Here is a 57,671-nt window from a genome sequence, read left to right as displayed (position 1 = left end):
AGCGGCCGGCTGGCCATAGGTATTATCTAAATAAATTTGATACAAATATATTTTATCAAATATAAATACACGATCAAGAAATCTGCTCAGACGGCAAACAGCATAAAAAGGATGATGGCATCGATGGCTGTACCTGCGGGCAGAAGATTACTGGGATGACACATGTATCCTGTCGGTATGCGTATGAGGATCCATGACAAACAGGAATGGAATCCATGGGGTTCTGTTTGATTCAGATGCTTCACTTCAGAATTTATCTGGCATTCTTTTCAAATCATCTTTCGAGGTGCATAATTGTTATATGTTAAAAATTGCGATTTGCTGTGGAGGCGGCTTTTCTTCCAGTGCACTGGCCGCCCATCTGGAAAAAGAAGTCAGTCGTCTGCACTTGGAGGATCAGGTTCAGTTTATTTTTATTCCGATTGTGCATCTGTTGGAACGGATGAATGAAGTGGATATTGCGATGGTCTGCCCGCATTGTGAGTGGAAGGTAAGACAGGACGCAAAGAAGTATACGATTCCGGTGGCAGTGATTCCGCCGCGCTTATATGGGTTGATGCCGGTGCGTGATTTTGTGGAGGATGCACAGGATCTGATGGAACTGTGGAAGAATGGCACGCCCAATGTGGTGACGTTCGCGGATGAGCCGCGTCCTCTTGCCGTCAAAAGAACCGTTTCACACCGCAGATGGCTGCGGAATGAAACGGCTGATTTTAAAGCATTAGGGAAGTGATGATGTTTTCGGCCTGACGAATGCCGTCAACGGCACTGGAAACAATACCGCCGGCATATCCTGCGCCTTCTCCGCATGGATAGAGTCCTTTGCAGGAAAGAGAGGTGCCATCCTCATTGCGCAGAATACGGATGGGTGAGGAAGATCTGGATTCCATGCCGACCATGATACCCTGGCTGATAAAGCCGGGTATTTTTTTATCAAAATGGACAAAGCCCTCTTCCAGCGCATCATTGACAGGCTTTGGAAACTGACGGTGCAGATCTTCCAGGATGATACCGCGCGGGAAGGAGGAAGGAATGACAAGGTCTGAGGAGACTTTGTGTTCCAGATAGTCTTTGATATTGGAGGCGCCTGCCTGATAGCCGGGATGGAAGGCAGTTTCTTCCAGCTGCTTCTGGAAGGCGAAGCCATCCATCGGGGAACCATGGTCAAAGTCCTTACTTGGAATCTGGACAAGAATGGCACTGTTGGCATTGGCACCATCTCGTTTGGAATAGCTCATGCCATTGACTGCCAGTGTGTTTTCCGTGGTGGAGGCAGGAATGACGACACCGCCCGGGCACATGCAGAAGGAATAGACGCCTCTGCCATTATTTGCGTGATACGTCAAAGAATATGAGGCAGGGGACAGCGCTGGATGATTGGCATATCGGCCATACTGATTCTGATTAATCAATTGCTGAGGATGCTCCACTCTGACACCGGCTGCGAAGTCTTTTGGCACCATTGTAATGCCTTGGTCAAAGAGTGTGTGATAGGTATCGGCGGCACTGTGGCCGGCAGCCAGGATGACATAGGGAGAAAGAAATGTGCCATGGTTTGTTTCAATGCCTGTGACCTGTCCATTTTCAACTTTCAGACTCTGCATGCATGTTTCAAAGCGGACTTCACCGCCAAGCGCGATGATCTTTCTGCGGATATTGACGACCACTGTTCTCAATACATCTGTGCCTAAATGCGGTCTGTGCTGCCAGGCAATGGCAGGATCACCGCCGGCTTCCACCAGTTCAGCAAGCACTTTCTGTACCCGGATATTCTTCATGCGGGTTGTCAGCTTGCCATCTGAGAATGTACCGGCACCGCCTTCTCCATACTGGACATTGGAAGATACATTCAGGATGCCTTTGGTAAAGAAGTCATTCACATCCTTTGCCCTTTGTTCAGCCGGCTTGCCACGTTCAATGATGATCGGCCTTAGGCCGGTTTCTGCCAGCAGCAGGCCGGCAAACATACCTGCAGGACCAAAGCCAACAACAATCGGCCGTATATCAGACGCAACAGGAGCAGGGTTCTGATAGATTTCCGGCTTTCCTTCACTGACATCTTTCTGCTTCAGATACCGGTGTTCATTTCTTACTGTGGCAAGGACAGTGTAGCTTTCATGCATTTCATCTTTGCGTGCATCCAGTGATTCTTTTTCAATCTGAAAGGATTGGATATCTTCCTCTGTACAGTGCAGTTTTTTTGCAATTTGTGTTTTGGCAAGTGACTGTCCAATCGGGCAGTATACCTGGTGGATTCGCAGCATATGTATTCTCCTGAGCCAGAATTATAGCGCATCTTTTGTGCCAGAGATGAGAAATTCGCATTATCATATCCCAACTTTGACAGTTTGAAGTAATGAAAGTGCTAGAAATTCCGATGAATATTGGATTTTCCAGCACTTTTTGCGTTTTGATTTTTGTAGTATGTAGGGGCCTATCCGGACGTCTTTTTGAATTTTTTTCTGAGGAAACCGGCCTTGTATCTCTTCTTGTCTAATCCTGCATTTGTATAGTTCTCGAGGGCATCCAGTGTTTTACTTCCTTTGTAGGTTGAAAGATAATACATTCCATCATCTGCGACATTCATATTCTTCAGTGTGGTAATCAGATTTCTGGCCGTGATGTGTGTGCCTCTGTCATCCAGGCTGCAGCTCAGCAGACGATAGACAAGCAGAGCTGTGTAGCACACCAGGAAATGTGCTTTGATTCTTCTCTGTGCACTGTGGTACACAGGCCTTGATCCAAAGTTTGTCTTCATCACTCTGAAACAGTCTTCAATCATGTAGCGCTTGTGCATAATGTTCAGTACATCTTTCACATTGGCATCTGTCAGATTCGTCGCAACGGCATAGTAGCCATCGTACTTCTCTTCTTCATCGATTCTTGCCTGATCCAGGTCATAGCTTACTTCTGCTTCCTTTCCGTCCTTGTCCTTGGCGATACGCTTCAGGAAACGCCGGACGTCATTCAGACCTTTCTTGATTTCTTCCGGATCCTTCATCTTGATCATCTGTTTTGCACGCTCGATCTGTCTGTTTCGTACGGCCCGCTGGTACTCCATCATTTTCCTGGAGAAGGTGATGATTACAACCTGCTCCAGAGTTCCCTTGGCTTTGACTTTGCGGGAGCTTCCGTTCTGTAACTGCTTGTATTCAAACAGTCCAAGATCAATTGCTTTGTCTGCTGGAATAACTTTGTATGCAGTGTCATTGTACAGAGCCAGATTCTCAGGATTGCGGTGCTCAAACTTTTTCATGAAGCTGATCGTTACGGGTTTGTCATTTGACAGGAGCCTGTAGTTTTTATCGTTGAAGACAACAGCCTTCACTTCTTCAGAAAGCTTCTTTACTGACTGCGTCACAATGAAGGATCTGCCGCCCATCGCATTGAACTGACGGATATTGTAGGAGCCAAGTCCGGCATCTGCACAGTAAATGATGTTGGATTTCTCAAGAGCCGGCAGGATCTTCTTCTCCAATGGTACTGCAGTAACCTGCTCACTGGTGTTGCCGGAATGCAGGCACATCGTGATCGGAATACCGCGCTTGTCCATGAGCAGTCCCATTTCCACAATCGGATTGGGACGGTGCTCTTTACTGACACCATATTTTCGAAGCCCATAGGACAGCAATTCTCCTGTCACTTCATCGAAGATGTCTTCATCATCCTGCTCGGTCTCACAGTAGAAATTGGTGCAGTCATAGTAGACCACAGACGAATCACGGGGAATGACATGGCTGCTGTTCTGATACAGCCATTCAAGATAAGCGTCAGTATTGTTCTCCAGAATATCAAGAAAGCGCAGGATCTGATGATACTGGATGTCAGGCTGCTCAAAGAAGGAATCCAGATGATCACACGTGCCATACTTGGAGCAAGGATCCAGAATTCTGCTGTATGTAAGGAACTTATTGATCTGGTTATAGTCGAACGTATCACGCCGATCGGCTGTATGAATGTTGAAAAATTCATTCAGGCGCAGCTGATTGTAAATGTACTGAAGATAAAAGTAGCCAATGTTCTTCAGAGAAGAGCGGGAGGCGTCATCGGAAGTCTGGTCAACTTTTTCGTTGAGATCAACAGAGATCTGAACAGACTCTTTTCCCTGCCTGGAATCTTCATTCATCCTGGCGATCAGCTGCTTGCAGTAAGCAACGGGATCATCAGTAGTCTTGAGAAGCTCAGAATGCTTGCCCAGCTTTTTCACATTCTTGGTAGTTGATTTGCCATCAGTCGTACGGAAACCCATCTGAGCATAGTAGGTTGGATCTTTCAAACGCTTATCATAGTAAAGTTTCATGCCTGCATACCTTCTACAGGACTATTGTACCATAAAACATACAACACATACAACATAAAAATACAAGAAATTTGACAAAAATAGACAAAGAAAAAGCCGCAGTCATGCGGTTTTCGAGAAATTCTATTCAAAGCAAACTGTCAAAGTCCCGTCCAATCGGGCAGTATACCTGGTGGATTCGCAGCATATGTATTCTCCTGAGCCAGAATTATAGCGCATCTTTTGTGCCAGAGATGAGAAATTCGCATTATCATATTAGTGGAAATTCATAACGGGGTTCACTATCATGAAAATGGTGATAATAAGAGGAGGAAGAAAAATTTCATGGAACGTTTTGATTATCAGGTAACAAATACGCTTGGTATTCATGCCCGTCCTGCCGCAATGGTTGCCCAGGCCTGCACAGATTTCAAATCTACAGTGACAATTGAATGCAATGGGGCAAGTGCTTCCGGACGTGATGTCCTGCAGATTCTTGCCCTGCATGCGGCAAAAGGCAGCGTGCTGCATTTCAGCATTGAGGGCGAGGATGAAAAGCCTGCTTCTGAAAAGATTCAGGCAGTTCTGAACGAGCTGAGCCCGAAGGATAAGCCGGTATCGGTTCTCAAGGTTGCTTTCTTTGGCACCAAGGATTATGACCGTCTGTTCTTTACAGAGCTTTCCCGTGATAAGGGTGAAGGTACCTATAATGTTGATATTCACTACTTCAATTCCCGTCTGACACGTGAAAGTGTGCATCTGGCAGAGGGCTATGATGCCGTATGCATCTTCGTCAATGATGAGGCTGACCGTGATGTTGTGGAACAGCTGGGCAGCTATGGCGTCAAGCTGATTCTGCTGCGCTGCGCCGGTTTCAACAATGTTGATCTCAAGACGGCCAGGGAACAGGGCATTACCGTTCTGCGTGTGCCGGCATATTCTCCATATGCCGTTGCGGAGCATGCCATGACCATCATCCAGGCTGCCAACCGCAGAGTTGTCAAAGCTTACAACCGTGTCAAGGATAATAACTTCACGCTGAATGGCCTGCTTGGCGTTGATCTGCATAACAAGGTTGCCGGTATCATGGGAACTGGCCGTATCGGTCAGATCATGGCCCAGATCTGCAAGGGCTATGGCATGACAGTGCTTGGCTGGGATGCGTATCCGAATGCCAAGCTGGAAGAGTCCGGCTTACTGCATTATGTAACCAAGGAAGAACTGCTGGAAAAGTCAGATCTGATTTCTCTGCATGCACCGCTGATCATGGGTGAGGGCGGCACGTATCATCTGATTGATGATGAAGCGATCTCTCGCATGAAGGATGGCGTTATGCTTGTCAATACAAGCCGCGGCGGTCTGATTGATGTGGACGCATTGATCAGAGGCCTTCGTGCCAATAAGTTCCATGCCGTTGCTCTGGATGTCTATGAAGGTGAAGATGACAATGTCTATGTCGACCACTCCGATGATATGATGCAGAATTCCATTGTGGCAAGACTGACGACTTTCCCAAACCTCATTCTGACATCTCACCAGGCCTTCTTCACACGTGAAGCACTGCAGGCAATTGCGGCTGTTACGATGGAGAATGCCAGAAACTTCAACGAAGGTCTGCCATATGGCAATGCCGAAGTGAAGTAAGCAACTGTATTTATATATAAATTTGAGGCATAGTGCAAACGGTGCTTCTAAAAATCATAGCAGATCAGAGGACTTCCCCTGATCTGCTTTATTCGTTCTAAGAAGGAAATAGTTACTTTTGAAATGCAGAAAAATTGCTGATGGATATTTGAAGGTTAGTATTATCCTATGCGAGATAAAACATTAGGGCCTGTAACAGTTGCTAATGAATTAGCTCTGTTATGGGCCTTTTTGTTTTCTTTTGTATTATCTTTACCAAGACTTATTCAACAGAGTCATTTCTATGCATGAATGGTTTATATCAAAGCATTATTAAAACAGTTCTTTGCCTTTTCTTATATTTCAGATCATTTTTTGCTCTATTTTCTGATCAGCTCATCATATTCTGAGGAACTGCAGCCATTCGTCGGAGTCTCCAGCTATGGTATTTACGCAGATTATATCCCAGACATACCATAAGAAATTCCATTTTCACGGTTTTCAATCCTCTTCTGTGGAAACGGTCAAATCCCATATCTTCTTTGATTGCTGCAAAAGCTCCTTCTGCCTGTTCGCTGCGCATTACCTTCAGCTTTATACCATGTTCTGTATCCAGTTGTTTTCTGGCTTCTGCTTTCAGCTCTTCTCCAACGACATTAAGTCCTACTTCCTTGTAGCCTTTCTTGTTTGTTTTCATAAGGCATTTTTCTTTCAGCGGACAACCTTCGCAATGTTTTGGCTCTGTATATTTCTGCGTTATGGATAGATTGCCTGCCCGGGTAGAGGCATAGATGTCCCCTTCATATTGGTCAAATGTTCTCCCATTCGGGCAGATCCGGTACCCATGTTCGTTCTTTTTCCAATTAACAAGATTGTACGGATTTCTCTTTTGAAAAACTTTATCGTGCTCTTTTCCATACATGTTAAATTTCTGGACGAGATCGATACCGTGGCTGATGTTATACAGGTAGTTGTCATATCCTCCATATCCGGCATCAGCGACTGGTTTCTTCGGGTAGAATCCATACAGCGTATGGAATCTCTCCATGAACGGGATCCAGGTGACGGTATCACCCGGTGTCTGATAAATATCACTGTTAATGATCAATCCACCAGATACAGCAATCTGGCAGTTATAGCATGGTCTTGTTATACCGGAGCGATTGTAGTAATCCCACTTGGTAGCCATAAATGTCGCATCATGGTCAGTCTTTGAGCAACTGTTCCTGCTGCCCATGACAGACAGCCAGTACTCATATGTGGTAAGACGAATCGCATAGTCCAGAAGCACATCATACCGCTTTTGAATATCGGATTTGCGATGACCCTTTCCATACTGGAGTTCAATGTTATCGGCAACCATCACATCCATCAGCTTCTGAACAATATTCCAGATTTCTAATGCGTTATAACGGTCTTTTATCTCATATTGGTATTTGTAAGACAGATTCAAAGAGCTGATCGCCTTGGAAAGGTCTCTGTACAGATTGTTGCGTGCATTCAGAATTCTCCGCTTGTACACAAAAGAATTTTTATGAGCATTTGCCTCAATCTTTGTTCCATCCACAAACTGCGTGTTTGGATCAATACCTGTCTGATCAATCAGCTTCAGATTCAACTCTTTCATAAGATCATCAATAGATACCGTCAGCTGATTCATAACACGTGAGAACGCCATTTTGCTTGGTGCTTCCCAATTGGACAGATCGATAAATCTGATATCCGTACGGCAGTGCTGGACAATATCAGTCAGGGAAAAAATACGGTTCATGTAAGCAAACAGAAGAACTTTGACGAGCATTCCTCGGGAGTGACTATGCGTGTTATTTGAACGGATCGGTTTAACAAAGCGATTGAAATTAACTTCCTTCACCGCATCCAGAAAAGAGAACAGCATATCAGAATGAGGTACACGAATCATTGTGCTAAGTGGCAGGGCCAGCTGAACAGCGTTATAATAAGAGCGCTGATCGTGTCCTGCAAAAACGAGATCAGCATTTTTCATACTCATATTATACATGCACGCATATAATATATCAATGATAATATATGGATATTTTTCATATTTTTCACATGAATAAATCGGCTTCTGGTTTGCACTGATAGATATACAGCGAAAATATGTGCAAGCGCAAAAAAATGAGCTGTAACAGCTTACTCAACTGTTACAGCCCCTTCAGAAAAATAATAAAACAGCCGTTGGGTAAGCAAACTCAACGGCTGTAAACATTCAAGGGATAATATTTCTGGAAGTTAAGATTAATATGCCCTTTGAGGTAGAAATAATGGTTGCATTCAGCTAAATAATATAGTTTTAAAACATAACTATTATTATAACGAATTGTGTAATAAAAATATATGCTTGTTTTTTTACGTCATACCAATATGATAACTGTAGGACAGGAATGTGAAGAAAAATTGTTTGCTGAAAACAGTGAACAATAAGGTTATCGTGTTCGCTGCTGAGTCGAGAGATTTATTAGTGTTCTTCTTGAAATCTTGTGAAGCAATATCAAGCCACCGAAAAATATTACATATTAATTACTGAAAATTGCACATTGCTTGCAATATAAGGCGAAATATGCACGCTAGGTTAAAGCAAAATCTTTGGTAAAGTCACAATTCTCCCTGTTATCAAGAAAAGTGAGTGATGCATCTGTTGCACGTCAAATATAGTCAATTTTGATAATAATATAGTGAGAGTTCGTGATATGAGAAGTGCAGAATTAACAGCGTTCACTGTACTTCTTAGACAATATGAAAACGTTTATGTACGAAAAGGAGGCTGACTATGTCAAGTACAATTAAAAAAATCTTTTCCTCGCTAATGGTCCTTACTTTAGTTCTTCCACTAACTGCTTTAAAGGTTAATGCCGCATCTGATGAAAGCAATAGTCCTGTATTCGATAATGAAGGTTTGCAAGGTGATAAATTTGAAATTCCTACTTTACAGTTAGGAGAAAAGCAAAGCCATGAGGTAGTTCTTTCAAATGGTGAAGTGGGAATTATTACTGTTGAAAAGGTTGCTGATTTTTCGGATGAAAAATCAGACATTGATCATCTGATCTTTTTTGGATGGAGTCCTTGGCATACGAGAGCAAATGTGACTAATGGAACATATAAAATAAATGTTGTTACTGCTGCAGCGAATGCTGGGTTTACGATTGATATTAGAAATTACAGAATTACAGCTGCATATGATCCATGGCACTTTGTTGTGATAACGAGTGTTTCTGGCTCGCTATCTCTTGACTCTTCCACCAAAGCAACTTATTTTATGAATTTTAGTATGGCGATACCGTGGGTAGGCGGTCCAAGTTGGACCGGTGGAGTTCAAGCAAGAATTGAAGGCCGTAATTTAGTAACCTACTGGAGTTGAATGAGGTAGTTCTAATGAAAGGTACAATTATCGTAACGATCATTTTTATCATCGCTGTTATTGCACTGATTATGAATTTCAAGAGAATTATCAGATGGTTAAAGAATATCAAGTAAGTATGTCTTCATGACATCTTCAGAAAGTCAGTGTTATTGAAAGGCAGATTATTCAGAACAGGGAAGGATGACTTCTTCCAGTGCTTTGAGTTTCTGCTTTTTTTGCGGAACGCTATTTTCAAAGATTTAGTTGATGAGGCTGTAAACACCAAAATATCATGAGCTATATGCCTCATAGAGGTTAATTGGCATTTTAAGCTTTGGGATCTCCGCACAGGTAAATGGAATCTGTTCAAACATTGTTTCCATGTATGCTTCTGATTTCCATTTGCGCATGTCCAGCCTGTACTTTAAATATTTCTTCATGACGATCCAATTCAAATAACCCTGGAGATGTCTTGTGCTGATACCATGTTTCTGCCTGATCATGTTTTTTAGCTCAGAGTGAAGCTCGTTTACTTCAGATACTGTATTGCCCTTTGGTGTTAAATAACCGTTAGATGGAATAATGTCACTGTTGAAGTGATTATCGCCCACGAAAGTTTGAATGCTATGGCTGTCATCACTGATAATTGTTGAATGCGCTGCGAAGTGAGAGCTGTATTGATTCAGAATTTCTGCACTCTCTCTGCCTAATCCTCCAATTTTAAAGAGAATATTGTCATGCTCATCAATAGCTGTTACCAGGCAGATCTTGTGATGGCTGGTGCCAGGTAAAGCACGCTTGGTTGAATGACGGCGATGCTTTCCACGCTGTTTGCTGAATCTTGGCATTTTATCCTTCCTGGTCCCTTTCAGGTTGATTTTGGTATAAGTAGGATCCAATTCAACATTTCCACTTAAGACCACATTATTCTGAATCTTTGCTGCAGCCTGATATAACTTGTGACGCATGTTGAAGCAGGTAGTAACTGATAAGCCTGTAGCTACACTCTGCTGAGTCAGAGTCATTCCGTTAAGCTCGCCAGAGATAAAAGTAGTCCAGATATCAAAGCTTGTTCTGGAATGAGTAAACATCGTACCTGTTGTTGCCATAAAAACAGATTTGCATTTTTTACATCTGTATTTCTGACGATTATGTGGGTTAAAGCCATTCTTAACAAAGTGAGTTGAACCACAATGAGGACATTTCTCAACATGCAAAGAGAGATTCTCGTAATTTGTTGTCGTACAGTTTACTTTCTCTCTGAATAGCTTTTCTAAACCAACACGAATGAATTCAATTTCGACAGGAGATAAAGAATTCAGGAAATTCTGATTAACGAGCATATCATCACCTCAACTGAAGTCATGATAAGTTATAGATATTAACTTGATGTACTTGTTCGGGTACATCAACTATTTATTTGAAAATAGCGTTGCGGAAAAAAGACTATACTGAGGACAGAGGATAGCGTATATGAAAACAAAATTATCATGGCAGCAGTGGCTCACCATCATTGTGTTTGGCCTGATCGGCCAGCTTGCCTGGGCTGTCGAAAACATGGAATTCAATCTGTTTCTGTTTAACAGGATCGGCGGCAGTGCCGGTGACATTGCAGCTATGGTTGCCTGGAGTGCTGCAGTATCTACCATTGCCACGCTGGTTGGCGGCATCATTTCTGACCGCATGGGACACCGGCGGTATTTCCTCTGTATCGGGTATGTTGTCTGGGGTATCATGACAGCATTGTTTGCATTGATTTCCAGAGAACATACGGCAATACTTTTCCCGGGAATGTCCACGGCAAAAGTGCTGGCAATGACAGTCACGATTGTGATTGTCATGGACTGCATCATGTCCTTCTGCGGATCACTTGCCAATGATGCCTCCTTTAATGCCTGGGTGACAGAGACAAGTGATGAAACCAACCGCGGCACCATTGAAGGCGTGCTGAATGTATTCCCGTTGCTGGCAATGTTAATTGTGGCTGGTACGGGCAGTATTCTTTCTTCACTGCTTGGCTGGCCGGCATTCTTTGTGGTCATTGGTGCCAGTGTCAGTGTGGCAGGATTGTTAGGACTGTTATTTGTACCGGATACAAAACCTGTACAAAGCAAAGAGAAGATGAACTTCTGGGAAAGCATCATCTATGGCTTCCGTCCATCCGTCATCCGTGAAAACGCAAAATTCTATCTCTGCCTGCTTGGTATCTGTATCTTCAATATTTCTGTACAGGTATTCATGCCGTATCTTCTGATTTATCTGGAAAAGACACTTGGCTTTGGGAATGCTTTGAGCGGTCTTGTCATGGCAGTGATCATCATCTTTGCCAGCATCTGCTCTCTGGCAGTTGGCAGACTGGTGGACCGCTATGGCAAACGCACACTTGCTTTCATCAGTATATCTCTTTACTGCATCGGTTTGTTTGCGGCAGGCTTTCTGACATCCGTGATTCCATTTATCATTGCCGGCATCATCATGATGACAGGCTATGTATCCATTTTGATCTTATTCTCCAGCGCTATCCGTGATGAGACGCCGGTCGATCATGTCGGCATGTTTCAGGGAATCCGCCTGCTTGCCTATGTACTTGTGCCGATGATCATCGGACCGATGATTGGCAGCGGCCTGATCAATGCGGTCAGTACACAGACGTATGTCAATTCCTATGGAGAAACGGTGCTCTTACCAGTTGGCGTTCTGTTTACAGCAAGTGCTGTTGTGGGGCTGCTGCTGTACTTCTTTGCATTCCGTTTTCCAAAACAAACAAAAAAGGCGGCAGATGCGAGGGTGCTGAAAAAGTGCGGTTATCGAATAGCCGATTATGCATCACTCATTAACCTATGAGCTGCTTGGACACGGACATCCAATCCAAAATGATAAGCGCGTAATCCTAATCAATGAGTATGCGCTTTTTCTGCACATTTTGGTTGAAATACATGCATGCATGGTATACAATGTGTCTATACTCCGGAGGTGTCTTTATGCTCAGAATGATTGATATGCCCCAGTTGGATCTTGGCTCTTATAACGAGCTCTATGATATTCTGATCCCTGGAGATTACTTCTGGCGCCAGATGAACGAAACGATTGACTTCTCTTTTGTTGCTAAAGAAGTTCAGAACAACTACAGCGACTGTATGGGCAGAACTGCAGCTGATCCGGTACTGCTGTTCAAATATCTGCTTCTTAAGACCGCACGCAAACTCAGTGACCGTGATCTGATTGAAAGAGTCCGATATGACATGGAAATGAAATACTTTCTGGGCTACAGGCCTGAAGAAACTGAATTCATTGATCCGAGCCTGCTTACCAAATTTCGCAGAACCAGACTCAAGGATACCGATCTGCTGAATGTGCTGATTGGCAAGACTGTTGAAATCGGGAAGAAGAAAGGAATTATTCACGATCACGAAAAGATCATCGTTGATTCCACTCATACCAATGCACTCTACCAGCATATTTCTCCGCGTGAGGAACTGATCAGGCGGGCAAAGGAACTGAGAAAGTCTGTATATGCAGCGGATGAAACCATGAAGGACAGAATGCCGAAGAAGCGGGAAAGCAGCGGTCTTCTGGAGGATGAAATCGAATACTGCAAGGAACTGCTGGATCTGATCGCTTCAGATGAGCGGCTTCAGAAGATACCGGATATCCAGGAACGTCTCAACTACCTGAAAGAAGGAGTTGAAGACACGAGAGAACAGCTGGAATTTTCCAGAGATCCGGATGCGAAAGTGGGACATAAGACTGCAGACACTTCCTTCTTCGGGTATAAGACGCATATTGCCATGACCACGGACAGAGTCATTGTGAGTGCAGCAGTGACAACCGGAGAGAAACATGACGGAAAGCAGGCGGCAGATCTGATTGAGAAAGCAGAAAACGCAGGAGTAACCGTAGACGCTCTGATTGGTGATGGCGCATATTCCGAGAAAGACAATATTGAATACACCTCAGAAAAAGGAATTAAGCTGGCATCAAAGCTGAGTGAGAATGTTCTGCATGGAAGCCGGGAGAAAGAGTTTGAGTTCAACAAGGATGCCGGGATGTATGTATGCCCGGCAGGACATATGGCAGTCAGAAAAAGCAAAGGCGGTCAGGAGAAAGCAGCGAATGGTTCTGATACAAAAGTAGTTACCTATTTCTTCGATGTAGAGAAATGCAGAAACTGTCCTTTGCGAAACGGCTGTTACAAGGAAGGTGCGAAGTCTAAAACCTACTCGGTAAAGATCAAATCAGATACGCATATTGCTCAGATGGATTACATGAAATCAGATGAATTCAGAGAACTATATACTGAGCGATACAAGATCGAGGCTAAGAATGCGGAACTGAAGCAGACCCTCGATTATGGAAATGCCCATGCGTGCGGAATGAGCGGAATGACGATACAGGCAGCAGTATCGATTTTTCTTGTGAACCTGAAGAGGATAAAAACACTGGAAACCAGCGTTAAGGGAGCACCAGATAAGGAATAATCCTTTATGACCCGCACGATATTCCATTGAAAAGAACAAAATCCCGGCCAGTATCAGAACCGGTCAGGATTTTCATCCAAAATTCCGTTTACAACCCCTACTTTGTCAGCAGCCTCGCAGATGCCGCCCGTAAAGCTTAGTGATTGGAAGGATCCTTGCCCTCAATGAAGGCTCTGACATCAGATGCCAAAGCATGGACATTATCCTCACCAAGATAAATCATATGGCCGGAACCATATCCCTTCCAGAAGGTTCTGTCCTTAGGCAGATGATCATGGTCAAGGGTATGGAAGACAAAGCCGAACTCCGTACACAGATCAAACCAGCCGTTGGCAAAGAAGGCACGCATGCCAGGTCTGCGGTCCATGGCTCTGCGCAGCTGCTCACCGGTTGTGCCCATTGGTGTTTCCTTGTCCCAGTTTTTCCAATAGTTGGCAAGCTGCACATAGGTACGGTCCAGTTTGACATTGAGTCTTGGCAGAACATCGCCGGTTAAGGCAGCATAGAAGTAAGCATCATAGCGGTCTGCTGTGGCATCATCTTCTTCGCCCTTATTGCGCTCTTCCAGCTGCGGCAGCAGCAATGGTCTTGTCACACGGCCGTCATAGCGGGAGACGGCTTTGCCATCTTTGCGGCATACTTCGGAGCGGAAATCATCATCACCGATGCGCAGATCGCGTGCTTCCAGATATTCTCTGGACACACCTGTGTAATAGCAGACCTTTTCGATGATCTGCTCTTTTTCTTTGTCATCCAGGGATTCACCTTTGTAGAGTGCCAGCAGGTAATCATGATCCGCGAAGGCTTTGGCTTCTTTGACAAACTCTTCAACAGACTGGTCTGTTGGATGATGGTGATACCAGTTGACAGCTGCGTAGGTAGGGAAGCCGATAATGCTGGATTCTACCGGCAGGCCCTGGCCAAAGTACTGACCACAGGTGATCGTGTTGCCGATCATGACGACACCGTCAAAGGCGATGCCATAGGCACGCTCTTTGCCTTCACTGGCAGCAATACCGACAGCAGTTGCTGTTCTTGTGCAGCCATAGCTTTCCCCAACCAGATACTTCGGCGAAAGACCGCGGTTGTACTTCCGGCACCAGAGCTCAATGAAGTTCAGCAGTGCTTCGGCATCCTGCTCAATGCCAAAGAAGTCTTTCTTCTTATCCTGATTCAGCAATACGCCATAACCGGTGCCAACCGGATCAATCAGAACGAGATCGGCAATGTCCAGCAGGCAGTCCGGATTGTCGATGACTTTCCAGGGACCGAATGCGGAAGGACGGTCGGGCTCACCATAGCTGACTCTGCGTACACCCAGGAAGCCAGTATGGACATACATGGAAGAACTGCCAGGGCCGCCATTGTAGCCAAAGATCACCGGTCTGGTGCTGGCATCTTTGACATCAGAACGAAAATAGGAATACGAGAAAATAGATGCGACGGCTTTTCCTTCAGAATCATAGAAGACATTGTCTTCAGATACAGTCTTGTAAGGAATCTTCTTGCCATTGAGTTCAATGGAACCTTCGGAAGTGAAGCGGGCTGGCTTGAAATCATCCTGCTTCATGCTTTCAGTCTGATACAACATATCTTGCCTCTTTTCTATGGGCTTCATTATAGCAAAGCGGGCAACAGAATGGAAAAGATACGATTTAGCAGTTAGAACATTTAAATGCCAGAAATAAAAATACCTAACATGAAATAGAGATTTGAAATACTAGCATAAATAAAAATAAAAAATTTAGCACTTAACTATTGACAGTGCTAAACAAGTGATTACTATTATGGGTGTAAGAGGTGAGAGCCTCAGGGAGGTAATAACATGAGATACGCACCTGAAAGAAGTTTGTTTGAAGATATGTTCAATGAGTTTGGCCTGAATTCCACAGGTCTGATGAGAACAGATGTCCATAAGAAGGATGGCAGCTACAGCTTAGAGGTTGAGCTGCCGGGATATCACAAGGATGATATCAGAATTTCTCTGTACAATGGTGAGCTGACGATCCGTGCACAGCGCAATGAGAGCAAAGAAGAGAAAGACGCCAAGGGTGAAGTCATTCATTCCGAGCGCAGCTATGGTGCCGTGAGCAGAACGTTCTACGTCGGTGATCATGTGAAGGAGAGCGACGTACATGCGTCCTATAACAACGGTATTCTGACTGTGACGGTTCCTTCCGCTGAGAAGAAAGAAGCCGAAGAGAAGAAGTATATTGATATCCAGTAATCAGTAAAGAGAAGTTTGATCAGTAAAGGAGATGATTGCAATGAGGTTCATGCCGGATGTGAGAGATGATTTTGATCTGTTTGATGATGTCTTTGACAATGGGTTTGATGTTCCGATGTTCAATCAGGAGCCTGTGCTGAAGACAGATGTGGTTGAGAAAGACGGCAAGTATATCATGAAGACAGATCTGCCGGGCTTTGCAAAGAATGATGTCAAGGTAACACTTGAAAACGGTACATTGAGCATTCACGCTTCCCGCCATGAGAACAAGGACGAGAAGGACAAGAAGGGCAAGGTGCTGCGCCGTGAGAGAAGATACGGATCCTACAGCCGCAGTTTCTATGTAGGCAATCAGGTGAAGGATTCCGATGTCAATGCGTCCTACAAGGATGGCGTGCTGACAATTGAATTGCCGGCAAAGGAAGACAAGAAAGAGATCCCTGAAAAGAAGTACATTGCCATTGAATAATGGTATTTGCAAAGTGCCATACGTCCCCACAAGGGACGAAAGGGTCTGCCCCTTGAGGCAGTAAAAAATATACAAAACAAGGTGTTCTGGATGATTTTCCGGAACACCTTTTGTTTTTCTGTTTAGTTTTCTGTGCTGTAGAGGTCGGCCAGATTGAGCAGAATCTCAACATTCTTTGACATGGACTGTACCGGTACATACTCGAAACGTCCATGGGCATTTTCATATCCGGCGGAAAGGTTAGGACATGGCAGACCGCGCCATGACAGTGCAGAGCCGTCCGTGCCGCCGCGGAAGGCCACCTTATGCGGTGTGATGCCAGCCATTTCAATGGCTTTGACCAGGTTTGGAATCATGAACGGAACTTTCTTAATGGCTTCGCCAAGATTGCGGTACTGGATGGAAATCTTAATGGATGCGGCATTATTGCCATATCTTCTGTTGATTTCTTCCGTGATCTTTTTCAGATATTCATTTCGCTGATTGAAGATTTCGCTGTCATGGTCACGCACAATCATGGTCAGTACAGCATGTTCACAGGTTCCGTCAAAGGAAATCACATGGTAGAAGCCTTCTCTGCCTTCGGTATACTGGGGCTTTTCAAACTTCGGCAGCATGCCCATGAACTCTGCACCCATATCCACGGCATTCTTCATGATGCCTTTGGCAGTGCCGGTATGTACGGATAAGCCAGTAAAGGTCACAATGGCTTCGGAGGCATTGAATGTTTCATCTTCATAATAGCCGCAATAGTCACCATCCAGCGTATAGGCAATCTTCGCCTGAAATCTGTTTAAATCCAGATCTCTGGCCAGACCGCCGACTTCTTCATCCGGCGTAAAGGCAAAGGCAAGCAGATTATGCTTTCTTTCCGGATGATTGACGAGGTATTCAATCATGGTCATGATGGCCGCAATGGATGCTTTGTCATCACCGCCCAGCAGGGTGGTGCCATCTGTCAGAACAAGATCCTGATGGATGTAGTTTTTCAGATTGGGATAGTCAGATACCTTCATGACAATATTCTTTTCTTTATTCAGGACAATGTCTGAACCATCATAATTCTCAAACACCCATGGCTTTACATTTTCACCAGAGGCATCCGGGGCAGTGTCCATGTGTGCCACAAAGCCGACTGGCATGCCTTCCTCTGTATTTGCCTGCAGCCACGCATAGACGACACAGTGCTCTTTGTCATAGTACGTATCCTTGACACCAATGTCCTGCAGTTCCTGATACAGCATCTTTGCCAGGTCAAACTGGCATGGCGTACTGGGAACGGTGCCAGTATGATTGGCTGACTGTGTATTGACTTTTGCATAGCGGATCAGCCGTTCTTTTACTTTTTCATCAAATGTATTCATTTTCTTTCTCCTGCCTGCCATTATACACACAATTTTTTATCGCCAGGAGTCAATTCAGGGGTGAAATCCGACCGCGGTCAGAATAAAATGTATCTGAGAAGTGAAAGGGGTGGTTTTGCATGGATAGTGGTGCCGGTCACGAACGAAGAAAGCAGAAAATAAGCACACGCTCCTCAGACCACCCGAATTTCTGATCACATGACAATACGTGTCTGAAGCGCTGTGCCGGTTTTCTGTATGCATGCAGTACATGAATACAGGAGGAAAAAGAATCATGGCAGGAGCTGTAAAAGAAAAAGATAATGAAATGACAGCTGTGCAGTCGATTGCTCAGCTGGTCCGCAGCGGTCTTTCTCCAAAGGTGATCAAGGAGAGACTGGATGACTATCACGCCAATGATATTGCCGATGCGCTGGATATTCTGCAGCCTAATGAAAGGGCTATTCTGTATCGGCTGATGGACGTTGACAGTCTGTCAGATGTGATGGAGTATTCGGATGATGCGGATAAGTATCTTGAAGAGATGAATCCGCGCAAGGCTTCGGATATTCTGGCTCACATGGAGCCGGATACAGCCGTGGATTTACTGAAGAATACAGATTCACGTTCCAAGGTTGTCTGGCTGGAATTGATGGATGAGGTGCACCGCAACAATATCCAGCGGCTGGCATCGTATGATGAAGATACCATTGCATCCCGTATGACAACCAACTTTGTAACATTGTCTTCCTCACTTTCCATCAAGGAAGCAATGAGTTCTCTGGTCAGGCAGGCGGAGGATCATGACAACATCTCACAACTGTATGTCGTAGATGAAAAGGGTATCTACTATGGTGAGATTGATCTGAAGGAATTGATTCTGGCCCGCCAGGATGAGAAACTGGAAGACATTGTTGTGACAGAGTATCCGTATGTGTATGCGGATGAAAGGATTGAAGACTGTCTGGAAAAACTGAAGGATTATTCCGAGGAATCCATTCCGGTACTGTCAGATGAAAACAGAATTCTTGGTGTGATTACTTCCCAGGATGTGGTTGAAGTTGTCGATGATGAGATGGGTGATGATTATGCCAAGCTCGCTGGTTTGACCGCTGAGGAAGATCTGCGGGAACCACTGAAGGAATCTGTGCATAAACGTCTGCCATGGCTGGTATTACTGCTGGTGCTTGGTCTGTTTGTATCAAGTGTTGTTGGTCTGTTTGAGACAGTTGTAGCTACTCTGCCAATGATCATGAGCTTCCAGTCCATGATTCTGGATATGTCCGGTAACGTCGGCACCCAGTCTCTGGCTGTAACCATCCGTGTATTGATGGATGAAAAGCTGACCGGCAAAGATAAGCTGCATCTTGTCCTGAAGGAAATGCGCTGCGGCCTTGTCAATGGCATGATCCTTGGTGCTTTGGCCTTTGTTGGCGTCGGTATCTTCATCATTCTCTTCAAGCACTATACACCGGCTCATGGCTTTGCCATCTCCGGCTGTATCGGTATTTCTCTGATGGTGGCAATGCTGATCTCCAGTGCTGTTGGTACAGTAATCCCGCTGTTCTTCAAGCAGATCGGTGTTGACCCGGCCGTTGCGTCCGGACCGCTGATCACAACTGTGACCGACTTGGTTGGTGTTGTGACATACTATGGCCTGGCATGGCTGCTGTTGATTGAAACCATACATGTAGCATAGAAAAGAGGCTGCTGGGAAACCTGAAGCTGGAAAGCTTAAAGGTTGCAGCCTCCTTTTTTGTTTCTCACCTCATATACACTTAACATTGCACCTATGAATAAAAGGGGCATTTCATGAAAGCTCGTATGCATTTTTTTGAGATCTCCATACAAGCACTGTAATAGTTAAATGAAAATGTCACCTTTCTGATTTTTTGAAAATGTCACCCTTTTACGGGATGGATATCAGTATTTGAGTAGAATGCCTCATTGGAGGTGTTCTATGAAGAACGATAAAGACAAGTCCGGAGCGTTGAAACTTCTGATTCAGAAGCAGAGCGATCCACATATCACTTACCAAGAGATAACTGAGAAAACTGGTTACAGTAAGAGACAGCTTATACGGCTTGCGGGGGAGCTGAATGAAAAGGATATGCAATCTATCCTTGTTCATGGTAATACCGGCAAGAAGCCAGTAACGACTGCCTCCGACCAAGAAGTCAGTTACTTAGAAGAATTCAAGAAAGCATATCCAAGCATTACCATAGCACAATTCAGAGATATCTACCGAGAGGATGTAATCTGGGGAAGAGATCCTGAGAGGAAAGGAGATGCAGCGAAATATGGACTGAAGGATAGAAGTAAATCTTGGTTCAGAGATCTTTTCGTACGAGAAGGTTGGAAGTCACCAAGTGCCAAGCCGATTCGAACAGATGGTTCGCATGTATCGCATCCAATTCGTAGGCCGAGAGACCGCCGCGGAGAGCTGATCCAGATTGACGGCACTCCATATGATTGGTTTAACGATGGCAGAGCTTACGCACTGCATCTGGCAGTAGATGATGCAGGAACCGAAGTGCTCGCAGGATGGTTCATGCCTACAGAGTGTACCAGAGGATATGCACGCATGATGCGTCTAATCCTTGAAAAGTACGGTGTTCCGATGGCAACATATTCTGACAAGGATTCTGTCTTCAGAAGTGTTAAATCCGGAAAGCCGTCACAGTTCGCGGACATGCTTGCCCGTCTTGATATCAAGATGATCTTTGCCAATTCACCACAGGCTAAAGGACGTGTAGAGCGGTACAACGGCACTGCTCAGGGACGCCTTCCGAATGATATCATTCGATTCCATATTCCACATAACTACAACACGCTGAACCGCTGGTTTAATGAGAAGTACATTCGTTATCTCAACGCAAAGTTCTCATTCCCGGTTCTGGATCCAGTCGATGCATTTCGTCCGCTTCCGACAGATTTTGATTATTCTGCCGTGTTCTATGCGGAATATCCAAGGACCATGAGAAACAATATGTTTTCGATGGGAAACTCATTATATGAAGCCTTTGACGCTGATGGAGTAATGCTCGAAATCTATCAGAAGACACCTATTACTGTGAAGATTGATGCCTTTACTGAAGAAATGTACATCAATCGATATGGCAAACACTACAAATGCGTAAAGGTGGGCGAGCGTAGAAGAGATCCGATCTATGAAGCGGACAGTCAGAAGGACGTACAGCGCATCCTCAGTGTTCTGGAAGATCATAGAAAGTAGTATTCGTGACAAAACAGTAACAATTAACAAACGGTGACAAAATCAAAAAATCTTAACAATCTCCATACAAGCACTGCAAAGACTTCTGTCAGGATATTGCAAAATAAAAAACACTCGCCGCATTTTGAAACGAGTGTTCTTGGGTTAACAGTCAATGCTATCCGTTAACTTACTGACATTGGATCTTCTTCCGCTGTTTTTATTTGTGGGTGAGCTTTTCCATGGCAATGACTGTCTTGGTGGATTCAAGTTCATTGCCGTGCAGGCCTCTGTCTTCATATTCAATCTCACCAGACTGATTGTCATAGGGGTCGCTGCGCCACCATTTCTTAGCTGGAGTGAATTCTTTCTGGAAGGCGTTGTTGGCAGCCATGCGGAAAGGATCCAGATTGCCAAAGTAGAACTTCTGCCGTTTCAGATTTCCTACCCGGAAGGCAGAGCCGCCAAAGGAAGGATCCGCAAACAGCCACCCGTATGGCTTGATGTAGAACATGGCCCAGTCATGGTTGCCGGCACTGTCAGGGGTGACATAGAGACCGGACTGCCAGTGGGCAGGAATGCCAGCACAGCGGCAAAGCGTGATAAACAGCAGTGCCTTGACACCGCAGTCACCAATCCGCTGGGTGGCAGAGTATTCATTGATCAAACCCAGTGTCATGTATTCTCGCATGTAGGCATATGTAATGTTCTCCGTGCAATAGCGGTAGAAGTTCCATGCCTTGCGGTACGGATCTGTTTCATTGCCGGAAAGTTCTTCGCATAACGCTTTGATCAATGGAGAAAAGACAATCTGCGGCTGCTCTTCTTCGATATCAAAATCTGCAGTCTCTGTGCTGATGTGCTGATCTTCATGATAATTCACGATCGAATCGTATTCATATTCCACAAAGAACGGATGATTCTCTTTCAGATCTTCCTGGAAGGAGATGGTGCGGCTGAGACTCTTTGGATCATCAATGAACGCATGCTCGCTGTGATCCAGAATGCGGATATTATGCATATTCATGCATTCTGCTGGAATGGGAAGGTGGACAAGTACTTTGCCGGGATGGAAGGCTTCATCCTTGATTCTGATTTCTGTCCGCAGATGAATGTGGCGGCCTGCCCAGCCTTTTTCTGCCATTTCATCGGCATTGTCTTCCAGCAGTTTATTGTGTTTTTGCAGAGGACTTCCCACTGCTTCGGCAATCTCTGGCCATACTTTCTGCATGGACGCAAAGAAACGGGATTGCAGATGCACTTTGCCATTGATATAGATCCAGTCGGCTGCCTTGCTGTCTTCATAGTGATGCAGCTGTGCCATCGTAAAGGATGGAATTTCTTTCTGCACAAGGGCCAGTGCCTGTTCTTCATCATATGGGTAGGCTGATGGCAGGCGGGAAAGAACTTCCCGTTCTGTCTCCAGACGGTCTTTCATGCATTGGGGTGTATAGGAATCCTGCAGATACAGCAAAATCAGGCGTTCTGCTTTGTTAAAATCGCCGGCTGCCTTGGCTTTGGCAACATCTTCCGGCAGCGGAAAACGCAGGGAAACAAGTTTTTCGAGCATAAAACATCTCCTTTTCGGAATATCATACACTTTTTCATCAAGCTTTCACATTTGTTTCATCGTTTGTGCACAGCATGCTTGTACTATATGCTTGTCAGATGAGAAAACATCTGCAAAAATGATTTCTTTTCCTCCCTGAAATGAATCATGATTGGAGAAAGATCCTTGTGCCAGCATGGATCTTTTTCATTTTTCGAAGAAATGTTTCAGATTCAGATCGCATAGTGGACAGGATATGCATACATGATAATATTATGGCATTCTGCGATATATGGGGAAGTTTGCGGATTGGAGGGTTTTTTTGTATGACGCTATTTTCAAATAAATAGTTGATGTACCCGAACAAGTACATCAAGTTAATATCTATAACTTATCATGACTTCAGTTGAGGTGATGATATGCTCGTTAATCAGAATTTCCTGAATTCTTTATCTCCTGTCGAAATTGAATTCATTCGTGTTGGTTTAGAAAAGCTATTCAGAGAGAAAGTAAACTGTACGACAACAAATTACGAGAATCTCTCTTTGCATGTTGAGAAATGTCCTCATTGTGGTTCAACTCACTTTGTTAAGAATGGCTTTAACCCACATAATCGTCAGAAATACAGATGTAAAAAATGCAAATCTGTTTTTATGGCAACAACAGGTACGATGTTTACTCATTCCAGAACAAGCTTTGATATCTGGACTACTTTTATCTCTGGCGAGCTTAACGGAATGACTCTGACTCAGCAGAGTGTAGCTACAGGCTTATCAGTTACTACCTGCTTCAACATGCGTCACAAGTTATATCAGGCTGCAGCAAAGATTCAGAATAATGTGGTCTTAAGTGGAAATGTTGAATTGGATCCTACTTATACCAAAATCAACCTGAAAGGGACCGGGAAGGATAAAATGCCAAGATTCAGCAAACAGCGTGGAAAGCATCGCCGTCATTCAACCAAGCGTGCTTTACCTGGCACCAGCCATCACAAGATCTGCCTGGTAACAGCTATTGATGAGCATGACAATATTCTCTTTAAAATTGGAGGATTAGGCAGAGAGAGTGCAGAAATTCTGAATCAATATAGCTCTCACTTCGCAGCGCATTCAACAATTATCAGTGATGACAGCCATAGCATTCAAACTTTCGTGGGCGATAATCACTTCAACAGTGACATTATTCCATCTAACGGTTATTTAACACCAAAGGGCAATACAGTATCTGAAGTAAACGAGCTTCACTCTGAGCTAAAAAACATGATCAGGCAGAAACATGGTATCAGCACAAGACATCTCCAGGGTTATTTGAATTGGATCGTCATGAAGAAATATTTAAAGTACAGGCTGGACATGCGCAAATGGAAATCAGAAGCATACATGGAAACAATGTTTGAACAGATTCCATTTACCTGTGCGGAGATCCCAAAGCTTAAAATGCCAATTAACCTCTATGAGGCATATAGCTCATGATATTTTGGTGTTTACAGCCTCATCAACTAAATCTTTGAAAATAGCGTTGTATGAAAAAATGGAAGAGGCTGTCCGAAATATTTTTAATTGTTCTTGGCTGTTTTCTGCTATTCTGTTCTTTTTTCTATTGTGAAGGAAAATCAATCCTCTGATCTGATGAATCAGGACATTGCCAGGGATATCCACAATGATACTGGCAAAAAGGTGCTGGTTGTCTGTTCTGGAGCAGCCGGTGATCTGGACGCCCAGTTTGAGCTGAATGCTATACAGGATACTTTGTACCGGCAGGGAATTGGCTATGAAGCTGTGTATCTCAGGGATGCGTCAGATGCGCTTGTGCAGCAGGAATTGCAGGAAAAAATTGATCATGGCATGCAGGGCGTGATTGTCTGCGGTGATCCGGCTTTTACGCTTGCCTGCCATGAACAAACCGGCTTTTTTGCCAGTCTGCCGGTATTCTTCATGGATATGACAGACCAGGATCTTGCCCGTCAGCAGGTGCAGTCCAATCCGCTGTTTGCCGGAATCTGTGACAGCAGTCGGCTGGAAAATGCCATTTCTGCATTTGCACATATTCTGCCAGAAGCAAGCTGTCTGACCGTCATTACCGACAGCAGCGGACAGGGACTGAGGGATCAGAAAGATCTGCAGGAAGCCCTGGGTGAGAGAGCGGATGCCAAAGTGCACCTGCTATGTTGACTGGCTGCAGGAAATGCTCAAAAAGTATCGGATTCCACCGCATCTTTTGAAGACTGAGATCACCGAAAGCATGTTTATGAACAATGCCCAGGAGTCTGTGCGCCTGTTTGACCAGCTGCACAAGATTCATGTAGGCCTGATGATGGATGATTTTGGCACTGGCTATTCTTCTTTGAGCTATCTTAACTGGATTCCGTTCAATACGATTAAGATTGACCGTTCGGTCGTGACGACATGGCTGCAGCCAGGCCGCCAGGATGCGATGAACGATTTGATTTCCATGGCCCATCATCTTGGCCGCAGTCTGGTAGCGGAAGGTGTCGAGACAAAGGAACAGTATGAAATCCTGAAGAAACAGGGTTGTGATTATATCCAGGGCTATTATTTCAGCCGGCCGATTCCGGCGGATGAGGCAATTGCATGGCGCATCGGAGAATCCTGATGCGCTTTTTTGATAGAAAGTGAACGTTGTGATGGTATCCGGACATGTTTATACTTGTAATACAGAGGTTAAAATGAAGATAAAACCAATGGTATGGCTGACGAAGAAGGACGTTACAGGTTCTGCAGACAAGGATCAAAGAGGTGCTTCATACTGGCATCGGAATGGGCACAGACACAAGAAAAACAGTCAGTCCAAGAGATCAATAACAGGAGGAAAACATGGCAACGATTAAGGATATTGCCAGGATTACCGGCTACAGTATTGGGACCGTATCCCGGGTGATAAATCATCATCAGGATGTTTCCGATAAAGCAAGAAAAGAGATTGAACAGGCGATCGAGGAGCAGGGCTATCAGCCCAATGCCAATGCCAAGCTGCTCAAACAGACGCATACAAACAGTATTACCGTATTCATCAAGAGTACATGCAATATCTTCCTCAATGGCATGCTGGAGACTATTCAGAGCATGCTGAAACAGGCAGGGGAAGAAGTAAAAGTTGTGTTTATGGATGAAAACAGTGATGAGGTTCTGGCCGCAAAACGTATTTGTCATGACAATCATCCGCGCGGCCTGCTGTTTTTAGGTGCGGATCTGGATCATTTCCGCCATGAATATGAAGAAATGGGTGTGCCAGGCGTACTGGTGGCCGCTGATGGCAATGGTCTGCATATTGACAGCCTGTCTTCTTACTGCACGGATGATGATGCCGGGGCAAGGGCAGCCGCAGAATATCTGATTGACCATGGCCACCGTCACATCGGTCTGCTTGGCGGTGTGGATCCCGATGTGCAGGGACAGGTTGCCTATAAGCGTTATCATGGCCTGAGCAGATGCCTGAAGGAGCACAATCTTTCCTTTGTGCGCAGCCGGCAGTATTCTCCCTGTGAATTTTCTCTGGAGGGCGGCTATGAAGCCGGCAAAAATCTGCTGCATACATTTCCTGAAGTCACTGCCGTTTTCTGCATGAGTGATACCGTTGCCATTGGCGCCATGCGGGCATTCTCAGAAGCAGGACGCCGCATTCCGGAAGATATTTCTGTTATTGGATTTGATGGTATCGATTATTCTCAGTTTACGGTTCCACGTCTGACAACTGTATGTCAGGATACAGAGACGATTGTGCGCAGCAGTGTCAATGATCTGTTAATGCGGATCAAGACAGATGCCCCTTCCCGCCACAATATGGTGCCGTTTCACATTGTGGAAGGAGAGAGTGTCTGCCAGCTTTCAAAGTGATTTCACGGTAAGACTGTCTTTGGCAAGCTGACAGTAGCTGTCGGCATTCTGCTGGATGCCATTGATCTCTTCTGCTGTCAAAGGACGCATCACTCTGGCTGGTACTCCTATGATCAGAACTCCTTCAGGATATTCTTTATCCTGGGAAACAAGCGCGCCGGCGGCCACAATGGTATTTGCATGAATATGGGCACCATTCATGATGATGGCACCCATGCCAACCAGTACATTGTCATCAATGGTGCAGCCATGGATGATGGCACTATGGCCAACTGTAACATTGTTCCCAATTGTGACGGGATGGCCCTTGGAGCCATGCACCATGACAAGATCCTGAATATTTGTGTTGGCACCAATGGCAATAGGCGCCATATCCCCACGCAGCACGGCATTGTGCCAGATGGAACTGTTTTCCTGTATGGCAACAGATCCTGTCATAACCACATTCATGCCGGTATAATATGCATGCATATACTTTCACCTCTTCCTTTTTACCATCATAATCCATGCAGTCCGATCTGAAAACAGATGGCGTGCAATGATTGTCCTGCCAGAAAGGTATAGGAAATTTTTATATCTGCTGATTATTTTCTTGTATTTTTCATCTGCCGGTTTCTTTCGTAAACTATGACTAACAAAGCGAAGAAGGGAAGAGTAGACAGATGTCAAAGCATGACAGAGAGGTTCCTGCATTTGGTGAAAGGGAACTGCGGCGGCATTGATTGAACATGGTCCTGGAGCTGCCTGGCTGATATGTAGGTCAGGACGGGGAATCCCGTTACAGATTGCGAGTATTTCTGGTTTCAGCGTACTTGAAGAGGAAGTGGCCGTGAGGTCATTTTGAAGTAAGGTGGTAACGCGCAGACAGCGCCCTTATTGACGGGAGTGCTGTCTTTTATTTCCATTGCTTTCCGCTTCTGTCATAGTTAAATGAAAATGTCCCACACGTGATCAAATGAAAATGTCCCATTGATTTCATGTTTCTTCCGAACTAATGCATTCATCTGGAGGTGATCCAGATGAAGAAGATCAAAGACAAAGTCAAGGCTCTGGAATTACTGCAGCAGAGGGATTCAAACCCAAAGATTACATGCCAGTGGATAGCTGATCAATGCGGTTACAGCAGGAAGCAGATTGAACGATTGTCTGCCGAAAGAAAGGAAAAGGATACGTCTGCTATCCTAACTCACGGCAATACCGGAAGAAAGCCGGCAACCACTGCCTCCGACCAAGAGATCAGGTACCTTGAGGGACTTAAGAAGACGTATCCGTCTATCACCATAGCACAATTCAGGGATATCTATCTGGAAGACGTCATCAGAAACAAGGATATGGAAGCTGACGTGGTGAAGTATGGACTGAAGGAACGCAGCAAATCCTGGTTCCGTGAACTGTTTGTCAGAGAAGGATGGAAGTCCCCTGCAGATAAACCGATCAGAATGGACGGCTCCCGCGTCACACATTCAACGAGGCCTCCAAGAGCACATATGGGAGAACTGGTCCAGATTGATGGAACTCCTTACGACTGGTTCAATGACGGAAGAGACTATGTACTGCATCTTGCAGTGGATGATGCCAGTACCAGAGTGCTTGCAGGATACTTCATGCCTGAAGAATGTGCACGCGGATATGCCCGTATGATGAAGCTTGTTCTGGAGAATTACGGTATTCCGGAAGCGCTGTATTCGGATAAATTCTCAGTGTTTCGCAGCGTTAAGGCAGGTACACCGACACAGTTTGCCAGAATGATGGATAAGCTGGGAGTAACGATGATCTTTGCCAATTCTTCCCAGGCAAAGGGACGTGTGGAACGCTACAACGGCACCGCGCAGATGAGGCTCCCGAATGATTTGATTCGGTGGAAGATTCCTCATAACTATGACCTTCTGAATGACTGGTTCAACAGGAAATATCGGCTCTATCTGAATATGAAATTCTCATATCCGGTGAAGGATCCGAACGATCTGTTCCGTCCAATACCCGCTGACTTCAACTCTTCGAAAATCTTCAGAGCTGAGTATCCGAGGCAGATCAGGAACAACGTATTCTCAATGGGAAACAGTCTGTATACAGCAGTAACAAGCGATGGAGAGGTAGTCCGCTTCAATCAGAAGCAGAGTATTACAGTATATGAAGATGCGATCACTGAAGAGATCTACATTGAAAGATATGGAAAGCATTACACATGCATGAAGGTTGGGGAGCGGAAGCGCGACAGAATCTATTCAGTTAATAACGAGAAAGAACTTCAGAAAGTTCTCAATGAGATGGCGGAAGAAAAAACTAAATGATTGTGATGCATCAAAGTTTTATAACAAGATGGGACATTTTCAAAAAATCTTAACACCATTGCTTTCCGCTTCAAGAAAAATAAAGGCTCAATCCCAAAACCTGTTGATATGACGCCATGTGGGACGGAGATATAGTACGAATATAAAAATGGATCTCGTATAATTGTGTGTACCCAAACATACAAGATAGGAGATCCATATGAATGTTAACACACAGCCGCTTATTCAGGAAGAATTACTTGATACCAGATCAGACGATCTGCGCTCCGATGCACATGATCTGATTGATTCAATTTCTGATGTGCAACTCCAGAGTGGCATTTTAACATTCTCATCAGGTCTGCCATCCTTTACCCAGGTTGGTATGCCGGAAACGGCCGTTAAAGAGATCTCTGTAGGCACATCATCCAGACCTGCCAGGCGCAGTGTCACTGAATATTTCTTTAAGGGAAAGCTGAATCGTCTGAACGGACAGCCGATTTACTGCAGCTGCTGTGGTCAGGAAATGGTGTATAACGGCACAACTGAGGTTGACTTGAAACACATTCCTATGGGAGGTATCTATACTCATATCGTTGTATCCAAGCAGAGAGCACTCTGCCAGAATAAGAACTGTCCGGTCAGTACTTATACAGAACCACTAGATTTCAAGGCTCAGGGACATCTGATTACAGCTGCTCTTGAGAACTATACACGCGATCTGCTTCGCTTTGGACTGACAATGAAGGAAATATCCATCATTACCGGTTTAAGCAAGAATACAGTCAAGGAGATCGATAAGAAGCGCCTTCAGGAGCTGTATACCGTTAATGGTGAAGGCAAGGAACTGAAGAAGCCTGCAGAATGCCTGGAGTATCTTGGCATTGATGAATTTCTTCTTCATAAAGGCCATAAATACGCTACGCTGATCATGGACCTGAACAGCGGACATGTGCTGTACCTTGCCTATGGCAGGAAGAAACAGACTGTAAATGACTTTATTGACTGGGTCGGCAGCGACTGGATGAAGAACGTGAAGGCTGTGGCCTGTGATATGAACAGTGACTTTGAAGAAGCCTTTAAAGATCGCTGTGAATGGCTGGATATTGTCTATGACCATTTCCATCTGGTCAAAAACTTCAATGACAAGGTGGTATCAGAAGTCCGTAAAGAGGAACAGAAGCGCCTGATAGAAGAAGGCAATACAGAAGCTGCCAAAGCTCTCAAAGGCTCTAAGTATGTTCTGATGACAAGTGCTGAAACAAGAAAGCAGAAAGAAAAAGATGCCAAAGCGGGCAAAACCATTGCCCGTGGAAGCGATCTGTTCAAGAAGCCGGAGGTGAAGCAGAAAGCAGGCGTTGAAGAAGAATACAAGAAGCTATTGGATGAAAACAAGCTGTTCTTCACCATGGATCTGGTAAAGGAACAGCTTGATAAAGCATACAAAGCAAATAGCGAAAGAGGCATGAAGATTCATATTAAACGGATCATACGCACCTGCAAAGCAACAGAGAACAAGCATTTCATATGGTTTGCCAAGCTGCTGGAGGAACACATGAAAGGAATTATCTCTCATGCAAGAGTCCATATCTCATCCGGCAAAGTTGAAGGAACCAACCAGATGATAAAAACATTGAGACGCAAAGGATACGGCTATCCAGATGATGAATATTTCTTCCTGAAGATCATTGATGCCAGCAGGAAATTCTCATGACCTCTGGGTACATCTATCAACAGGAATTAGGACTGAACCAAAATAAAAGAGGAGGAAAAGAAAAGCGCTATGAAAAAGAATGTGATCAGAACTATTACAGCTGCTGTGCTGGCAGCATCTTTGGCAGGATGCGGCAGTGCTTCCACAGCCGCATCTACCAGCAGTGCATCTGCGGTAAGTGACAAGGTGATCAGAGTGGGTGCTTCCGCAACCCCGCATGCCGAGATCCTGAACAATGTTGTCAAGGATGTCCTGGCTGAGGATGGCTGGACGCTGGAAGTCACGGAGTTCACAGATTATGTGACGCCGAACACTGCCCTGGAAGAGGGCTCTCTGGATGCCAACTATTTCCAGACACTTGGCTATATGGAAGGTCAGAATGAGGACAAGGGCATGCATCTGGCGGCTGCAGTTGGTGTGCATATTGAGCCGATGGGCATCTATTCTTCCAAGATTACAAGTCTGGATGATCTGCAGGATGGTGCCGAGATTTCCCTGCCGAATGATACCGAGAATACAGACCGCGGCCTCAGAGTTCTGATTCAGGCGGGACTGCTGAATGATCCGGGTACAGATGGCAACCTGACTGAGACTGACTTCAATGGCAACAGTGAACTCAATCCACATAACTACAAGATCACACCAGTAGAAGCTGCCCAGGTTTCCCGTACACTTGATGATGTTGATATTGCGGTTGTCAATGGCAACTATGCGCTGGAGGCAGATCTGCCTTCTACACATCCTGCCATCTATGTCGAACAGTTTGATGATGAGACAACCGTTGTGCGCACAAACTTCATCGTCGTGGAAGAAGATCAGCTGGACAGTGACAAGACAAAGGCACTGGTCAAGGCGATCACATCTGACAAGGTCAAGCAGTACATTGAGGATACCTATAAGGGCTCTGTGATTCCGTCCTTCATTAATGCAGAAGGCAATCCAGTCACTTCTGACTGAGAGCTGCATTAATAATTCTGGTCCTGTGGCAGTTCTGCCATGGGACTTTTTTCTTTATTCTCCTGCCAATCTGATTAGATGCATGAGACTGTGCTATAGTCTCAATCTATAACTGATGATTGCTTTCTGGTATTTGTGGAAGTATTGCATCACAGAAAAGGGAAGGTATACTAGGAACCATCAAAGGCAAGGAAGGGAAGAGTAAACAGACGCCAAAGCATGACAGAGAAGTTCCTGCATTCGGTGAAAGGGGACTGTGGAGGCACTGATTGAAGATGGTCCTGGAGCTGCCTGGCTGATATGTAGGTCAGGACGGGGAATCCCGTTATAGATTGCGAGTATTTCTGGTTTCAGCGTACTTGAAGAGGAAGTAGCCGTGAGGTTATTTTGAAGTAAGGTGGTAAAGCGCAGACAGCGCCCTTATAGGAGAAGGGTGCTGTCTTTATATATTTGCCAGTATCTTTCCGCTTCAAGCAAATCAAAAGAGGAGGAAAAGAAAAACGCTATGAAAAAGAATGTGATCAGAACTATCACAGCCGCAGTGCTGGCAGCATCCCTGGCAGGATGCGGAAGTGCTTCCACTGCAGCATCCGGCAGTGCATCTGCAGATTCATCTGACAAGGTTATCAAGGTTGGTGCTTCATCTACACCGCATGCCGAGATCCTGAACAATGTTGTCAAGGATGTCCTGGCTGAAGATGGCTGGACACTGGAAGTCACAGAATTTACTGACTATGTCACACCGAACACTGCTCTGGAAGAGGGCTCTCTGGATGCCAACTATTTCCAGACTCTGACATACATGGAAGATCAGAATAAGACCAATGGCCTGCATCTGGCTGCTGCTGTTGGTGTTCATATTGAACCGATGGGCATCTATTCTTCCAAGCTGACAAGCCTGGATGATCTGCAGGATGGTGCTGAGATTTCTCTGCCGAACGATGCAGATAACCTAGACCGCGGCCTGAGAGTACTTGTACAGGCTGGTCTGTTGAAGGATCCTGGCACAACAGATTATGTCACTGAGTCCACATACAATGGCAACAGTGATCTGAACCCGCATAACTACAAGATCACACCGGTTGAAGCAGCTCAGGTTTCCCGTACACTCGATGATGTCGATATCGCTGTCATCAATGGCAACTATGCCCTTGAAGCAAGCCTGCCTTCCACACATCCTGCCATCTATGTTGAGCAGTTCGATGATGCCAAGAAGATTGCCCGCACAAACTTCATCGTTGTAGAAGAAGATCAGCTGAACAGCGAGAAGACAAAGGCACTGGTCAAGGCTATCACATCTGACAAGGTCAAGCAGTACATTGATGATACATATAAGGGATCTGTCATCGCATCCTTCATTGATGAGAATGGCAACCCGGTCACTTCTGACTGAGTCTTACATCAATCATAAGCATTTGTTCAGGAGTCCTGTGCTCCTGAACATTTGTTGTTTCAAGGAAGGAGTAAACAATGATCGATCTGGTAAATGTACAGAAGAGCTTCGGTGATAACGAAGTTCTCAAAAACATCAATATTCATATCAACGACAAGGAAATCTACGGCATCATCGGTCAGTCCGGCGCCGGCAAGTCCACGCTGCTGCGCTGCATCAATGGCCTGGAGGATTTCCAGTCCGGCACGATCACAGTAGATGGTCAGAAGATTGACTGCCATAACAAGAAGCAGCTGCGCCTGCAGCGCAAGGACATGGGCATGATTTTCCAGAACTTTAATCTGCTGAGTCGTCTGGATGTTTATGGCAATGTGGCGCTGCCTATGCATTTCTGGGGCATTAATCCTAACAAGCCGGAGAACAAGGCAAAGATTGAACATCTGATTGAGCTTGTCGGCCTCAGTGACAAGGTCCATGCCCGTCCATCTGAGCTTTCCGGTGGTCAGAAGCAGCGTGTTGCCATTGCCAGAGCACTGGTCAATGATCCTAAGATCCTGCTTTGCGATGAAGCAACCTCTGCGCTGGATCCGCGTATTACCAACGGTATTCTGGAACTGCTGAAAAAGATCAACAAAGAGATGGGCATTACGATTGTGGTTGTGACTCACCAGATGGAAGTCGTCAAGCAGATCTGTGAAAGAGTTGCGTTTTTGAAGAATGGTGTTGTGCTGGCAGAAGGCAAACCAGAAGATCTGTTTGTGCGGCCGACTGAAGATATCCGCCGCTTCCTTGGTGAAGAAGGACAGCATTTGCCAACAACTGGTGTCAATATCCAGTTGTTCTTTACAGATGACAGTTCCAAGGAACCGGTCATCACGGAAATGGCCAGAGAGCTTGGCATCGATTTCTCGATCTGCTGGGCAAAGCTGGAAGAATTCCGCACCGATATCTACGGATCACTTGTCTTGAATATTAGCGAAAAAGATCAGGACCGCGTCGCTGCCTTCCTTAAGGAGAAAGGCGTGTCCTGGGAGGTGCTGAAAGCATGAGTATGTCATCTGTTTTGTGGCAGGGCACACAGCAGACCCTGTACATGGTATTTTTCTCCACACTGGTCGCTGTCATCGTCGGATTCTTCCTGTCGATTGTACTGACACTGACTGCACCGGATGGATTAAAGCCCAACAAGGTTGTCTATGGCATCCTGGATGTCATCGTCAATATCTTCCGTTCCTTCCCGTTTATCATTTTGATGCTGCTGGTGATCCCGCTGACAAGACTCATTGTCGGCAAGTCCATCGGTACAACCGCTGCCATCGTGCCACTGACCATCTATGCGATTCCGTTCATTGCCCGTGTGTTTGAAAACGCAATGCGGGAAACAGATGCCGGTGTCATTGAGGCTGCCAAGTCCTTTGGTGCAACAGACATGCAGATCATCTGGAGAGTATACTTCAAGGAAAGTGTTCCCCGTCTGCTCAATGGCATCGTCCTTCTCATCATCAACATGGTCGGTGCCTCTGCAATGGCAGGTACCGTTGGCGGCGGCGGTCTTGGTGATGTCGCCATCAGAAAAGGCTACCAGTCCTACGATATCAAGTATCTGTTCTGGACATCTGTAATCCTGATTGTGTTTGTCCAGCTTGTACAGGCTGTTGGCAACTGGCTGTATCGTAAAAAGAGCTGATCCTGCACCGCATATAAAACCCGGAATGGTTTATCCCATCCCGGGTTTTCAGGTTCTGCAAGTGTGAAAAAGTAAGTTTCACAATAGCGTCGCTGAAGTTGATCTTATCTTACAGGAATGTCCACGCTTTCATCAGTGGAATTCAGCCGTACAATTTTTCTTATCCGATATCTGCTCTGGCTCTCAGCAGGTACTGAAATGAGTTTAACGAATAAGAACAGTCATCTTACTTTTGAAGCGTGCCGTATCATTCTGGATGACATTCAGAATATATGCCATGATCAGTATGAGGAATGATTCTCTTTGCGCCAGGTAATGATGCTGGCAGCCGCAAGGCCGACGGCACCGATGACAAGCAGCCATTTACCGATTCCTGCATGAATATTCATGCCGGTATCATAGCCGGAATAATTCATCCTGGTGGCATAGTTGATCTGATGATGAAGGACAAAAGTGAAGATCAATGCAAATACGGCACCAATGTGCAGAAGCGGCATGTACTTTTTGGAACGATAAGGAATGATTAATGCGGCAATCCCAATCACATCCAGCAGCACTGCCAGCAAAGAATCAATATCATAGGCATTGCCGCTGATGGACCAGCTTGTCTCAAGCATTGACATTTTTACAGAAAATAGTGGCAATACTGTGCCGGCAATTAACAGAACACCGCTGATGCCATACAGGTAATCAATCTGAAATGACTTCTTTTCCGGCTGTGGCTTCACATCGCTGTTTTCTGTTTCAGGTTTCTTTGGCTCTTCCGTGTTTTTCTCTGTGGTACCGAGGTCTGTTACTGGGCTTTCTTCCTTCTTTTCTTCCGCATGATCCGAAGATTCTGGCTTTATTGCAGGATCGTCAGGCTGCGGTTCATCCAGCTTTGTGCCGCACCAGGAACAGTAGTTTGCATCATCACGGTTTTCTTTACCGCATTTTGGACAGGCTTTCATCGTATGTTCCTCCTGATCTTTCTATGAGAATTATAGGATAAAATACACTTCTGTGCGCAGGCAGATGTATCGATATCAGAATATTCATCATCACTCTAATATGATAATAATATACTATAAAACAGGTGCTAATAAGCTATCTTATAAGAACTATGACAATATAATATTATTCGTATCAGGAGGAATATAATATGACTGTATTAAGAACAGAGCAGAGACATACAAGTTTAGCTTCACGGATGATCGATTCGATTCGTCAGGGCCTGGAGATTTATGGCTGGACGGCTGTGATGATGGATGGTGCACGCTGCCATAATGCCCAGATGATGAATGAGGCAGACAGACATCTGCAGAAAGTAATAAGATAATGCAATGCGGGATGATGATCATTGGCGTGGTCATCATCTTTTTGTGCTATCCTGAAAGGACAGAGGTAATGATTTATGGAAAACAGTGAATTGATCAGGATGGCTTTAAAAGCCAGAAAAAATGCGTATACACCGTATTCGCACTGGGCGGTAGGTGCTGCTGTTGAAACTGCAGATGGTGAAGTATTCCTTGGCTGCAACATTGAAAATGCCGGTTTTTCCGCTACTAACTGTGCGGAACGCACAGCCTTCTTTTCTGCGGTTTGTGCAGGTCATCATGATTTTGTGAAAATTGCGATTGTCGGCGGCAAGGCAGGAGAGGAACCAACTGTATTCTGCCCGCCGTGCGGTGTCTGCCGGCAGGTCATGATGGAGTTCTGCAATCCGGATACATTCCAGATCATCCTTGGCATTGATCCTTCACACAGTGAGGTTTATACATTGAAGCAGCTGCTGCCGCAGGGATTTGGACCTAAGGATCTTGAAGGTGCCTGCTGATTATCTGGCCATATAATATTTGCCAAAACTGGATATATTCATATAACCAGATGACGGTATAATTGCTCTCAAAGAAAAGGGGACAATTATATGGAGAACAAAAGAAATCCGGTTCTGCGGCTTTGCGTCATTGGTTTGATGGCGGCACTGGCCTATGTTTCATTCACATATCTGAAGATCAATATTCCAACACCGGGTGGTTACACAGCCTTCCATCTTGGCAATACGTTTGATGTGCTGGCAGCTTTATTGCTGGGCGGTCTGCCTGGCGGCATTGCCGGTGCCATCGGTATGGGCATTGGCGATCTGCTGGATCCGGTTTACATTACAGTAGCACCAAAGACCATTATCCTGAAACTTGGCATTGGCGTGGTTACAGGTCTGATTGCCCATCATGCCTTTCACATCAACCGTCTGTCTGGCAGGAAGCTGGTCTGGGCAACCGTGATCTCCTGTGCCGGCGGCATGCTGTTTAACTGCATTGGCGAGCCGCTATTTGGTTATTTCTATACAGCTTATATTCTTGGGGCACCAGCCAAGGCTGCTGCAGCACTTGCAAAGTGGAATGCTGTAACAACCTTCACCAATGCCATTCTGGCTGTGATTATTGCAAGCTTTCTGTATCTGGCTCTGCGCCCCCGCTTAGCTAACAATGGCACACTGAAGAAGATTGGCCCAAAGTATTGATTGCTCGATTCAGGCATCTGCGGATGCCTTTTTTGTTTGGCAAGACTACAATAAGAATGAAATCTGGAGGTGTGATATGGGTGTGCTGCAGGTAAAAAGAATTTATCTGGCTCCAGCAGAAACAGATGGCTGCCGGATTCTGGTGGACAGGCTGTGGCCAAGAGGAATTTCCAAAGAAAAGGCAGAATTGTTTTCCTGGGCAAAAGAGGCTGCGCCCAGCAGTGATCTGCGCAAACAGTTTCATGCGGATCATGACTTTGATGCCTTTACAGCTGCATATCAGAAGGAACTGGAAAATAATCCGGCCGCATCTGATCTGCTTGCCATGGTGAAAGAACAGCTTGCAAAGGGAAATGTAACACTCGTGTTTGGATCCAAAGATGAAGAACATAACAATGCGCCTGTGCTTGCAGCATGGCTGCAGTCAAAACTGGACTGATATATCCCGAACAGGTACAATTTTTGCATGAATAGAAAGTATATATTTCTTGATATTGATGGAACGCTGTACAGCGTTGCCCAGGGCGGCATTCCTGCCAGTGCCGAGCAGGCAATCTTTGCGGCCAGACATAACGGCCATAAGATTTTTCTTTGTACAGGAAGATCACTGGCTGAGATTGTAAGTTATTTGGATTATAAATGTGATGGTTTCATTATGGGTGCCGGCGCGATGGTATATGCCGAACGGAAGCGGATCTTTGACCATCCCATCCCGCCGGATGATGTGACAGAGTTCCGGCAGCTGCTGGATGGCATGGGCTTGGGCTATTCCCTGGAAGGCAGTGCCGGTGCCTATTGTTCGCCGGCTGGCTATGAGAAGCTGTTATGGTATTTTTCCGGAGGATCAAAGGACAGGAGCGTACAGATTGCCAATGCTGAGAAAAACTGTACGTATCCGGTGTCGTATGGTGATGAAGCATCGGATCACATTTATAAGATCTGTGCATTTGGAGACAGCTGGGAGCCAAAATATCCAGAACTGGAAAAACGTTTGAAAAAGCCGTATATCCTGACCCAGTCCATGAATCTGCCGGATGATCATTTCTGCATTGGTGAGATTACCAATGGGACGGTTAACAAGGGTACGGGCATCGGACATGTGCTTTCGTATTATGGCGGCAGTGTGGAAGATACGATCGGGATTGGTGACAGCAGTAATGATATTCCGATGTTTCGTGCTGTCCATCATGCCATTGCCATGGGCAATGCCACCCCGGTGACCAAAGAAGCGGCTGACTGGGTGACGGCCGATATTGGCTCACATGGCATCCTGATAGCATTTCTGCATGAAAATCTCATCACAGTGGAGCAGTATGATGAGATTCTGGAAGCACTTGCCCGCCAGGAAGGGAGTCAGAAATAATGAACCGGATGGAAATACAGGATGGCTTTGATACATGGCAGGAACATGTACTGACCATCATTACGCTGATGAACAGTGATGATCCTGCGCTGGAAAGGATCGAGATTGGGGAGCAGGCATATCCATCAGAGCAGTTGTCTGAAAGCCTGCAGGACAGCCGTAAAGCATCCGATTTTGCCAGCAGAATGTGCAGTGCGGACAAGCTTGTCTATCATGGAAAGTCTTCTGTCCTGCATGAAATTTCTCTTACTTTTGAAAAAGGACAGAAACCAGTGCTGAATTATGATGGTACACCGGAAGAGGCAGAAGAGTTTGTCTTCCAGCTGATCAAAGCTGTCGGCATGGTCTTTCCGGACGTCAATCAGCTGTATTCTGCTACGGTTCATTTTGGCTCAGGCTCTTTGATCATCAACCAGAAAGTCGTTTTGGATGACAGAATGACCTGGGATGATTTCCAGAAGACGCGTCTGTACCGGGATGTGCTGCCTCCTGTATCAAAGGAGAAGGTGAATATCGGCCGTCCAGTATCTTTGTTTGGCCGGGAATGGGTGATGTCGCTGCATTTTGCGAATCATTTATCTTTGATCAGTATGCGTCTGATCATGCCGGGGAAAAACGGACAGGCCCACTATCAGAACCTGGATGCGGGTGAGATGAGCCTTGGCTTTGATCAGGCATGTGCGTTATTGAATCATGCCAGCGGGCAGGAAGGTTTCCGCCAGAATCTGAATGGCATGGTATGTTATGGCTATGAGAAGCTGAATATGATGGTTGTCCAGGACAGACAGGATGCATGTGTCTGTTTTGTGATGATGTATGGAAAGGATGATGCCTGATGTCTAAAGATATGACACTGCTGCTGATTGTGATCTGTCTGGCCGCATTTGCTCTGCTGTTTGCAATTGATCTGATGTTAACGGTGCATCATCCGGTCACCCGCAAATCAAAGAAAAACTGCACGGGCATTGTCAATGGCTACATTATGCACCGTACACAGGTATCCAAAGGCATTGACAATATCAGCGTACAGTACAATGTGTACGGCATCTCCTACACACTGATTGAAGGGGTGCCGTCTGATGACAGACTGTTTCGGGAGGGCACCCAGACACGTGTCTTCTATAATCCTGCCATGCCGTTTGTGGCCTATCTGAAGGATAAAGAGCAGCTGAAGAAATAATATTGTTAATACTCACAGTTGCGGATGGGCAAATATTTCAGGAATGCTAAACTGATAACAGGCAGTATTGCTGCCAGCAGACAGACTCTGTCTGCTGAAAGGCGGGCTGTACTTTGATACTTTCCGCAAACTGATATCTGGTTCCTGCCTTTCCTTGTTTGACCGGTTATGCCGGTCTTTTCTTATGAAAAAACCGCATGCAAATGCATGCGGCAGTATGTGTTATTTTGTATCAGTGTGTTTTGGTCTTGCCGGCAGGATCGTCAGATGCTCATCCTGCATTTCCTGCAGCTTTGCGGCCGGGCCAATGATACATACCGGACCGTTTTGCATCGCCTCGGAAAGCTCTGCGCCAAGTGCATCCAGTTCCTGAATGGTGCTTCCCAGCATTTTCTGCCTGTTTTCGCATCTTGTCTGATAAGAGATGCGGCCAAACCATCTGGCATCAGACACAATGATGCGGGATCTTGGTGAAAGCAATGGTGATACAGCTGCAATGGCACCAATCACATAGGACGTGATATCCATGTTTTCTTCTGCTTTTGCATGCAGATAGCTGCCGATATTGGCAAAGGCATGCAGAGCATTGGCGGGATCGGGATCACGGTAGGAATATGCAGTCACACCGCCAAGAGAATTGCCATTGATGCCAGTGCCATAGGCACCTCCTTTGACTCTGACTTCATTCCACAGCCAGTCATAGGTTAACAGATGCGTCATGACATGGATATGGGCATTATATGCCGGCAGTAATACACTTTTGGCGGCATAGGAAACATCACCCGGAATAACAATGCCTTCATTCTGCTTTTCCAGCAGGGGATAATGTACCTTTGCCCGATGGGCATCACCCATTGGCAGACTATCAATCAACTGGTGAATCCACTCTGTATCGCCATCTTCTGTGCAGGAAACACTGAGACGGGATCCAATAAAGAAGTTGTCACGGAACAGTTGAAGATCATTGATGACGGCACCGATCTGATTGTCATAATCTGCTTCCAGGCTTTCCAGCCATCTGCCGCTGGTAAAGCCGGCGGTATATTCAGAGAAGACGCCGTCTGCACTGAGGCGGGCATTGACGCGGCCTGCCGCAAAGGCATGTCCGCTGCTCGTCAATGCCTGCTCAAAGTCCTGCACGGACTGGCGCAGCAGGGGCAGAATCAGCTTTGCATCAAACTGGGTATCCCGCAGGATTTCCTGGATCAGCTGGACGGCTTTTTCCTTGTTGGCAGAAAGCACAGAGCAGCGCACCGCAATCATTGGAATTGTTGCGGACGGATCACAATCCGGAGCATAACAGACCGGTGTAAAGGACAGCGATCCGATCCATGTATGCACAAGTTTCTGCAGCTCGGCAACACTGTGATGACTGGTTGGCAGCTCGCCAAGCAGGGATGTCAGGAAGCCAGCTTCAGGAAGAAGCTCTTTCCGAATGCCGGCAATGTTGAAGTACAGGTTGAGATAGACAATGCCAGAAGGTTCTTTCGGATATACCAGCATCGGCACATCCCGATAGGCTGTTTCCTGAAAGTGGTCAGGCCGCGGTTTCTTTTCCACATCATCCAGAGTGAGTTTTGGCAGCGTAGCTTTGTTTTCTTCACTGTCTGGTGCAGCCTGCCAGGCTTCCAGTGCTTTGGTGGCTTCCACCATCACATTGACATCTTTCCAGCTCTTTTTTGCATCGGTGAGTTTTTCCTGCTCTGCTTCCACACGGGCTTTGCCAGCCTGTCTGTCAGCCACGGCAATCACGGTCTGCAGCCTGCCATCATTCGCAAAGAATTCATCCAGCAGCTTCTCAAAGTAACCGGAACCTGCTTCCTCACGCAGCTGCTGATACAGGGATCCGACATTGAGATACAAGGCAGGATCACCGCCATACAGCCAGCTTTCCATGGCATCCTCGGCATTCATGACACCGCTTGGTTCCTGCTTTTCACGATAGTGGAACTCCATCTGGTTCAATGATGCAGTCAGTTCACTCTGATCAATGCCGTCTTTGCACAGCTGATTGATTGCGTCTGTAACCGCAGCCTTGATTTCATCCAGCTTTTCAGGTTCTGTATTGCGCACAGTTAACAGGCAGTAAGGCTGCTGAATGCCATCGTACAGATCAAACGATACATCTTCACACAGTCCTTTCTCCAGCAATGGCTTTTTCAGCGGGGCATCATTATTGCCGGTGAGCACTTCTGACAGTGCCGAAAGGGCAATGTTTCGTTTGGCATCATCAAAGCGTGACATGATGCGGCCAAAGCTGATGATGGAGCGGTTTCTGCTGTCTTCTTCCGGGGAGATTTCAAATGGTACCTGAATTGTTTTTCCCTGCGTTGGCTGCTGCATGGGAATGTCAAAGTCATGGGCCATCTTTGTGCCATGGGAAAGGTAATTGACATCGATATAATCCAGTACTTTTTCAATGTCGAGATCACCATCCAGCCAGATTCTGGCATTGCCAGGCTGATAGAATTTCTGATGGGCCGCCACAAAATCTGCATAGCTGAGATCTGTAATGCAGGCAGGATCACCGCCGGATACATACTGATAGCAGGAATCCGGGAAGAGCAGGCGGTTCATGGCATTCAGCACTGTTTCATCCACATTGGCAAAAGCACCTTTCATCTCATTGAGCACGACGCCTTTGTATACAGGCTGCTGTTTTGCATCGTGGATTTCATAATGCCAGCCTTCCTGATAGAAAATATTCGGGTTGTGGCGTACAGCCGGGCAGAAGACCGCATCCAGATAGACGGACATCAGATTCATGAAGTCTTTGTCATTGCGGCTTGAGATCGGATACATCGTCTTGTCATCAAAGGTGATGGCATTGAGAAATGTGTTCATACTGCTTTTCAGCAGTTCGACAAATGGTTCCTTGACCGGATAGCGGTCACTGCCGTTGAGCACGGAATGTTCAAGGATATGAAAGACGCCGGTGTCATCAGAGGGAATGGTCTTGAAGCAGATGGCAAACGTCTTGTTTTCATCATGATTGTCCAGCCAGCAGATACGGGCACCGGTCTTGATGTGCCGGTACTCATGCAGTTCTGCCTGGAAATCGGGCAGAAAACGGGTGCTGACCAGTTCGTAGTTTCTGATGGAATGTTTTTCTTCCACGCGTATTACCTCCAGTTACAAAGGCTATTATAAGGAAAACGCAGAAAATGGGGTGGAAAGTGAACGAATTTCACGAAGATACAAAAGATTTTCTGTAGGCATTCTGCGATTGCATTTCTATAATCGTGTGAGAATGCAGGAGGCATGAAAATGGTTTTGGATGCAGTAAAGGATCTGACAGCCTATGGGATCAGTCGTCATCTGATTGAACCAGAGGATGCCGTATATGCTGGCAATCAGCTTCTGGATGTCATGAAGCTGGAACCGCCGGCTGATTTTACGATTGAAGGTGGAAATGGCAGCAGACCGCTGGAAGAAATCTTGAAAGAACTTCTGGATGATGCTGTGGCAAGAGGCATCATTGAAGATGGCATTGCCACCCGTGATCTGTTTGATACAAGACTGATGGGTGTGCTGACGCCGCGCCCTTCCCAGGTGATTTCAAAATTTCGTCAGTATGATCAGGAAAGCCCGGAAAAAGCGACGGATTATTTCTATCAGCTGAGCTGTGACAGTGATTATGTGCGCACGTACCGGATTGCAAAGGACCGCAGATGGAAGACAGCAACGCCGTATGGTGACTTTGACATCACGATCAATCTTTCCAAGCCGGAGAAAGATCCACGTGCCATTGCGGCGGCATTAAAGAAGAAGCAGGAAATGTATCCGAAGTGTCTGCTGTGCCGGCAGAATGAAGGTTATGCAGGACGTCTGGATCATCCGGCCAGACAGACAATCCGGCTGATTCCTTTAACACTGGACGGAGCACGGTATTACATGCAGTACAGTCCGTACAGCTATTATCATGAGCATTGTATTGTGCTGTCTGAAAAGCATGAGCCGATGCATATTGACCGCCATGCTTTTGCCAGCCTTCTTGATTTTGTCGGACAGTTCCCACATTACATGATTGGTTCCAATGCCGATATTCCGATTGTTGGCGGCTCTATTCTGACACATGAACATTTCCAGGGCGGCAAGTATGAATTTGCCATGGCAAAGGCACCTGTGCGTCAGACATTTACAGTCCGTGGCTTTCAGGATATTCAGGCTGGCATCGTCAAGTGGCCGATGAGTGTCATCCGCCTGGATGGAGAAGATCCAAAGCGTCTTTGTGAATGCGCGGATCATATTCTGCAGACATGGATTCATTACAGTGATGAAGAAGCTGGCTTCCATGCTTTTGATGGCGATGTGCGCCACAATACGGTTACACCGATTGCCCGCCGCAAGGGTAATACGTATGAGCTGGATCTGGTGCTGCGCAATAACTGCACAAGTGAGAAATATCCGCTTGGCATCTTCCATCCGCATCCTGAATATCATCATATTAAAAGAGAAAATATTGGCCTGATTGAAGTGATGGGCCTGGCTGTTCTGCCTTCTCGTCTGTTAAAGGATATGGAGCTGATGAAGGAGACAGAAATGAAGGGGGAAGATGTGATGAAGGTTCCTGCCCTGGAAGCACATGCACCATGGCTGAAGGAAGTGGAAGCACGCCATCCGGAAATTGTCGGAAGCACGGACGAAAATCTTGTAAACAATGTCTTGCAGCAGGAAGTTGGAACGGTATTCCTGCATGTGCTGGAAGACTGTGGCGTCTTCAAGGATACAGAAACCGGCAGGACACAGTTTGCACGTTTCCTGCAGGCACTTGGTGCATAATTGTCTTGGCAGGCTATAATGGAATAGCAAAGGAGAAAACGGAAACATGAAGATTCTGGTAACTGGCGGCACCGGCTTTATCGGCAGCCATACATGTGTGGAGCTGCTCAATGCAGGCTATGATGTCGTGATTGCGGACAACCTGTACAACTCCAAGGAACTTGTTGTGGACAGGATTGAAAAGATTACAGGCAGGCGTCCAGCCTTCTATAACATTGATGTGGCAGACCGCAAGGCACTGAATGATCTGTTTGATCATGAAAAGATTGATGCTGTGATTCATTTTGCCGGCTACAAGGCTGTTGGGGAATCCACCCGCAAGCCGATTGAATATTATACAAACAACCTGAATACAACCCTGGTGCTGTGTGATGTGATGCGCCACCATGGCTGCAAGCGTTTTGTCTTCTCATCCAGTGCAACGGTCTATGGTGATCCGGCATTTGTACCGATCACAGAAGAGTGCCCGCTGGGCAAGACAACCAATCCGTATGGCGAAACCAAGTCCATGCAGGAAAGAATCCTGACCGATATCTGGAAGGCAGATAATGAATGGCAGGTCATGCTGCTGAGATATTTCAATCCGATTGGAGCCCATGAATCTGGTCTGATTGGCGAGGATCCGAAGGGTATTCCGAACAACCTGCTGCCATATGTCAGCCAGGTTGCCCTTGGCAAGCTGGAAAAGGTTCATGTCTTTGGCAATGACTATGACACACCGGATGGCACCGGCGTACGTGACTACATCCATGTCGTTGATCTGGCCAAGGGACATGTCAGTGCGATCCGCGGCTTTGACAAGCTGCAGGGTGTGAACATCTTCAACCTTGGCACAGGTGTCGGCTATTCTGTGCTGGATATCATCCATGCCTTCTCCAAGGCATGCGGCAAAGAGATTCCGTATGTGATTGATCCGCGCCGCCCGGGCGATATTGCCACATGCTATTCTGATCCGACCAAGGCATATAAAGTGCTTGGCTGGAAGGCAGAAAAGAACCTGGATGACATGTGCAGAGATGCCTGGAACTGGCAGTGCAAGAATCCAGACGGTTACGGCGATTAACACACAGGCTGCATGGCAGCCTGTTTTTTATTATGCGTAGGAGCGCTGTTGAGCACCGAAGAGGTGCGAAACAGAAAACCTCCCGCTATGCGGGAGGAAGGCCGGTGCTTCTTATAGAAAGAAGCACCCCATCTATCTAGAATGGTGATTGTCCAAGTCACGATTCTAGAAAGATGAGGTGCCAAATACGGCTAACAAATATGATTCATTAGCTCACACGAAATATTACTGCGTATATCATGTCGTGTTCACTCCGAAGTATAGAAGAAAAGTAATTTATAATCAACTGCGCCCAGATATCCGGGATATCATAAAACTGCTGTGCAAATACAAAGGAGTGGAGATTCTGGAAGGGCATCTGATGCCCGACCACGTACATCTTCTTTTGAGTATCCCTCCAAAGTACTCTGTATCACAGATCATGGGATACATCAAAGGAAAGTCCTCGCTTGAAATATTTGATAAGCATGCGAACCTGAAATACAAATATGGGAACAGACATTTTTGGGCGGAAGGATACTATGCGAGCACAGTAGGGATCAATGAATCCACAATACGCAAATATATCCGTGAACAGGAAAGCGCAGATATCGCAAAAGATAAGTTAAGCGTAAAGGAATATGAAGATCCATTCGGAGAGGATAAAGAAAACAGAAAGCCGAATCCGAATCGGAAGACAACAGCGAAGTCATGAGTAAAAGAGCCCGTTTAACGGGCATGCGAGAGAGTTAAACTGCAATCGTGGCTTGAACATTGAAGATGCGAAAGCCAGCGCCTTAAGACGCTGGCTAGTAATAAAGCCTTATAGGCGTAGGACAAACCGCCCGTTTTACGGGCGGTCATGATTTTCCGTAATTCATATCAAAACACTGGACATTTGGAAAAGTTCAGGTATTATAAAACATGTCAGGAGGATCCCATATGAAGATCGTAACAGTATTCACGGCCGTATGTTGTTGCATGTATCATACCGGGATTCACCTTGCGTGATTCACGTATTTTACGTGCATCAGAAAGCAGTAGAAGTGATACCCGGTGTAAAGAGATACACCGGGTTTTTGTTTGGAAAAGGAGAAGAGAACATGAGTAAGATTTACACATCCGTAGAGCAGCTGATTGGCAATACGCCGTTGCTGGAACTGAAAGGTATTGAAGAAGAGTATGGAGTGAAGGCAAAGCTGCTGGGCAAGCTGGAGTATCTGAATGCGACAGGCTCCATCAAGGACAGAATTGCCAGACAGATGATTGATGATGCAGAAAAGGATGGCCGCCTGAAAAAAGGTGGTACAATTATTGAACCAACATCTGGCAATACCGGTATTGGCCTGAGTGCTGTCGGTGTATCCAGAGGATACCGGGTGATCATTGTGATGCCGGATTCCATGTCCGTGGAGCGCCGCAAGCTGATGAAGGCATATGGTGCAGAGCTGGTGCTGTCCGAAGGTGCCAAGGGTATGAAGGGTGCCATTGCTAAGGCAGATGAACTGTCCAAAGAGATCCCGGGTTCCTGGGTTGCCGGTCAGTTTGTCAATCCTTCCAATGTGAAGGCACACTATACAACCACTGGCCCTGAAATCTGGAATGATACCGATGGCAAGGTCGATATCCTGGTGTCCGGTGTCGGCACCGGCGGTACTTTGACTGGTACAGGAAAGTATCTGAAGGAAAAGAATCCGAATGTCAAAGTTGTGGCAGTGGAACCGGATTCTTCGGCAGTGCTTTCTGGTGAGAAACCAGGCCCGCACAAGATTCAGGGTATTGGTGCCGGCTTTATTCCGGAAGTCATGGATACAAGCCTGATTGATGAGATTGTGCGCATCACCAATGATGAGGCATTAAAGGTTGGCGGTGAGTTTGGCCGCCGTACGGGTGTGCTGGTTGGTATTTCTTCCGGTGCTGCTGTGGCTGCAGCCATCAAGCTGGCACAGCGTGAAGAGAATGCGGGTAAGAATATCGTCATTATTCTGCCGGATTCCGGTGACCGCTATCTTTCCACATCCATGTTTGCAGAGTAACTGAACGACAAGGGGGACACATGAGCAAGGCAGCAGAAATTCTGGCAGAACTGAATGAAATCAGTGATCCATCATTGATGGCATCCTCAGGACTGCCGGACCGGAAGGTGATCGTCTATCTTCTGAAGGAAGCACAGGTCATTCTGCTGCCAGGCTATTATCATTTCTCTGATCTGAGTCAGAGTGAGGCCTTTATAGAACTGCAGGCATGCCTGGAGAAAGAAATCCGGATTGTGAATAACCGGATCGGCGATCCCTCTGTGGACGCCTCTACGATTGCGGATGCCTTCATGTCTTCGCTGCCTCAGGTTAAGAAGCTGCTGATGAGTGATCTGCAGGCAATCTATGATGGTGATCCTGCTGCCAAAAGCAAAGCAGAGATCATACTCTGCTATCCGGGCTTCTATGCGGTCATGATTTACCGTATTGCCCATGTCCTCTATACACTGCATGTGCCATATCTGCCCAGAGTCATGGCAGAATATGCCCATGAAAAAACCGGTATTGATATTAACCCCGGTGCTACAATCGGTGCATATTTCTGCATTGATCACGGAACTGGCATCGTCATTGGCGAAACGGCAAGAATCGGGGAACATGTCAAACTCTATCAGGGCGTGACGATTGGAGCCCGCAGCTTCCAGCTCGATCAGGACGGCAATCCTGTCAAAGGTGGAAAACGCCACCCGGATATCGGCAGCCACGTTGTGATCTATGCCAATGCGACTATACTTGGCGGTGATACAGTGGTTGGCGATCATTCTGTCATTGGCGGCAATGTGTGGCTGCTGCACAGTGTACCCCCGGGATCTGTGATCTATTACACGGGCAGTCAAAAGTAAATGCAATGAAAAACAGAATCTCTAGCGGGATTCTGTTTTTTTTCTGGCAGTATATACTTCATTCAGAAAGACTTCTGAGCGAAGCAGGTCTGCTTTCAATGCTGCTGAAATGAAATCATTCAGGCTGCAGCTTCGGCTGTCGGCAGCCTCCTGCAGATCTTTGACAAGGTCCCCGTCCAGATTGAGTTCAATTTTCATGATCAAGCCTCCCCGTGGTTAACATCATTATATCGGTTTGCCTTCATGAATGGAATCATAGATGATAAAAGTCCATCAAACATGGTATTCATACATGCGTTAAAGGCAAAGCAGCAGGATCAGATGCTTTTGATGCGGGCAGGCGCGTATTTTTTCTGTTTTCTGCTATGATATCTGAAACTAAAAAAGAGGAAATGTATATGTTCAGAAAGATCCGCAATTATATCAGAAAGAAATACGGTGATTCAGACCGCAGAACTGTCATTGTATACTTTGTGCTGCGGGGACTTGTCATTCTGTCTTTGATACGTGAATTTGCCAAAGGTGATCTGAATAATGCTGTGCTGTGCATTCTGTCTCTGATTCTGTTTACACTGCCGCATCTGATCTCCTCCCGGTTCAGAATCGAACTTCCGGGCGCATTGGAAATTATCATCTATCTGTTTATTTATGCTGCTGAAATTCTTGGTGAAATTAATAATTTCTACACGATCATTCCTTTCTGGGATACGATTCTGCATACGATCAACGGATTCCTGTGTGCAGCTATCGGCTTTTCTCTTGTTGATCTGCTGAACCAGCACAGTCATCGCCTGAATCTGTCTCCGCTGTATCTGTGCATTGTATCTTTCTGCTTTTCGATGACGATCGGGGTCTGCTGGGAGTTCATTGAATTCTCTGCAGACAGCCTGATGCGTACAGACATGCAGAAAGATACGTGGGTGCACAGTATCTCCAGCGTCTCCCTGAATCCGGAAAAGAAAAACAGTCCGGTCATTGTCAAAGGCATAGAAAAAACCGAGCTCTACCTGGAAGACGGCTCGGTATATACGATGGATAAAGGATATCTTGACATTGGCCTGATTGATACGATGTCTGACTTGTTTGTCAATCTGATCGGGGCAGCCGTTTTCAGCGTGTTTGGCTATTTCTATGTCAAGCACCGTGACAGGAAGTCCATTGTGGCACATTTGATACCAAGGCCAATGGAACAGGCACCGGACAGGGATCAGGCATGATCGTATGTGTTATTGATTCCCGAAAGAGGAAACGTTGTCACTTGTAATTTTCTGGTAGGATGAAAAATAGCTGTGACCATTCTGCAGGTTGAATTCCTGCAGATTTTTATGATTCATCAAAGCATCTGCCAGTCTGTAAATCATTTCTGCCTGATCTTTGTAGTTGTTATAGACAGTACCGATGATTTCGCCGCTGCTTACCAGACTGATGCCGTCGTCTGTGCCATCTACGCCGACAATGGCAGGCCGCTGGTCTTCAGGAATTCCAGCATCCTGATATGCCTGTACAGCACCCGCTGCCATTTCGTCATTATTGCAGATAAGAAGCTCAAAATATGTGCCGTTTTCGATCAGGCTGGCTGTCTGTTCCTGTGCTTTTTCTTTCTGCCAGTCACAGATGGCATAGCCTGTTTTTTCAAGAGAGATGCCAGCTTCACTCAAAGTGTCAACAGATGTCTCTGAACGGATAATGGTATCCTGGTGGCCTGGCTCTCCTTCCAGAATGTAGTACTGGATGATGCCGTCATGACTGCGGTCTGCTTCGGGATGGCTGCGCAGCCAGCTGGCCGCAATCTGTCCCTGCAGACGGCCGCTTTCCTGGGCATCGGCACCGACATAATAGAGCTTTTCCCAGCGGTTGAGATCACTTTCTACCGGCTGACGGTTGAAGAAAATGACCGGGATATTTTTATCTATTGCCGCATTGATGATCGTGGAGGTGGCAGACCTGTCTACCAGGTTGATGCACAGGATGTCTGCACCATCGGCGATCAGATCCGAGACCTGTTCATTTTCATTGAGCTGGGAGCGGGCGGCATCCGCAACGGAGACGTGAATGCCATCATTGCTTGCTTCTTTCTGAAGCATATCACAGATAGAACTGACAAAAACATCATTGCTGTCATAGACAGCAACGCCAATACTGAAATTCTTTTTTGGTGGCATTGCCCTGCAGCCCGAAAGGGCGATGGCCAATGCACACAGGATTGTTATATTCTTCATAGGCTATTTCAGAGGAAACAGAAGTTCCTGGTTCTGCGCGGTAAACATATTGTCTTTGGTAATGACTTTGAAGTCAATTGTGACACTCTGCATACTGCTGTGGTGCTGCAGACGGCCGGCAAGCTGCTCAATTGCCTGGTAGCCCATAGCGTACTCATCTTCCACAATCAGCTTTGAGATCGTGCCGACATCTGTATAGTAAATACACTTATCGGAAACACCGATGCCAAACAGGGCAGGGGCATTTTCTATGGCCAGCTGGCAGTAGTCAACTGCCGTTTCAAGGGCATCATTATCCAGGGCGATGATCATATCCACAGGGGTCTGGCTCTGCAGTGACTGCAGTTTTTCGATGCTTGTATCATCGCTGTACAGCAGCCATGCAATCACGCCTCTGTTTTCCCCCAGTGCATTCATTACGCCCAGCACGCGCTGGCTCGCTCTTGCTGTATTGCTGCGGCCTGCAAGGATGCCAACCGTAAAAGAACTTCCTTTCCGCATCCTGCTGGCCTGAATGGCGAGGGTACTCCCAGCTTTCTCATTTTCCATGCTTAACACACTGACATTGTCCTGGTTAACAGAAACAACGCTGTCACAAAGAACGATCGGGACGGTCTTTGCCGTTTCCTCAACAAAAGACTTTGCGCCGGTACTGGAAGCCAGCTGGGTGATGATGCCTTTAGCGCCCTGGCTGATTTCCTGCTGGATCACATCCTGTTCCTGCTGGCTCCCGGTAAAAGCATCTGTTTTGACAATGCTGAGATCCACAGAATATTCCCTGGCAGCAGCCCGCAGGCCGCTTTTGAAATTTGCCCATCTGGCATTGCCGGAATCTGGGACGATGACAGAAATGGCAATTGGCTGGGTGGTGTTTTCAGGAAGATTGGCAATGATGCCTGCCAGCAGAGCACACAGCAGCAGTGCACCGCAGATCAGGAAGATCAGATAATCATTGAGCTTGCGGTGGTTCATGAGGCTCACCTTCCTTTCCATTCTCATAGCGCTCCAGATTCTCAGGGGTTGCTTCAATGGCAGGAATATGGATGGTAACGGTTGTGCCCTCATCCAGTTCGCTCTCTACCTTCAGTCCATATCCTTCGCCAAAGCGCAGCCTCAGCCGCTTGTCAACATTGATCAGACCAACGCCGGACCCATGTTTTTCTACAGCAGGCCGTTTCTTCTCATCGAGAATCGACCTCACTTCTTCCGGAGTCATGCCATACCCATTGTCAGAGATCGCAATATAGATATCATGATCCTCTTTCCAGCCATGAATGCGGATCTCACCATCCTGCTCTGCCTCTTTGATGCCATGATATATGGCATTCTCCAGAATCGGCTGAATGACAAGCTTGACGATCATATCGTTTTCAATGCCGTCTTCGATCTCGTAGTAATCCTGGAAGGACTGCTTGTAGCGGATCTTCTGAATTGCCAGATACGACTGTGCCTGTTTAATTTCATTTCCGATCGAGATCATTGCTTTGCCGCGGTTGAGCGACATGCGGAAAAATGAAGCCAGCTGGGTAATCATGTAGACTGCTTCCTGATTTCTGCCGCCTTCAATCATCCATACGATGGAGTCGAGAGTATTGTACAGAAAGTGCGGGTTAATCTGTGCCTGCAGGGCATCAAGCTCACTGCGCCTCTTTTCCTCTTCCTCTTCGACCATGTCATCCATGAGGCGATTGATCTGATTCATGTAGCTGTGCAGCGTACTGCCCAGCTCCTGTACTTCACGGGAGCCGTTGGCATATACACTGGCAGGAATATTGCGGACGCCTTCCATATTGGCAATGGCATCATTGAGACGGATCAAAGGCCCGGAGACACGGTTGGCCAGAGCACGGTTGATCAGAATCATGATCATAATGGTCAGCGAGAGAATCATGACGATCAGGCATCTGGTGCTGCGGGCATCAATGGCCAGAGCACTGGCGGGAATCACGCTGACAAGCTTCCAGCCGGTGTAGGAAACAGTATCAATGTAAATAATGCGCCTGCTGCCGTTGAAGATTTCCTGATGGGCGCCATCCTGTTCTTTCAGAATATCCCCAGTATTCTCCTGATAGTGATTTGCCTGAATCTGTGACTGATAGGGATGGTAAATCATAACACCTGTATCGGCGAGAAGGTAGGTATAGCGGCTGGACATGTCCTGATTGGTACTTTCCAGCAGTTGTTCCAGATCCTGGTAATTCATATCCACAAGCAGAACGCCGCGGCTTGCTGTTCCGTTTTCATTCAGGTCAACGGCCATCGACAGTGAAATCACCCAGTTATAAGAATACGTATTGGATATAAACAGGTTCTGGATATGGGGCTGGGAAAAATGGACATTCTCAACTTCAGCCAGAGCGGTTGTAAACCATGCCTGTTCAGAGGGATCCACTCCTGGCTTCAAAGGGACAGCCGGAGCAGATGAGACAAGGCTTCCATCTTCCTTGAACAGGGCAATGGAGACAATTTCATCACTGTTGGCGGCATACAGCAGCGAGATGCGCTCAGAAAGATCGCTGCTGGCAAGATCTGCACTCTTGATGACATCGTAATACAGGGCATTGGCAATACCACGCATATTGGCAAGATATGCCTCGATATTGATCACTTCCTGGCGGGAGACATTGCTGGTGTTCTCTGTCAGCATCTTCCTGGTACGCTTGGAAAACATATTGGCAAAAGAGAAACCAAGTATTGCCACGATCATCATGGAGGCAATACTGTAGGATACCAGAATGATCAGCCGGATGGAGCGCGGCTGTTTGGGCAAGGATCTCTTCATTGTCTGCCTGCTTTGTATTTGCCTGGCGATACGCCAAACTTGCGGCGGAAGACATAGGAGAAGTAATTGGGATCGTTATAGCCTACCTGGGTTGCCACAATATATGCTTTCTCATTCTGTTCCACAAGCAGATCGGCAGCTTTGTTCATACGCACATCTGTCAGATAGCTGACAAAGCTCTGGTTTGTTTCACGCTTGAATACAGTTGAAAAGTAGCATCCGGATACACCAAGGACATGGCACAGGGTATTCAGGGAAAGATCCTGGTCCATATAGTGCTCATTGACATAGGCTTTGGCCTTTTCTACAAAGTCACGCGTAGAGGAGGAGCGCTTTTCATGAAGCTTTGCCTGCATATCAAGGCATACATTTACCGTCCATGATTTTACTGTATCGGGATCACGTGACTGCAGATTCTGCCAGTCCAGTGAATCCTTGCCAAAGATTTCCTGTGGATCCAGATTGTTGTTGCGGGCAAAGCGGCCGAGTCTGCCGACCAGATCCATGACAAACAGATTGTAGGTGATCACAGAACTGATACCGGCATTGGCAGAGAAGTACTTGTCAATGGCAGCTTTGAGGCGGGATGGATCCTCCAGTGAAATCTGCTTGATCAATTCGCGCAGATCCGCATCGCTGACATCCGTCGCTTCTTCTTTTTCACTCGGTGCAATTTCGGTGATGTTAATTGCCTGGCAGGAACCGTAAATAACGCGGTAGGAGACAGCCTGACGGGCACCTGCATAGGAGGCTGAGATTTCAGCAGGAGAAGCGCATACCTGACCGATGCCGGCAGTAACAACAGCATTGACCATGCTGTGGGCAAGCCGGCAGAAACGGTCCAGTTCATCTGTGAACTCCGTGATGTCTTCCTTTTTCTGCAGAGAGATCACCATGCACAGATGGGAAAGGTAATTGAAATAGTATGGCTTCCACTTGCTGCTGATCTTTTCTTCTGCAAGCTTGCGGACACTCATGAACAGAAGCATGTAGTCCATGCCTTTGGGAACGTGGTTGGTGCTTGTATACAGTACGGCGCAGGCATAGAAGGGACCGGGCATGGAAATCTGGTAGTCATGCAGGTACTTTTCATATTCCTCAGGAGGTATGCTGCCCTGCACCAGGGAAGCAAAGAAGTTTTCCTGCAGAACCGGCAGGGACTGGCGATAATAGTTTTCCAGCATCTGCTGATTCTGCCGTTCACTGATTTCTTTATCCAGCGCATTTTTAATGCGCGTAAATACCTGCTGCAGCTGAATGGCATCAATCGGCTTGAGCAGATATTCTTCCGCATTGAGAGAAACAGCTTCCTTTGCATACTCAAACTCATCAAAACCTGACAGGATGATGATGCGGATATTTGGATAGAGCTGCTTCAGCTGCCGGCTCAGTTCCAGACCATCCATATAGGGCATCTTGATATCAGTCATGACGATGTCCGGGTGAACCTGTTCTGCAAGCTCCAGTGCTTCCAGACCATTGGCGGCATAAACGGGACTGTCCAGCCCGCAGGCATTCCAGTCAATCCGCGCACAGATCATATCCATGACATCCTTTTCATCGTCAACAAGCATTACTTTATATTTACTCATAACAGCCTCGAATGATTCCATTATATTATGGAAAAAGTCATTTGTATGCCCTTACGGAAAGATTGCGACAGAACGTGAATTGTGAAAAAACGATGAAAAATCTTTAATAATTCATCAAAAAAAATTCTATGTTGAAAAATGAAAGCGCTTGCTAAAGTATTGGTGTGTTGAGGGAGACCTCAAAAAATTCACAAGGAGGGAAATAATTGTGAACAAGAAAAAAGCATTAAGCATTTTCACGACGGTTGCTATGTCGGCTGGCCTGCTGGCTGGCTGCGGCGGCTCGTCCACAGCAGCTTCAACTGCAGATGCCGGCAGCAAGTCTTCCGGTGCCAACGCTGACAAGCCGGTCTGCTGGTTCAACCGCCAGCCGTCCAACAGCTCCACTGGTGAGCTTGACATGACTGCTCTGAACTGGAACAAGGACACTTACTATGTTGGCTTCGACGCCAAGCAGGGTGCTGAGCTACAGGGCCAGATGGTAGTTGATTACATCACAAAGCATGCGGATGAAATTGACAGAAACGGCGATGGCATCATCGGCTATGTTCTGGCAATTGGTGATATCGGACACAATGACTCCATTGCCCGTACAAGGGGTGTCCGCAAGGCTCTTGGCACAGGTGTCAAAGACGGCGATGATCTGAACTCTGAACCGTGCGGCACAAATACAGATGGCTCTTCCACAGTTGTACAGGATGGCACTATTGATGCCGGCGGCAAGACATTCAAGATCAGAGAGCTCGCTTCTCAGGAAATGAAGAACTCTGCCGGTGCAACATGGGATGCAGCTACAGCCGGAAATGCGATCGGTACATGGTCTTCTTCCTTCGGCGATCAGATTGATCTGGTTGTCTCCAATAATGATGGCATGGGCATGGCAATGTTCAATGCATGGTCCAAGGACAACAAGGTTCCGACATTCGGCTACGATGCAAACTCTGATGCAGTTGCAGCTATCGCTGACGGCTATGCAGGAACAATTTCCCAGCATGCTGACGTACAGGCTTATCTGACTCTGAGAGTTCTGAGAAATGCTCTGGATGGCGTTGATATCAACACAGGTATTTCCACTGCTGATGATGCCGGCAACGTTCTGGTTGAAGGCGAAGACTATGAATACAACGCAGATGAGAGAAGCTTCTATGCTCTGAACCTCGCTGTTACAGCTGACAACTACAAGGACTTCCTGGATTCCACAGTCGTTTACAAGCCGGTTTCCAACCAGCTGGATTCTTCCAAGTCTCCGAGCAAGAAGGTTTGGCTTGACATCTATAACGCTTCCGATAACTTCCTGAGTTCTACATATCAGCCGCTTCTTGAGAAGTATGATGATCTGCTGAATCTTGATGTTGAATATATCGGCGGCGATGGCCAGACAGAGTCCAACATCACCAACAGACTTGGCAACCCGGATCAGTATGATGCATTCGCCATCAATATGGTGAAGACGGATAACGCAGCTTCCTATACATCATTGCTTTCCTGATCGAAGGATTGATCTGAATGCAGTTTTGAAAGGGCAGCTTGGGAAAGAGTTTCCCTGCAGCCCTTTCTCTTATTTATGGAATAGTTTACGGCATGACGTAAACCAGTCCGCCAATTGAAAAGGGGAATCGTGCATGAGCGAAGAAAAGAAAGACAATATTCTGTCGATCAGAGGCATGTGCAAGACCTTCGGACGAAACAGAGTTCTCGATCACATTGACCTGGATGTGAAGCGCGGAACTATCATGGGTCTGATGGGAGAAAATGGTGCCGGAAAGTCGACGATGATGAAGTGTCTGTTCGGAACTTACCAGAAAGATGAAGGAACGATCTATCTGGATGGGAAAGAAGTCAGCTTCTCAGGGCCGAAAGACGCATTGGAAAATGGCATTGCCATGGTCCATCAGGAACTGAACCAGGCTTTGGAAAGAAGTGTTGTAGACAACCTGTTCCTGGGCCGTTATCCAACCAACTCACTTGGGGTTGTTGATGAAGGCAGAATGCGCAGGGAAGCAGCGGATCTCTTCCGCAGCCTTGGCCTGACAGTCAATCTGACAGCGCCTATGCGGACGATGAGTGTATCGGCAAGGCAGATGTGTGAGATCGCCAAGGCAATCTCCTACCATTCCAAGTTGATTGTTCTGGATGAGCCGACTTCATCTCTGACAGAGCCGGAAGTCCGCAAGCTGTTCAGCATGATGCGCAAGCTTCGCGACCAGGGCATTTCTCTCATCTATATTTCTCACAAGATGGATGAAATCTTCGAGATTTGCGATGAGGTGTCAGTATTGCGTGATGGCAAGATGGTCATGACCAGAGCAACCGCGGATACAAACCTGAATGAACTGATTGCAGCCATGGTTGGCCGTTCGCTCGACAATCGGTTCCCACCAGTCAACAATACACCCGAGAAGCCGATTCTTTCGATTCAGCATCTTTCGACGAAATATGCGCCTCATCTGCAGGATATCAGCTTCGATGTCCGCAAGGGTGAGATCTTCGGTCTGTATGGTCTGGTTGGTGCCGGCCGTACAGAACTTCTGGAGACGATCTTTGGGGCCCGGACCAGAGCTAGCGGCCGTGTGTACTACAACGGCAGGCTGTGCAATTTCAACAGTCCGCGTGAGGCAATGGATCATGGCTTTGCCATGATTACAGAGGAACGTAAGGCAAATGGTCTTTTCCTCAAGGGTGATCTGACCTTCAATACGTGCATTGCCAATCTGGATCACTATAAGAATGGCATTGCTCTTTCTGATCAGAAGATGGTCAAGGCAACAGCCAAGGAAATCAAGATCATGCATACCAAATGCATGGGACCGGAAGACAGCATAGCCTCTCTTTCCGGCGGCAACCAGCAGAAAGTGATCTTCGGCAAATGGCTGGAGAGAAATCCGAATGTATTCATGATGGATGAGCCTACC

50 protein-coding genes and 1 other annotated feature (1 of these 51 cut by a window edge) are annotated in these 57,671 nt (G+C 46.3%); of the genes, 35 read left to right on the top strand and 15 right to left on the bottom strand.

Annotated elements, in window-relative coordinates; genetic code table 11:
* Positions 1–301 precede the first annotated feature (301 nt).
* Positions 302–733, top strand: a complete 432-nt coding sequence (locus DHU66_RS02505; RefSeq protein WP_167836225.1) for a PTS sugar transporter subunit IIB — start codon at positions 302–304, stop codon at positions 731–733.
* Here DHU66_RS02505 and DHU66_RS02500 read toward each other — a convergent pair.
* A complete protein-coding gene (locus DHU66_RS02500) occupies positions 714–2,264 on the bottom strand; it encodes an NAD(P)/FAD-dependent oxidoreductase (RefSeq protein WP_108774302.1) in 1,551 nt (516 codons plus the stop codon). The genes DHU66_RS02505 and DHU66_RS02500 overlap by 20 nt on opposite strands.
* 170 nt (positions 2,265–2,434) lie before the next feature.
* Complete coding sequence (locus tag DHU66_RS02495; RefSeq protein WP_108774301.1) at positions 2,435–4,300, bottom strand: IS1634 family transposase; 1,866 nt, start codon at positions 4,298–4,300, stop codon at positions 2,435–2,437.
* A gap of 324 nt (positions 4,301–4,624) precedes the next feature.
* On the opposite strand from DHU66_RS02495, the gene DHU66_RS02490 reads away from it, so the two are divergent.
* The gene (locus DHU66_RS02490; protein WP_108774300.1) at positions 4,625–5,923 is read left to right on the top strand and encodes a fused HPr family phosphocarrier protein/2-hydroxyacid dehydrogenase; all 1,299 of its coding nucleotides are present in this window, start codon (positions 4,625–4,627) and stop codon (positions 5,921–5,923) included.
* A gap of 370 nt (positions 5,924–6,293) precedes the next feature.
* On the opposite strand, the gene DHU66_RS02485 is transcribed toward DHU66_RS02490, so the two are convergent.
* Positions 6,294–7,913: a transposase gene (locus DHU66_RS02485; protein WP_167836224.1), complete on the bottom strand. Its 1,620-nt coding sequence runs from the start codon at positions 7,911–7,913 to the stop codon at positions 6,294–6,296.
* A 780-nt stretch (positions 7,914–8,693) separates the two neighbouring features.
* Between DHU66_RS02485 and DHU66_RS02480 the strand changes: the two genes are divergently transcribed.
* Entirely contained in the window at positions 8,694–9,281 is a 588-nt protein-coding gene (locus tag DHU66_RS02480; RefSeq protein ID WP_108774298.1) for a DUF5626 family protein, read from the top strand.
* Between the two features lie 272 nt (positions 9,282–9,553).
* On the opposite strand, the gene DHU66_RS02475 is transcribed toward DHU66_RS02480, so the two are convergent.
* Positions 9,554–10,606 carry an IS1595 family transposase gene (locus tag DHU66_RS02475; RefSeq protein WP_108773885.1) on the bottom strand — a complete coding sequence of 351 codons (1,053 nt, stop codon included), beginning with the start codon at positions 10,604–10,606 and terminating at the stop codon, positions 9,554–9,556.
* Between the two features lie 130 nt (positions 10,607–10,736).
* Here DHU66_RS02475 and DHU66_RS02470 point away from each other — a divergent pair, with 130 nt between their 5' ends.
* A complete protein-coding gene (locus DHU66_RS02470; RefSeq protein ID WP_108774297.1) occupies positions 10,737–12,107 on the top strand; it encodes an MFS transporter in 1,371 nt (456 codons plus the stop codon).
* A gap of 146 nt (positions 12,108–12,253) precedes the next feature.
* Positions 12,254–13,741, top strand: a complete 1,488-nt coding sequence (locus tag DHU66_RS02465; RefSeq protein WP_108774494.1) for an IS1182 family transposase — start codon at positions 12,254–12,256, stop codon at positions 13,739–13,741.
* Positions 13,742–13,877: 136 nt separating this feature from the next.
* Here DHU66_RS02465 and DHU66_RS02460 read toward each other — a convergent pair whose 3' ends face one another.
* The gene (locus DHU66_RS02460) at positions 13,878–15,332 is read right to left on the bottom strand and encodes a S10 family peptidase (RefSeq protein WP_167836223.1); all 1,455 of its coding nucleotides are present in this window, start codon (positions 15,330–15,332) and stop codon (positions 13,878–13,880) included.
* A gap of 234 nt (positions 15,333–15,566) precedes the next feature.
* Here DHU66_RS02460 and DHU66_RS02455 point away from each other — a divergent pair, with 234 nt between their 5' ends.
* Together DHU66_RS02455 and DHU66_RS02450 are read left to right on the top strand one after the other, a co-directional pair.
* Positions 15,567–15,968, top strand: a complete 402-nt coding sequence (locus tag DHU66_RS02455) for an Hsp20/alpha crystallin family protein (protein ID WP_108774295.1) — start codon at positions 15,567–15,569, stop codon at positions 15,966–15,968.
* Positions 15,969–16,008: 40 nt separating this feature from the next.
* On the top strand, positions 16,009–16,437 hold the full coding sequence (locus DHU66_RS02450; protein ID WP_108774294.1) for an Hsp20/alpha crystallin family protein: 429 nt from the start codon (positions 16,009–16,011) through the stop codon (positions 16,435–16,437).
* A 122-nt stretch (positions 16,438–16,559) separates the two neighbouring features.
* Here the strand turns inward: DHU66_RS02450 and pepT are convergent, their stop codons facing one another.
* Positions 16,560–17,801 carry a peptidase T gene (gene pepT, locus DHU66_RS02445; RefSeq protein ID WP_108774293.1) on the bottom strand — a complete coding sequence of 414 codons (1,242 nt, stop codon included), beginning with the start codon at positions 17,799–17,801 and terminating at the stop codon, positions 16,560–16,562.
* A gap of 274 nt (positions 17,802–18,075) precedes the next feature.
* Here pepT and mgtE point away from each other — a divergent pair, with 274 nt between their 5' ends.
* Both mgtE and DHU66_RS02435 read left to right on the top strand, forming a co-directional pair.
* Positions 18,076–19,479, top strand: a complete 1,404-nt coding sequence (mgtE, locus tag DHU66_RS02440; RefSeq protein WP_245309334.1) for a magnesium transporter — start codon at positions 18,076–18,078, stop codon at positions 19,477–19,479.
* Between the two features lie 261 nt (positions 19,480–19,740).
* The gene (locus tag DHU66_RS02435; protein WP_167836185.1) at positions 19,741–21,015 is read left to right on the top strand and encodes a DDE-type integrase/transposase/recombinase; all 1,275 of its coding nucleotides are present in this window, start codon (positions 19,741–19,743) and stop codon (positions 21,013–21,015) included.
* A 199-nt stretch (positions 21,016–21,214) separates the two neighbouring features.
* Here the strand turns inward: DHU66_RS02435 and DHU66_RS02430 are convergent, their stop codons facing one another.
* A complete protein-coding gene (locus DHU66_RS02430) occupies positions 21,215–22,564 on the bottom strand; it encodes a transglutaminase-like domain-containing protein (RefSeq protein ID WP_108774292.1) in 1,350 nt (449 codons plus the stop codon).
* A gap of 398 nt (positions 22,565–22,962) precedes the next feature.
* Between DHU66_RS02430 and DHU66_RS02425 the strand changes: the two genes are divergently transcribed.
* From DHU66_RS02425 to DHU66_RS02410, 5 genes are all read left to right on the top strand, one after another.
* A complete protein-coding gene (locus DHU66_RS02425) occupies positions 22,963–24,015 on the top strand; it encodes an IS1595 family transposase (protein WP_108774183.1) in 1,053 nt (350 codons plus the stop codon).
* Positions 24,016–24,144: 129 nt separating this feature from the next.
* Positions 24,145–24,714 carry a hypothetical protein gene (locus DHU66_RS02420; RefSeq protein WP_135358284.1) on the top strand — a complete coding sequence of 190 codons (570 nt, stop codon included), beginning with the start codon at positions 24,145–24,147 and terminating at the stop codon, positions 24,712–24,714.
* The gene (locus tag DHU66_RS02415) at positions 24,689–25,156 is read left to right on the top strand and encodes an EAL domain-containing protein (RefSeq protein ID WP_108774290.1); all 468 of its coding nucleotides are present in this window, start codon (positions 24,689–24,691) and stop codon (positions 25,154–25,156) included. Before DHU66_RS02420 ends, DHU66_RS02415 begins: the two co-directional genes overlap by 26 nt.
* Before the next feature lie 73 nt (positions 25,157–25,229).
* Positions 25,230–25,391 (top strand): hypothetical protein, encoded by a 162-nt coding sequence (locus DHU66_RS12130; protein WP_167836222.1) that lies wholly within the window; start codon positions 25,230–25,232, stop codon positions 25,389–25,391.
* Positions 25,378–26,397 (top strand): LacI family DNA-binding transcriptional regulator, encoded by a 1,020-nt coding sequence (locus tag DHU66_RS02410; RefSeq protein WP_108774289.1) that lies wholly within the window; start codon positions 25,378–25,380, stop codon positions 26,395–26,397. The genes DHU66_RS12130 and DHU66_RS02410 overlap by 14 nt, the downstream gene beginning before the upstream one ends.
* Here the strand turns inward: DHU66_RS02410 and DHU66_RS02405 are convergent.
* A complete protein-coding gene (locus DHU66_RS02405) occupies positions 26,389–26,868 on the bottom strand; it encodes a gamma carbonic anhydrase family protein (protein ID WP_108774288.1) in 480 nt (159 codons plus the stop codon). The two genes, DHU66_RS02410 and DHU66_RS02405, sit on opposite strands and share 9 nt — an antisense overlap.
* A gap of 162 nt (positions 26,869–27,030) precedes the next feature.
* Positions 27,031–27,275, top strand: a binding site (T-box leader).
* 141 nt (positions 27,276–27,416) lie between these two features.
* Here DHU66_RS02405 and DHU66_RS02400 point away from each other — a divergent pair.
* From DHU66_RS02400 to DHU66_RS02375, 6 genes are all read left to right on the top strand, one after another.
* On the top strand, positions 27,417–28,688 hold the full coding sequence (locus tag DHU66_RS02400) for a DDE-type integrase/transposase/recombinase (protein ID WP_108774114.1): 1,272 nt from the start codon (positions 27,417–27,419) through the stop codon (positions 28,686–28,688).
* A 199-nt stretch (positions 28,689–28,887) separates the two neighbouring features.
* The gene (locus tag DHU66_RS02395) at positions 28,888–30,381 is read left to right on the top strand and encodes an ISL3 family transposase (RefSeq protein WP_245309333.1); all 1,494 of its coding nucleotides are present in this window, start codon (positions 28,888–28,890) and stop codon (positions 30,379–30,381) included.
* A gap of 69 nt (positions 30,382–30,450) precedes the next feature.
* On the top strand, positions 30,451–31,338 hold the full coding sequence (locus DHU66_RS02390; RefSeq protein WP_108774287.1) for a MetQ/NlpA family ABC transporter substrate-binding protein: 888 nt from the start codon (positions 30,451–30,453) through the stop codon (positions 31,336–31,338).
* 505 nt (positions 31,339–31,843) lie between these two features.
* Positions 31,844–32,731 (top strand): MetQ/NlpA family ABC transporter substrate-binding protein, encoded by an 888-nt coding sequence (locus DHU66_RS02385; RefSeq protein WP_108774286.1) that lies wholly within the window; start codon positions 31,844–31,846, stop codon positions 32,729–32,731.
* 77 nt (positions 32,732–32,808) lie between these two features.
* The gene (locus DHU66_RS02380) at positions 32,809–33,780 is read left to right on the top strand and encodes a methionine ABC transporter ATP-binding protein (RefSeq protein ID WP_108774285.1); all 972 of its coding nucleotides are present in this window, start codon (positions 32,809–32,811) and stop codon (positions 33,778–33,780) included.
* Positions 33,777–34,418: a methionine ABC transporter permease gene (locus DHU66_RS02375; protein ID WP_209451716.1), complete on the top strand. Its 642-nt coding sequence runs from the start codon at positions 33,777–33,779 to the stop codon at positions 34,416–34,418. The genes DHU66_RS02380 and DHU66_RS02375 overlap by 4 nt, the downstream gene beginning before the upstream one ends.
* Positions 34,419–34,699: 281 nt before the next feature.
* Here DHU66_RS02375 and DHU66_RS02370 read toward each other — a convergent pair whose 3' ends face one another.
* The gene (locus tag DHU66_RS02370) at positions 34,700–35,368 is read right to left on the bottom strand and encodes a zinc ribbon domain-containing protein (RefSeq protein ID WP_108774490.1); all 669 of its coding nucleotides are present in this window, start codon (positions 35,366–35,368) and stop codon (positions 34,700–34,702) included.
* Between the two features lie 191 nt (positions 35,369–35,559).
* Between DHU66_RS02370 and DHU66_RS12125 the strand changes: the two genes are divergently transcribed.
* The 7 genes from DHU66_RS12125 (at position 35,560) to DHU66_RS02340 (ending at position 39,464) form a co-directional block, all read left to right on the top strand.
* The gene (locus tag DHU66_RS12125) at positions 35,560–35,736 is read left to right on the top strand and encodes a hypothetical protein (protein ID WP_167836221.1); all 177 of its coding nucleotides are present in this window, start codon (positions 35,560–35,562) and stop codon (positions 35,734–35,736) included.
* 75 nt (positions 35,737–35,811) lie between these two features.
* A complete protein-coding gene (cdd, locus tag DHU66_RS02365; protein WP_108774284.1) occupies positions 35,812–36,234 on the top strand; it encodes a cytidine deaminase in 423 nt (140 codons plus the stop codon).
* Positions 36,235–36,324: 90 nt separating this feature from the next.
* On the top strand, positions 36,325–36,921 hold the full coding sequence (locus DHU66_RS02360) for an ECF transporter S component (RefSeq protein WP_108774283.1): 597 nt from the start codon (positions 36,325–36,327) through the stop codon (positions 36,919–36,921).
* A 76-nt stretch (positions 36,922–36,997) separates the two neighbouring features.
* On the top strand, positions 36,998–37,360 hold the full coding sequence (locus DHU66_RS02355; RefSeq protein WP_108774282.1) for a DUF488 domain-containing protein: 363 nt from the start codon (positions 36,998–37,000) through the stop codon (positions 37,358–37,360).
* Positions 37,361–37,387: 27 nt separating this feature from the next.
* Positions 37,388–38,284 (top strand): HAD family hydrolase, encoded by an 897-nt coding sequence (locus DHU66_RS02350; RefSeq protein WP_108774281.1) that lies wholly within the window; start codon positions 37,388–37,390, stop codon positions 38,282–38,284.
* On the top strand, positions 38,284–39,120 hold the full coding sequence (locus DHU66_RS02345) for a Rossmann-fold NAD(P)-binding domain-containing protein (RefSeq protein WP_108774280.1): 837 nt from the start codon (positions 38,284–38,286) through the stop codon (positions 39,118–39,120). The genes DHU66_RS02350 and DHU66_RS02345 overlap by 1 nt, the downstream gene beginning before the upstream one ends.
* The gene (locus DHU66_RS02340; RefSeq protein WP_108774279.1) at positions 39,120–39,464 is read left to right on the top strand and encodes a hypothetical protein; all 345 of its coding nucleotides are present in this window, start codon (positions 39,120–39,122) and stop codon (positions 39,462–39,464) included. The genes DHU66_RS02345 and DHU66_RS02340 overlap by 1 nt, the downstream gene beginning before the upstream one ends.
* 222 nt (positions 39,465–39,686) lie before the next feature.
* On the opposite strand, the gene DHU66_RS02335 is transcribed toward DHU66_RS02340, so the two are convergent.
* Positions 39,687–42,581, bottom strand: a complete 2,895-nt coding sequence (locus tag DHU66_RS02335) for an insulinase family protein (RefSeq protein ID WP_108774278.1) — start codon at positions 42,579–42,581, stop codon at positions 39,687–39,689.
* A 144-nt stretch (positions 42,582–42,725) separates the two neighbouring features.
* Between DHU66_RS02335 and DHU66_RS02330 the strand changes: the two genes are divergently transcribed.
* The 5 genes from DHU66_RS02330 (at position 42,726) to epsC (ending at position 48,166) form a co-directional block, all read left to right on the top strand.
* Positions 42,726–44,246, top strand: a complete 1,521-nt coding sequence (locus DHU66_RS02330) for a UDP-glucose--hexose-1-phosphate uridylyltransferase (RefSeq protein WP_108774277.1) — start codon at positions 42,726–42,728, stop codon at positions 44,244–44,246.
* A gap of 46 nt (positions 44,247–44,292) precedes the next feature.
* The gene (galE, locus tag DHU66_RS02325; RefSeq protein WP_108774276.1) at positions 44,293–45,309 is read left to right on the top strand and encodes a UDP-glucose 4-epimerase GalE; all 1,017 of its coding nucleotides are present in this window, start codon (positions 44,293–44,295) and stop codon (positions 45,307–45,309) included.
* A gap of 178 nt (positions 45,310–45,487) precedes the next feature.
* On the top strand, positions 45,488–46,003 hold the full coding sequence (tnpA, locus tag DHU66_RS02320; RefSeq protein WP_108774275.1) for an IS200/IS605 family transposase: 516 nt from the start codon (positions 45,488–45,490) through the stop codon (positions 46,001–46,003).
* A gap of 388 nt (positions 46,004–46,391) precedes the next feature.
* Positions 46,392–47,324 carry a cysteine synthase A gene (cysK, locus tag DHU66_RS02315; RefSeq protein WP_108774274.1) on the top strand — a complete coding sequence of 311 codons (933 nt, stop codon included), beginning with the start codon at positions 46,392–46,394 and terminating at the stop codon, positions 47,322–47,324.
* A gap of 20 nt (positions 47,325–47,344) precedes the next feature.
* Positions 47,345–48,166: a serine O-acetyltransferase EpsC gene (epsC, locus tag DHU66_RS02310; RefSeq protein ID WP_108774273.1), complete on the top strand. Its 822-nt coding sequence runs from the start codon at positions 47,345–47,347 to the stop codon at positions 48,164–48,166.
* Positions 48,167–48,187: 21 nt separating this feature from the next.
* On the opposite strand, the gene DHU66_RS12120 is transcribed toward epsC, so the two are convergent.
* The gene (locus DHU66_RS12120) at positions 48,188–48,364 is read right to left on the bottom strand and encodes a hypothetical protein (RefSeq protein WP_167836220.1); all 177 of its coding nucleotides are present in this window, start codon (positions 48,362–48,364) and stop codon (positions 48,188–48,190) included.
* A 200-nt stretch (positions 48,365–48,564) separates the two neighbouring features.
* Here DHU66_RS12120 and DHU66_RS12410 point away from each other — a divergent pair, with 200 nt between their 5' ends.
* On the top strand, positions 48,565–49,383 hold the full coding sequence (locus DHU66_RS12410; RefSeq protein ID WP_245309331.1) for a DUF2238 domain-containing protein: 819 nt from the start codon (positions 48,565–48,567) through the stop codon (positions 49,381–49,383).
* A gap of 9 nt (positions 49,384–49,392) precedes the next feature.
* Here the strand turns inward: DHU66_RS12410 and DHU66_RS02300 are convergent, their stop codons facing one another.
* The 4 genes from DHU66_RS02300 to DHU66_RS02285 are packed head-to-tail and all read right to left on the bottom strand — an operon-like array spanning position 49,393 to position 54,759.
* On the bottom strand, positions 49,393–50,328 hold the full coding sequence (locus tag DHU66_RS02300; RefSeq protein WP_167836219.1) for a galactose ABC transporter substrate-binding protein: 936 nt from the start codon (positions 50,326–50,328) through the stop codon (positions 49,393–49,395).
* Positions 50,329–50,388: 60 nt separating this feature from the next.
* Positions 50,389–51,357, bottom strand: coding sequence for a substrate-binding domain-containing protein (locus DHU66_RS02295; RefSeq protein ID WP_167836218.1), 969 nt, complete (start codon positions 51,355–51,357; stop codon positions 50,389–50,391).
* Positions 51,335–53,167, bottom strand: a complete 1,833-nt coding sequence (locus DHU66_RS02290; protein WP_108774270.1) for a cache domain-containing sensor histidine kinase — start codon at positions 53,165–53,167, stop codon at positions 51,335–51,337. Before DHU66_RS02290 ends, DHU66_RS02295 begins: the two co-directional genes overlap by 23 nt.
* Complete coding sequence (locus tag DHU66_RS02285; RefSeq protein ID WP_209451715.1) at positions 53,164–54,759, bottom strand: response regulator; 1,596 nt, start codon at positions 54,757–54,759, stop codon at positions 53,164–53,166. The genes DHU66_RS02290 and DHU66_RS02285 overlap by 4 nt, the downstream gene beginning before the upstream one ends.
* 208 nt (positions 54,760–54,967) lie before the next feature.
* Between DHU66_RS02285 and DHU66_RS02280 the strand changes: the two genes are divergently transcribed.
* A complete protein-coding gene (locus DHU66_RS02280) occupies positions 54,968–56,248 on the top strand; it encodes a substrate-binding domain-containing protein (protein WP_245309329.1) in 1,281 nt (426 codons plus the stop codon).
* A 133-nt stretch (positions 56,249–56,381) separates the two neighbouring features.
* Positions 56,382–57,671: the 5' portion of a sugar ABC transporter ATP-binding protein gene (locus DHU66_RS02275; RefSeq protein ID WP_108774268.1), read on the top strand. Its footprint extends 219 nt past the window's final position; only the first 1,290 of its 1,509 coding nucleotides appear in the window; its start codon is at positions 56,382–56,384; its stop codon lies beyond the right edge, outside the window.

The organism is Lactimicrobium massiliense (assembly GCF_900343155.1).
GTDB classification, from domain to species: Bacteria; Bacillota_I; Bacilli_A; order Erysipelotrichales; family Erysipelotrichaceae; genus Bulleidia; species Bulleidia massiliensis.
This window is presented reverse-complemented; position numbering and strand designations above follow the sequence as displayed.

Coding starts and splice junctions, on each gene's coding strand:
- DHU66_RS02295 (WP_167836218.1), bottom strand. CDS start 51,357: ATGAACCACCGCAAGCTCAATGATTATCTGATCTTCCTGATCTGCGGT.
- galE (WP_108774276.1), top strand. CDS start 44,293: ATGAAGATTCTGGTAACTGGCGGCACCGGCTTTATCGGCAGCCATACA.
- DHU66_RS02300 (WP_167836219.1), bottom strand. CDS start 50,328: ATGCCACCAAAAAAGAATTTCAGTATTGGCGTTGCTGTCTATGACAGC.
- DHU66_RS02405 (WP_108774288.1), bottom strand. CDS start 26,868: ATGCATGCATATTATACCGGCATGAATGTGGTTATGACAGGATCTGTT.
- DHU66_RS02455 (WP_108774295.1), top strand. CDS start 15,567: ATGAGATACGCACCTGAAAGAAGTTTGTTTGAAGATATGTTCAATGAG.
- pepT (WP_108774293.1), bottom strand. CDS start 17,801: ATGAATACATTTGATGAAAAAGTAAAAGAACGGCTGATCCGCTATGCA.
- DHU66_RS02430 (WP_108774292.1), bottom strand. CDS start 22,564: ATGCTCGAAAAACTTGTTTCCCTGCGTTTTCCGCTGCCGGAAGATGTT.
- DHU66_RS02435 (WP_167836185.1), top strand. CDS start 19,741: ATGAAGAACGATAAAGACAAGTCCGGAGCGTTGAAACTTCTGATTCAG.
- DHU66_RS02490 (WP_108774300.1), top strand. CDS start 4,625: ATGGAACGTTTTGATTATCAGGTAACAAATACGCTTGGTATTCATGCC.
- DHU66_RS02330 (WP_108774277.1), top strand. CDS start 42,726: ATGAAAATGGTTTTGGATGCAGTAAAGGATCTGACAGCCTATGGGATC.
- DHU66_RS02500 (WP_108774302.1), bottom strand. CDS start 2,264: ATGCTGCGAATCCACCAGGTATACTGCCCGATTGGACAGTCACTTGCC.
- DHU66_RS12130 (WP_167836222.1), top strand. CDS start 25,230: ATGAAGATAAAACCAATGGTATGGCTGACGAAGAAGGACGTTACAGGT.
- DHU66_RS02380 (WP_108774285.1), top strand. CDS start 32,809: ATGATCGATCTGGTAAATGTACAGAAGAGCTTCGGTGATAACGAAGTT.
- DHU66_RS02400 (WP_108774114.1), top strand. CDS start 27,417: ATGAAGAAGATCAAAGACAAAGTCAAGGCTCTGGAATTACTGCAGCAG.
- DHU66_RS02470 (WP_108774297.1), top strand. CDS start 10,737: ATGAAAACAAAATTATCATGGCAGCAGTGGCTCACCATCATTGTGTTT.
- DHU66_RS02495 (WP_108774301.1), bottom strand. CDS start 4,300: ATGAAACTTTACTATGATAAGCGTTTGAAAGATCCAACCTACTATGCT.
- DHU66_RS02285 (WP_209451715.1), bottom strand. CDS start 54,759: ATGAGTAAATATAAAGTAATGCTTGTTGACGATGAAAAGGATGTCATG.
- DHU66_RS02290 (WP_108774270.1), bottom strand. CDS start 53,167: ATGAAGAGATCCTTGCCCAAACAGCCGCGCTCCATCCGGCTGATCATT.
- DHU66_RS02415 (WP_108774290.1), top strand. CDS start 24,689: ATGCCAAAGTGCACCTGCTATGTTGACTGGCTGCAGGAAATGCTCAAA.
- DHU66_RS02465 (WP_108774494.1), top strand. CDS start 12,254: ATGATTGATATGCCCCAGTTGGATCTTGGCTCTTATAACGAGCTCTAT.
- DHU66_RS02395 (WP_245309333.1), top strand. CDS start 28,888: ATGAATGTTAACACACAGCCGCTTATTCAGGAAGAATTACTTGATACC.
- DHU66_RS02390 (WP_108774287.1), top strand. CDS start 30,451: ATGAAAAAGAATGTGATCAGAACTATTACAGCTGCTGTGCTGGCAGCA.
- DHU66_RS02425 (WP_108774183.1), top strand. CDS start 22,963: ATGCTCGTTAATCAGAATTTCCTGAATTCTTTATCTCCTGTCGAAATT.
- DHU66_RS02460 (WP_167836223.1), bottom strand. CDS start 15,332: ATGTTGTATCAGACTGAAAGCATGAAGCAGGATGATTTCAAGCCAGCC.
- mgtE (WP_245309334.1), top strand. CDS start 18,076: ATGGCAGGAGCTGTAAAAGAAAAAGATAATGAAATGACAGCTGTGCAG.
- DHU66_RS02345 (WP_108774280.1), top strand. CDS start 38,284: ATGAACCGGATGGAAATACAGGATGGCTTTGATACATGGCAGGAACAT.
- DHU66_RS02375 (WP_209451716.1), top strand. CDS start 33,777: ATGAGTATGTCATCTGTTTTGTGGCAGGGCACACAGCAGACCCTGTAC.
- DHU66_RS12410 (WP_245309331.1), top strand. CDS start 48,565: ATGTTCAGAAAGATCCGCAATTATATCAGAAAGAAATACGGTGATTCA.
- DHU66_RS02450 (WP_108774294.1), top strand. CDS start 16,009: ATGAGGTTCATGCCGGATGTGAGAGATGATTTTGATCTGTTTGATGAT.
- DHU66_RS02485 (WP_167836224.1), bottom strand. CDS start 7,913: ATGAGTATGAAAAATGCTGATCTCGTTTTTGCAGGACACGATCAGCGC.
- DHU66_RS02370 (WP_108774490.1), bottom strand. CDS start 35,368: ATGAAAGCCTGTCCAAAATGCGGTAAAGAAAACCGTGATGATGCAAAC.
- DHU66_RS12125 (WP_167836221.1), top strand. CDS start 35,560: ATGACTGTATTAAGAACAGAGCAGAGACATACAAGTTTAGCTTCACGG.
- DHU66_RS12120 (WP_167836220.1), bottom strand. CDS start 48,364: ATGAAAATTGAACTCAATCTGGACGGGGACCTTGTCAAAGATCTGCAG.
- DHU66_RS02480 (WP_108774298.1), top strand. CDS start 8,694: ATGTCAAGTACAATTAAAAAAATCTTTTCCTCGCTAATGGTCCTTACT.
- DHU66_RS02475 (WP_108773885.1), bottom strand. CDS start 10,606: ATGCTCGTTAATCAGAATTTCCTGAATTCTTTATCTCCTGTCGAAATT.
- DHU66_RS02360 (WP_108774283.1), top strand. CDS start 36,325: ATGGAGAACAAAAGAAATCCGGTTCTGCGGCTTTGCGTCATTGGTTTG.
- DHU66_RS02350 (WP_108774281.1), top strand. CDS start 37,388: ATGAATAGAAAGTATATATTTCTTGATATTGATGGAACGCTGTACAGC.
- cysK (WP_108774274.1), top strand. CDS start 46,392: ATGAGTAAGATTTACACATCCGTAGAGCAGCTGATTGGCAATACGCCG.
- epsC (WP_108774273.1), top strand. CDS start 47,345: ATGAGCAAGGCAGCAGAAATTCTGGCAGAACTGAATGAAATCAGTGAT.
- DHU66_RS02385 (WP_108774286.1), top strand. CDS start 31,844: ATGAAAAAGAATGTGATCAGAACTATCACAGCCGCAGTGCTGGCAGCA.
- DHU66_RS02505 (WP_167836225.1), top strand. CDS start 302: ATGTTAAAAATTGCGATTTGCTGTGGAGGCGGCTTTTCTTCCAGTGCA.
- DHU66_RS02355 (WP_108774282.1), top strand. CDS start 36,998: ATGGGTGTGCTGCAGGTAAAAAGAATTTATCTGGCTCCAGCAGAAACA.
- DHU66_RS02340 (WP_108774279.1), top strand. CDS start 39,120: ATGTCTAAAGATATGACACTGCTGCTGATTGTGATCTGTCTGGCCGCA.
- DHU66_RS02410 (WP_108774289.1), top strand. CDS start 25,378: ATGGCAACGATTAAGGATATTGCCAGGATTACCGGCTACAGTATTGGG.
- cdd (WP_108774284.1), top strand. CDS start 35,812: ATGGAAAACAGTGAATTGATCAGGATGGCTTTAAAAGCCAGAAAAAAT.